36 protein-coding genes and 2 tRNA genes are annotated in these 42,052 nt (G+C 65.6%); 12 read left to right on the forward strand and 26 right to left on the reverse strand.

Translation table 11 applies throughout. From position 1 onward, the window contains the following. Window positions 1–340: 340 nt before the first annotated feature. From V6M49_RS02670 to V6M49_RS02680, 3 genes are read right to left on the reverse strand one after another with little or no spacing between them, the layout of a single operon-like run. Entirely contained in the window at window positions 341–4,048 is a 3,708-nt protein-coding gene (locus V6M49_RS02670) for a 1,4-alpha-glucan branching enzyme (protein WP_332759910.1), read from the reverse strand. Between the two features lies 1 nt (window position 4,049). Next, on the reverse strand, window positions 4,050–5,846 hold the full coding sequence (treS, locus tag V6M49_RS02675) for a maltose alpha-D-glucosyltransferase (RefSeq protein WP_141139527.1): 1,797 nt from the start codon (window positions 5,844–5,846) through the stop codon (window positions 4,050–4,052). Next, complete coding sequence (locus V6M49_RS02680) at window positions 5,843–7,924, reverse strand: alpha-1,4-glucan--maltose-1-phosphate maltosyltransferase (protein ID WP_332759911.1); 2,082 nt, start codon at window positions 7,922–7,924, stop codon at window positions 5,843–5,845. The genes treS and V6M49_RS02680 overlap by 4 nt, the downstream gene beginning before the upstream one ends. A gap of 152 nt (window positions 7,925–8,076) precedes the next feature. Here V6M49_RS02680 and glgP point away from each other — a divergent pair, with 152 nt between their 5' ends. Then, window positions 8,077–10,695, forward strand: coding sequence for an alpha-glucan family phosphorylase (gene glgP / locus V6M49_RS02685; protein WP_210412394.1), 2,619 nt, complete (start codon window positions 8,077–8,079; stop codon window positions 10,693–10,695). 15 nt (window positions 10,696–10,710) lie between these two features. On the opposite strand, the gene V6M49_RS02690 is transcribed toward glgP, so the two are convergent. The 8 genes from V6M49_RS02690 to V6M49_RS02725 form a co-directional block, all read right to left on the reverse strand. Next, complete coding sequence (locus V6M49_RS02690) at window positions 10,711–11,067, reverse strand: barstar family protein (protein ID WP_141139525.1); 357 nt, start codon at window positions 11,065–11,067, stop codon at window positions 10,711–10,713. A gap of 8 nt (window positions 11,068–11,075) precedes the next feature. After that, window positions 11,076–11,561, reverse strand: coding sequence for a ribonuclease domain-containing protein (locus V6M49_RS02695; RefSeq protein ID WP_332759913.1), 486 nt, complete (start codon window positions 11,559–11,561; stop codon window positions 11,076–11,078). Between the two features lie 18 nt (window positions 11,562–11,579). Further along, window positions 11,580–13,691, reverse strand: a complete 2,112-nt coding sequence (glgX, locus tag V6M49_RS02700; protein WP_332759914.1) for a glycogen debranching protein GlgX — start codon at window positions 13,689–13,691, stop codon at window positions 11,580–11,582. Window positions 13,692–14,001: 310 nt separating this feature from the next. After that, entirely contained in the window at window positions 14,002–14,991 is a 990-nt protein-coding gene (rlmB, locus tag V6M49_RS02705; protein WP_332759915.1) for a 23S rRNA (guanosine(2251)-2'-O)-methyltransferase RlmB, read from the reverse strand. 68 nt (window positions 14,992–15,059) lie between these two features. Then, window positions 15,060–16,517 (reverse strand): cysteine--tRNA ligase, encoded by a 1,458-nt coding sequence (cysS, locus tag V6M49_RS02710; RefSeq protein WP_332759916.1) that lies wholly within the window; start codon window positions 16,515–16,517, stop codon window positions 15,060–15,062. Window positions 16,518–16,603: 86 nt separating this feature from the next. Continuing rightward, window positions 16,604–17,101 (reverse strand): 2-C-methyl-D-erythritol 2,4-cyclodiphosphate synthase, encoded by a 498-nt coding sequence (gene ispF / locus V6M49_RS02715; RefSeq protein WP_332759917.1) that lies wholly within the window; start codon window positions 17,099–17,101, stop codon window positions 16,604–16,606. A 2-nt stretch (window positions 17,102–17,103) separates the two neighbouring features. Beyond that, window positions 17,104–17,910 (reverse strand): 2-C-methyl-D-erythritol 4-phosphate cytidylyltransferase, encoded by an 807-nt coding sequence (gene ispD, locus V6M49_RS02720; protein WP_141139520.1) that lies wholly within the window; start codon window positions 17,908–17,910, stop codon window positions 17,104–17,106. A 133-nt stretch (window positions 17,911–18,043) separates the two neighbouring features. Beyond that, window positions 18,044–18,526 carry a CarD family transcriptional regulator gene (locus V6M49_RS02725; protein ID WP_026266570.1) on the reverse strand — a complete coding sequence of 161 codons (483 nt, stop codon included), beginning with the start codon at window positions 18,524–18,526 and terminating at the stop codon, window positions 18,044–18,046. 270 nt (window positions 18,527–18,796) lie between these two features. On the opposite strand from V6M49_RS02725, the gene V6M49_RS02730 reads away from it, so the two are divergent. Continuing rightward, on the forward strand, window positions 18,797–19,342 hold the full coding sequence (locus tag V6M49_RS02730) for a hypothetical protein (protein WP_256549083.1): 546 nt from the start codon (window positions 18,797–18,799) through the stop codon (window positions 19,340–19,342). 107 nt (window positions 19,343–19,449) lie between these two features. Here the strand turns inward: V6M49_RS02730 and V6M49_RS02735 are convergent, their stop codons facing one another. Both V6M49_RS02735 and V6M49_RS02740 read right to left on the reverse strand, forming a co-directional pair. Then, window positions 19,450–20,130: a response regulator transcription factor gene (locus V6M49_RS02735; protein ID WP_056342479.1), complete on the reverse strand. Its 681-nt coding sequence runs from the start codon at window positions 20,128–20,130 to the stop codon at window positions 19,450–19,452. Continuing rightward, entirely contained in the window at window positions 20,127–21,335 is a 1,209-nt protein-coding gene (locus V6M49_RS02740; protein ID WP_332759945.1) for a sensor histidine kinase, read from the reverse strand. The genes V6M49_RS02735 and V6M49_RS02740 overlap by 4 nt, the downstream gene beginning before the upstream one ends. Window positions 21,336–21,537: 202 nt before the next feature. On the opposite strand from V6M49_RS02740, the gene phoU reads away from it, so the two are divergent. Continuing rightward, window positions 21,538–22,191, forward strand: coding sequence for a phosphate signaling complex protein PhoU (gene phoU, locus V6M49_RS02745; RefSeq protein ID WP_332759927.1), 654 nt, complete (start codon window positions 21,538–21,540; stop codon window positions 22,189–22,191). A gap of 76 nt (window positions 22,192–22,267) precedes the next feature. On the opposite strand, the gene V6M49_RS02750 is transcribed toward phoU, so the two are convergent. Continuing rightward, the gene (locus tag V6M49_RS02750; protein ID WP_141139518.1) at window positions 22,268–23,014 is read right to left on the reverse strand and encodes a phosphoglyceromutase; all 747 of its coding nucleotides are present in this window, start codon (window positions 23,012–23,014) and stop codon (window positions 22,268–22,270) included. A 78-nt stretch (window positions 23,015–23,092) separates the two neighbouring features. On the opposite strand from V6M49_RS02750, the gene V6M49_RS02755 reads away from it, so the two are divergent. Then, entirely contained in the window at window positions 23,093–23,917 is an 825-nt protein-coding gene (locus V6M49_RS02755; RefSeq protein WP_210412393.1) for a class I SAM-dependent methyltransferase, read from the forward strand. A gap of 118 nt (window positions 23,918–24,035) precedes the next feature. Here the strand turns inward: V6M49_RS02755 and V6M49_RS02760 are convergent, their stop codons facing one another. After that, on the reverse strand, window positions 24,036–24,386 hold the full coding sequence (locus V6M49_RS02760) for a DUF2516 family protein (RefSeq protein WP_056342490.1): 351 nt from the start codon (window positions 24,384–24,386) through the stop codon (window positions 24,036–24,038). Between the two features lie 9 nt (window positions 24,387–24,395). Then, on the reverse strand, window positions 24,396–25,586 hold the full coding sequence (locus V6M49_RS02765; protein ID WP_332759930.1) for a trans-sulfuration enzyme family protein: 1,191 nt from the start codon (window positions 25,584–25,586) through the stop codon (window positions 24,396–24,398). A 53-nt stretch (window positions 25,587–25,639) separates the two neighbouring features. Here V6M49_RS02765 and tmk point away from each other — a divergent pair, with 53 nt between their 5' ends. From tmk to V6M49_RS02790, 5 genes are all read left to right on the forward strand, one after another. Further along, window positions 25,640–26,296, forward strand: a complete 657-nt coding sequence (tmk, locus tag V6M49_RS02770; protein WP_141139516.1) for a dTMP kinase — start codon at window positions 25,640–25,642, stop codon at window positions 26,294–26,296. Next, entirely contained in the window at window positions 26,293–27,435 is a 1,143-nt protein-coding gene (locus tag V6M49_RS02775; RefSeq protein WP_104063327.1) for a DNA polymerase III subunit delta', read from the forward strand. Before tmk ends, V6M49_RS02775 begins: the two co-directional genes overlap by 4 nt. A 21-nt stretch (window positions 27,436–27,456) precedes the next feature. Then, entirely contained in the window at window positions 27,457–29,022 is a 1,566-nt protein-coding gene (locus tag V6M49_RS02780; protein WP_332759933.1) for an alpha/beta hydrolase, read from the forward strand. Window positions 29,023–29,128: 106 nt separating this feature from the next. After that, window positions 29,129–29,201 (forward strand) — tRNA-Thr (locus V6M49_RS02785). A 163-nt stretch (window positions 29,202–29,364) separates the two neighbouring features. Then, window positions 29,365–30,264, forward strand: a complete 900-nt coding sequence (locus V6M49_RS02790; RefSeq protein ID WP_332759935.1) for a DNA/RNA non-specific endonuclease — start codon at window positions 29,365–29,367, stop codon at window positions 30,262–30,264. Here the strand turns inward: V6M49_RS02790 and V6M49_RS02795 are convergent. Continuing rightward, the gene (locus V6M49_RS02795; protein ID WP_332759936.1) at window positions 30,261–30,761 is read right to left on the reverse strand and encodes a hypothetical protein; all 501 of its coding nucleotides are present in this window, start codon (window positions 30,759–30,761) and stop codon (window positions 30,261–30,263) included. The genes V6M49_RS02790 and V6M49_RS02795 overlap by 4 nt on opposite strands. 63 nt (window positions 30,762–30,824) lie before the next feature. On the opposite strand from V6M49_RS02795, the gene V6M49_RS02800 reads away from it, so the two are divergent. Next, window positions 30,825–31,811 carry a hypothetical protein gene (locus V6M49_RS02800; RefSeq protein ID WP_332759937.1) on the forward strand — a complete coding sequence of 329 codons (987 nt, stop codon included), beginning with the start codon at window positions 30,825–30,827 and terminating at the stop codon, window positions 31,809–31,811. Window positions 31,812–31,850: 39 nt separating this feature from the next. Continuing rightward, window positions 31,851–32,036 carry a hypothetical protein gene (locus V6M49_RS02805; RefSeq protein ID WP_104063322.1) on the forward strand — a complete coding sequence of 62 codons (186 nt, stop codon included), beginning with the start codon at window positions 31,851–31,853 and terminating at the stop codon, window positions 32,034–32,036. 20 nt (window positions 32,037–32,056) lie between these two features. On the opposite strand, the gene V6M49_RS02810 is transcribed toward V6M49_RS02805, so the two are convergent. From V6M49_RS02810 to V6M49_RS02850, 9 genes are all read right to left on the reverse strand, one after another. Beyond that, on the reverse strand, window positions 32,057–32,536 hold the full coding sequence (locus V6M49_RS02810; RefSeq protein WP_141139445.1) for a hypothetical protein: 480 nt from the start codon (window positions 32,534–32,536) through the stop codon (window positions 32,057–32,059). Between the two features lie 8 nt (window positions 32,537–32,544). After that, complete coding sequence (locus V6M49_RS02815; RefSeq protein WP_141139444.1) at window positions 32,545–33,237, reverse strand: bacterial proteasome activator family protein; 693 nt, start codon at window positions 33,235–33,237, stop codon at window positions 32,545–32,547. A gap of 82 nt (window positions 33,238–33,319) precedes the next feature. Further along, window positions 33,320–33,523, reverse strand: coding sequence for a YbdD/YjiX family protein (locus V6M49_RS02820; protein WP_160677758.1), 204 nt, complete (start codon window positions 33,521–33,523; stop codon window positions 33,320–33,322). Further along, window positions 33,520–35,823: a carbon starvation CstA family protein gene (locus tag V6M49_RS02825; RefSeq protein WP_332759941.1), complete on the reverse strand. Its 2,304-nt coding sequence runs from the start codon at window positions 35,821–35,823 to the stop codon at window positions 33,520–33,522. The genes V6M49_RS02820 and V6M49_RS02825 overlap by 4 nt, the downstream gene beginning before the upstream one ends. A gap of 200 nt (window positions 35,824–36,023) precedes the next feature. Then, window positions 36,024–36,308: a DUF1540 domain-containing protein gene (locus V6M49_RS02830; protein WP_104063319.1), complete on the reverse strand. Its 285-nt coding sequence runs from the start codon at window positions 36,306–36,308 to the stop codon at window positions 36,024–36,026. Window positions 36,309–36,447: 139 nt separating this feature from the next. Beyond that, entirely contained in the window at window positions 36,448–39,345 is a 2,898-nt protein-coding gene (locus V6M49_RS02835) for a hypothetical protein (RefSeq protein WP_332759943.1), read from the reverse strand. Between the two features lies 1 nt (window position 39,346). Then, on the reverse strand, window positions 39,347–40,084 hold the full coding sequence (locus tag V6M49_RS02840) for an ABC transporter ATP-binding protein (protein ID WP_141139440.1): 738 nt from the start codon (window positions 40,082–40,084) through the stop codon (window positions 39,347–39,349). Continuing rightward, window positions 40,081–40,692: a PadR family transcriptional regulator gene (locus V6M49_RS02845; RefSeq protein ID WP_332759944.1), complete on the reverse strand. Its 612-nt coding sequence runs from the start codon at window positions 40,690–40,692 to the stop codon at window positions 40,081–40,083. The genes V6M49_RS02840 and V6M49_RS02845 overlap by 4 nt, the downstream gene beginning before the upstream one ends. Window positions 40,693–40,812: 120 nt before the next feature. After that, window positions 40,813–41,796, reverse strand: coding sequence for an NAD(P)H-quinone oxidoreductase (locus tag V6M49_RS02850; protein ID WP_141139438.1), 984 nt, complete (start codon window positions 41,794–41,796; stop codon window positions 40,813–40,815). Window positions 41,797–41,905: 109 nt separating this feature from the next. On the opposite strand from V6M49_RS02850, the gene V6M49_RS02855 reads away from it, so the two are divergent. Then, window positions 41,906–41,993 (forward strand) — tRNA-Ser (locus V6M49_RS02855). Window positions 41,994–42,052: the final 59 nt, after the last annotated feature.

The raw sequence follows: 42,052 nt of genomic DNA on the forward strand, positions 1-42,052 counted from the left end.
AATAAATTGGTATCAACAAACTTGGCACACTATTGAGTTCTCAAACAACAGACACACCCGGCACCACCACAACCATTTCAATCGGCCGTGGATCGCTCCGGAGCAACTTTTCAAACTTACCCGCTGGTCTCACTCTTGTCAAACCGGCATCCGCGACGTTCTCAGCCTGAGGCTTTCGTGTCGGTTTTTTCGGTCTGACTCCGTGGAGCAGCGCGGAAATAAACTCTACCACCACTTTGCCGGGATGGCCAACCAAGCCCCAAACAGCCCTCTGCACCCCCACCCTGAGGGCAGCAAAAAGCCCGGAATCTCAAGGAATTCCGGGCTTTTCGCCGCGCACTTAAGAGAGCGGGTTCACACTCTTCGGTCCGCCGGCCGCCAAAGGAACGGGCTTGAAGTACGCCGCACCCAGGGGCGGCAGCGTCACGGTCAACGATGCCGGCTGGCCATCAAGCCCTTCGTCCAGGGCAATCAGCTCACCGCTATTCAAAACACCTGAACCGCCATAGGCCGCAGCATCAGTGTTGAGCACTTCGGTCCAGCCCCCGGCAGCGGGAACGCCGAGGACATAGCCCACATGCGGCCCGCCGGAGAAGTTGACGGCGCACACCAACGGATTGCCGTCCTTGTCCCAGCGGACAAACGTCAGGACATTGCGGTCGGCGTCCCCACCGTTGATCCACTGGAACCCACCGGGCTCGTTGTCCCGCGCGTAGAGGGCCGGCGTCGAGCTGTAGAGCTCGTTGAGGTCCTTGGTGAGGAGCTGCAATCCGCGGTGCGCCGGAATGTCGGCCAGGTACCAGTCCAGCCCGTGCTGCTCGGACCATTCGGCCTCCTGGCCGAATTCGGTGCCCATAAAAATGAGCTGCTTTCCCGGGTGCGCCCACTGGTAGGCAAAGAAGGCGCGCAGGTTGGCCAGCTGCTGCCAGCGGTCCCCCGGCATCTTCCGGAGCATGGAGCCCTTGCCGTGCACTACTTCGTCGTGGCTGATGGGGAGCAGGAAGTTCTCGGTGAACGCGTAGACCATGGAGAACGTCAAGGTACCGTGGTGCCACTTCCGGTTGACCGGGTCCTCGGAGGCGTACTTGAGGGAGTCGTGCATCCAACCCATGTTCCACTTGAGCCCGAAGCCCAGGCCGCCGTGGCTTGTGGGGGCGGTGACACCGGGGAAAGCCGTGGACTCTTCGGCGATCATCACCGCGCCCGGGTGTGTCTTGTAGACGGTGGCGTTGACTTCCTGGAGGAAGGAAATGGCTTCCAGGTTCTCGCGTCCGCCAAAGCGGTTGGGCGACCACTGCCCGTCTTCGCGCGAATAGTCCAGGTACAGCATCGAGGCCACCGCATCAACCCGGAGTCCGTCGATGTGGAACTCATCAAGCCAGTACAGCGCGTTGGACACCAGGAAGTTCCGCACCTCGGTGCGGCCGAAGTCGAAGATCAGCGTTCCCCAGTCGGGGTGCTCGCCCAGGTTCGGGTCGGCGTGCTCGTACAGGGGTTCGCCGTCGAACTGGGCCAGCGCCCAGGCATCCTTGGGGAAGTGCGCCGGAACCCAGTCCAGCAGCACGCCGATTCCGGCCTGGTGCAGGGAATCCACCAGGAACCGGAATTCGTCCGGATGGCCAAAGCGCGACGTCGGCGCAAAGTAGGACGTCACCTGGTAGCCCCAGGAGCCGCCGAAGGGATGTTCGGCCACGGGCATGAACTCAACGTGCGTGAAGCCCAGCCATTTGACGTAGTCCACCAGCTCTTTGGCGAGCTCGCGGTAGCCCAGGCCAAGGCGCCAGGATCCGAGGTGGACCTCGTAGGCGCTCATCGGCGAATTGTGCGGGTCACGCTGGGCGCGTGCCGCCATCCATTCGGCGTCCTTGAAAACGTAGGACGGTTCCACCACGCGAGACGCCGTCAGCGGCGGGACTTCGGTGCCGAAGGCCAAGGGGTCCGCCTTTTCGACCCAGTGCCCGCTCTTGGACTTGATCTCGAATTTGTAGCACGCTCCTGCTAAAACGCCTGGAAGGAAGACTTCCCACACGCCCGATGACCCCAGCGAGCGGAGCGAATTTTCGCGGCCGTCCCAGGCATTGAAATCGCCCTTGACGCGGACCGCCTGCGCGTTCGGTGCCCAGACGGCGAAGGAGACGCCGTCAACATCGCCGAGCGAGGACTTGTAGTGCTGGACGTGCGCGCCCAGGACTTCCCAGAGCTTCTCGTGCCGGCCCTCGCCGATCAGGTGCAGGTCCACTTCACCCACGGTGGGCAGGTAACGGTACGGCTCATCCACCGTCAGGGGCGCGGCACCGGCGTAGGTGACTTCCAGCCGGTAGTCGGGGACGTGGCCGGCCTGCAGCGGTTCGAGGACTGCCACCCATACCCCGTTGTTTTCGTGGGTCATGGGCACTGAGCCCACGGCAGTCACCACGCTCACTGCCTCCGCGAGGTGCTTAAGCGTCCGGACCGTCACATGGCCGTGGTCGTCCAGGTGGGCGCCGAGCACTGAGTGCGGCGCGTGGTGTTCGCCGTTCGCCACGCGGGCCAACGTGTCCGGGTCCACGTGAAGAGGCACCCGGGGCCGGTCTGTACGTGCTGAGCCTGTCATTTTCATACCTTCCGATGCTGCTCCGGCCTGATCGCCGGAGCCTTTAACGCTGAGGAGCCGCCTGGACGCATTCGTTGGAATGGCCAGCCAGTCAGGTCTGTTCCGCAATTCATATACGACTTCGTAAAGGGCCTTGTCCAGCCACAATGCCACAAAGAGCGGTGAAGTCCGGTCGATGGTGCCGGGTGTGACTGCGGCATAGCCGGCAAGGAACGCGTCCGCGCAATCATCGACCCAGGACGCCGGTACGCGGGCACCCTGATATTCGCGTTCCGCCGCCCCTGCCGCATAGTCGAAGGAACGCAGCATTCCCACCACGTCCCGGAGCGGCACATCGGGGAAGTTGCGTTCGGCGATGGGCCGCAGTGGCTCACCTTCAAAATCAAGGATGGCCCACCGGCCGGGCTGGCCGCCGTGGCCGGGGACCTGCAGGATCTGCCCGAGGTGGAGATCGCCGTGGATCCGCTGCAGCGGCCCTGCCGGCACGCCGTCGAGCTCGCCAAGCAGAGCCTCAAGCGCGTCGTCGTAAGGCCCGACGGCGGCACTGGCTTCCGCCCATGCCTGCCGGACCCGCTGGGCGACTCCGGGCGCAATGAGCTGACCCGGGGCCGGTTCAACCGCTGTGCCGAGTGCTTCCGCCAGCCGCCGGTGGACTGTGGCTGTGGCCGCTCCCAGGGCATGCGCCTCGGCGGTGAAGTCAGCACCGGTGCGCGCGGCATCCACGGCCAGGCGCCAGGCATCGCGGCCGCCCGCGAGGAATTCGTGGGCTACGGCAAGCTCGCCCTGCGATGGCACCTGTGCCGGGAGCTCCGATGACACCGGCGCTTGCCATTCCCCGCGGACCCACCCGAGCGTGGCCGGAACCTCGAAGGTGCCCTGGGCCGTCAGTGCCGCCCCTACCTCGACCTCGGGGTTGATCCCTTCGGAGAGGACGCGGAAGAATTTCACGATCGCCGCGGACTCGCCGTCGTCAACAATGACAGAGCTGTTGGACTGCTCGCCGGACAGGACTTTGACCATTCCGTGGGCGGTGGGCAGGCGGTGCTCCGACCGCGTGCGGTGGCCCGTCGCCGAACCCGTGCTCGAGCACGCTTCGGACCGGATCAGCTCCAGCCAGGAGGACACAAAGGAGGGATCATGCACGGCGTCGTAGATCCAGGCCATGCCGGCCCCGGGGGCCTGGCCCACCAGTGCCCGCTCCGCTCCGGCAAGCGGACTTGCCCGGTAACTCAGCGGGACCTGGACCACGTCAGTGCGGAGTCCGCCGTCGGCCGTCCGGGAGGAAACAGCCAGCAGGAAGATCTCCAGCCGGGCCTGCCCGGCGGCATCCTCGAGGCTCAGGCTGCCTGCCTGTTCCAGCGAAAAGTCGGCTGTCTTCACGGGGAACCACCGCTGGTGCGGAAGCCATTCTCGAAGGACGGCGCTTAGTGGGGCTGTGAGGGTGGGCTGGGCCATGTCAGTTCTCGATGGACAGGATGGGCAGTGCCTGCGTGTACGGGGAGGCCGGGTTGGACGTCGCAGAGCGGATCCGTAGCCAGAAGAAATCGTGGCTTCCCAGGGTCAGCGTCAGCGATCCGTTGTCGTCGATCCCGGGGAACGGCTGACCGCCGAACACATCGCGGAGTCCGCGGCCGGCAAACTGGGGAATCCGCAGTTTTACCGCGACGGGGTGCTGCGAGAGGTTGAACGCGCACAGAATGGATTCGCCGGGGAGCCCCGCAGTGTTGTCCTCCGAAAGTTCCCGGATATACGCCACAATGGCGTCGTGGTCGGCTTCGACGTGTTTGAACGCGCCCAGCCCGAAGGCAGGGTGGTTCTTGCGGACGCTGAGGATCTGCCGGGTCCAGCGGAGCAGGGAACCGGAGTGGGCGGCCTCGGCTTCCACGTTGGCCATGGCGTAGTTGTACACCAGCGACTGGATGACCGGCAGGTAGAGCTTGCCGGGATCAGCGCTGGAGAATCCTGCGTTCCGGTCCGGGTTCCACTGCATGGGGGTGCGCACAGCATCGCGGTCGTCGAGCCAGATGTTGTCCCCCATGCCGATCTCGTCCCCGTAGTACAGGAACGGGCTGCCAGGCAGCGACAGCAGCAGCGCATTGATCAGTTCGATCTCGGCCCGCGAATTGTCCAGCAACGGCGCAAGCCGGCGCCGGATCCCGATGTTGGCGCGCATCCGGGGGTCCGGGGCATACCAGCCCAGCATTGCCGCACGCTCGTCGGCCGTGACCATCTCCAGCGTCAGTTCATCGTGGTTGCGCAGGAACGTCCCCCACTGCGCCCCTTCGGGGATCTCCGGGGTGTCATGCATGGTCTCGATGATCGGAGCGGCCTTCTGGTCCCGCAGGGCGTAGTAGAGGCGCGGCATGATGGGGAAGTGGAAGGCCATGTGGCATTCGGGCTCTTCCGCTGTTCCGAAGTATTCCACCACCTCGTTGGGCGGCTGGTTGGCCTCGGCGATGATGACCCGGCCCGGGTAGCCTTCGTCCACCATGGCCCGCAGCTTGCGCAGGAAGTCATGGGTGGCCGGCAGGTTTTCGCAGTTGGTCCCCTCTTCCTCGAAGAGGTACGGGATGGCGTCCGCCCGGAAACCGTCGATGCCCTGGTCCAGCCAGAAACGGACCACGTCAAAGAGCGCTTCGATGACCTTGGGGTTCTCAAAGTTCAGGTCAGGCTGGTGGCTGAAAAAACGGTGCCAGAAGAACTGCCGGCGGATGGGGTCGAAGGTCCAGTTGGACTCCTCCGTGTCCACGAAGATGATGCGGGCGTCCTGGTACTTCTCGTCAGTGTCGCTCCACACGTAAAAGTCGCCAAAGGGACCGTCCGGGTCCTTGCGCGATTCCTGGAACCAGGGGTGCTGGTCCGAGGTGTGGTTCAGCGGCAGGTCAATGATGACCCGGACGCCGCGGGCATGGGACTCGGCCACCAGCCGCTTGAAGTCGCTGATGGTGCCGAACTCATCCAGGACGGAGTTGTAGTCCGAAATGTCATAGCCGCCGTCACGCAGCGGCGACTGGAAGAACGGCGGCAGCCACAGGCAATCGACGCCGAGCCACTGCAGGTAGTCCAGCCGGTCGATCAGGCCGGAAAAGTCGCCCGAACCGTCGCCGTTCGCATCCGCGAAGGCCCGCACCAGCACCTCATAGAACACAGCTTTCCGATACCAGAGCGGATCGTGGGCCAGGCCAGGGGCGTTCAGCTCAAACGTGCTCTTGGGGGTGAAATGCTGGCTGGAACTCTGCGGGTTAAAGCTCACTGATGCAATCTCCTCACGCTCAGGATGTGGGCGGGTTCAACGTGCGCGTCCAGGCGGACGTAGTTGTATTCGCCCCATTCCCAGGATTCGCCGGAAATGAGGTCATCCACCCGGAACCCGCCGTTGGGCGACAGATCCTCGGGGTCCAGTTCCAGCGCAGCCAGATCCAGTGAAATGGTGCTCTCCCTGATGCCGTGCGGATCAACGTTGACCACCACAATGATGGTGTCCTTGGTGCCGTCCGGCAGGGTCTTGTGCTTGGAGTACACCACCGTGGCGTCGTCGGTGCTGTGGTGGACCGTGAGATTCTGCAGGTCCAGCAGCGCCGGGTGGTTGTGCCTGATCGCGTTGAGCGTGGTCAGGTACGGCGCCAGGGTCCGGCCTGAGGCAGCGGCAGCATCCCAGTCACGGGCTTTGTATTCGAATTTCTCGTTGTCGATGTACTCTTCCGCGCCGGGGCGGGCAACATGCTCATAAAGTTCGTAGCCGGCATAAACGCCCCACAGGGGGCTGGCGGTGGCGGCCAACGCCGCACGGATCTTGAACGCGGCCGGACCGCCGAACTGCAGGTATTCCGTGAGGATGTCCGGCGTGTTGACAAAAAAGTTGGGCCGGAAGTACGCCGGGGACTCGTGGCTGACCTCAGTGAAGTAGGTTTCGAGTTCCTTTTTGGTGTTCCGCCACGTGAAGTAGGTGTAGGACTGCTGGAAGCCCGCCCGCCCCAGGGCGTGCATCATTGCAGGGCGCGTGAACGCTTCCGCGAGGAACACAACGCCAGGGGTCTTTTTGTTGACCTGGCCAATGAGCCATTCCCAGAACCACACCGGTTTGGTGTGCGGATTATCCACCCGGAAGATCTTCACGCCATGGCTGACCCACAGCAGCACGACCCGCAGGATTTCCTTCGCAAGCCCTTCCGGATCATTGTCGAAATTGAGCGGGAATATGTCCTGGTATTTCTTGGGCGGATTTTCCGCGTACGCGATGCTCCCGTCAACCCGGGTAGTGAACCATTCCGGGTTGGACTGCACCCAGGGGTGGTCCGGCGCGGCCTGCAGCGCCAGGTCCAGGGCGACTTCCAGACCCAGTTCGTTGGCACGGGCAACAAAGGCGTCGAAGTCCTCGAACGTGCCCAGTTCCGGGTGGATGGCGTCGTGACCGCCCTCCTTGGCGCCGATGGCCCAGGGAGAGCCGGGATCATGCGGGCCGGCAATGAGGGTGTTGTTGGGGCCCTTGCGGTGCTGGATACCGATGGGGTGGATCGGCGGCATATAGATTACGTCGAAGCCCATTTCCGCCACCGCTTCCAGCCGCTTCGCCGCGGTCCGGAAATTCCCGGACGTCCATGCCCCGGTGGTGGCGTTCCTGACGGCGCCTTCGGACCGGGGGAAGAATTCGTACCAGGCTCCGCGGCCTGCGAGATCGCGCTCCACAAGCAGCGGGAACTGCTCGGAAACCGTGATCAGTTCGCGGATTGGCTGGCGGTCCACGATGGCGGCGACGTCCGCGCCGAAGCCGGCTGCCAGACGCTCCTCATCGGTGAGGGACCCGTTGCCCAGAATGGAAGACGCCATCCGGAGGGTACGCCTGTCGGACGCATTGCGGGAGGAGTCGTCGGCCGCGTCCGAGAGCAGCGCAGAGCCTTCTGCGAGCATCAGCTCGACGTCGATGCCTGCCGCCACCTTGACCTCGGCGTTGTGGTGCCAGGTTCCGTAGCGGTCGTGCCAGGCCTCGATGAAAAAGGTCCAGTTTCCAACGGCCGACGGCGTGAGGATGCCCTCCCAGCGGTCGGTACCGAGGCCGCGTTCCCCCCTGGGCGGCGCCAGCCTGACGCGCTGGCGTTCCTTCCCGCGGGGATCGAGGAGGACCGCGCTGACACCCAGCTGGTCATGCCCCTCCCGGAAGGCGGTGGCGCCCACCACAATTCCCTCCCCCGGCAAGGCCTTGGCAGGATACTTCCCACCCTCCACCACAGGCTGCACGGCGGTGATCGGAAAACGGCCAAATCTTAGCCCGTCGGTGATTTTGCCTTTCGGCTTTTTCTTTGAGGCGGCAGGGGTTACTGAGTTAGTCGTCACAGGCTCGACGTTATCGAGAAATGGCCCAGATTGCTAAGCCTGCGCTGCTTTTTGTCGCGGCGATTCGACTTATCCGCCACGCCAACTGTCATTTACCTAAAAGAAAGCCAAAGCGGTTCCAGACGTTGATGTTGTCGGTTAGTGTGGCGCAGGTGAAGGCAATCCGCAGATTTACCGTCAGAACAGTCCTCCCGGAACCCATCAGGCCGCTGGCCCGGTTGGCCACCAACCTGCGCTGGTCCTGGCACCGGCCCACGCGTGAACTTTTCGCTGGCCTGAACCCCCGCATCTGGGAGGAATCCGGCCAGGATCCCGTCAGTTTCCTGGGCCGGGTCAGCCGCGAAGAGTTCCAGCGCCTCGCCGCCGACCCCTCGGTAGTGAACCAGGTCCGCGCCGCAGCCGAGGACCTTGACCGGTACCTTGAGCAGCCCCGCTGGTACCAGAGCCTGGGCGAGGATGCCCCGGCCGCCATCGCGTACTTCTCCCCCGAATTTGGCATCACCGAAGTCCTGCCGCAGTACTCCGGAGGCCTGGGCATCCTGGCCGGCGACCACCTCAAGGCCGCCTCGGACCTGGGTGTTCCCCTGATCGGCGTTGGCCTGCTGTACCAGGCCGGCTACTTCAAGCAGTCACTCTCCCGCGACGCCTGGCAGCAGGAAACGTACCCGGTACTCGACCCTGACGGCCTCCCCCTCACACTGCTTCGTGAGCCGTCCGCCGACGGCAACGGCCGCCCTTTGCAGATCTCACTCCCGCTCCCCAACGGGCGCCGGCTGCTGGCACACATCTGGCGTGCCGACGTCGGACGCGTTCCCCTCTTGCTGCTGGACTCCAACGTTCCCGGCAACGACGACGCCGCGCGCGGCATCACCGACCGCCTCTACGGCGGCGGCGGAGACCACCGGCTGCAGCAGGAACTCCTGCTGGGGATGGGCGGAGTCAAGGCGCTACGCGCGTACCAGCAGCTCACCGGAACCGCCGCGCCCGAGGTGTTCCACACCAACGAGGGCCATGCCGGCTTCCTGGGGATTGAGCGCATTCAGGAACTGATGGCCGGCGACGCCGCCCTCAGCTTCGACGAAGCCCTCGCCGCGGGCCGGGCGTCCACGGTATTCACCACCCACACTCCCGTTCCGGCCGGCATCGACCGTTTCGAGATTTCCCAGATCCACCACTTCTTCCAAGCCGGGCTGGCGCCCGCGGTACCCGTGGACAGGATCCTGGAACTGGGCCGGGAAAACTACGCCGACGGCAACCCGTCAGTCTTCAACATGGCGGTGATGGGACTCCGGCTGGCACAGCGGGCCAACGGCGTCGCCAAGCTCCACGGCGAGGTATCCCGCGGGATGTTCTCGGCCCTGTGGCCCGGGTTCGACCACTCTGAGGTGCCCATCACCTCCGTCACCAACGGCGTGCACGTGCCCACGTGGGTCGACGGGCGCATCTCCCGGCTCGCGAGGGAACAGTTCGGCACCGAGGCCGAAGCCCTGGGCCGCTGGGACCTTGCCTACAACGTCAGCGATGCCGACGTCTGGGCGCTGCGTCGTGAAATGCGCACAGCGTTGGTGGAGGACGTACGCCGCCGGCTCCGGGCTGCGTGGAAGAAGCGTGGCGCCGCCGACGCCGAGCTGGGCTGGACCGACAGCGTCCTGGACCCCGACGTGCTGACCATCGGCTTCGCCCGGCGCGTCCCCACCTACAAGCGCCTGACGCTGATGCTTCGCGAGCCGGACCGGCTCAAGGCGCTGCTGCTGCATCCGGAACACCCGATCCAACTGGTGATCGCCGGCAAGTCCCACCCGGCGGATGACGCCGGGAAGAAGATGATCCAGGATCTGGTCCGCTTCACCGACGACCCCGAGGTCCGGCACCGCATCGCCTTCCTGCCGAACTACGACATCGCGATGGCCAGGACGCTGTTCCCCGGCTGCGACGTGTGGCTCAACAACCCGCTCCGCCCCCTGGAGGCGTGCGGTACGTCGGGCATGAAGGCCGCCATCAACGGTTCGCTGAACCTTTCGGTGATGGACGGCTGGTGGGATGAAATGTACGACGGCGAGAACGGCTGGGCGATCCCCACCGCCAACAACGACGCGTCCCCCGAAGAGCGGGACGACATCGAGGCTGCGGCGCTGTACGAACTCCTGGAAACCCAGGTGGCGCCACGCTTCTACGGGAACACGGTGTCTGACAGCGCCGGTGCTGCCGGACCGTCCACCACGGGCACCGAGAAAGTCCCGACGCACTGGGTGTCAATGATCAAGCACACGCTGTCCCATCTGGGACCGGCCGTTTCCGCGGAGCGCATGCTGCACGACTACGTCAACGTGCTCTACCGGCCAGCCGCCGAGGCCGGACGCAGGGCCGTTGCCAACTCCTACGCCCAGGCCCGTGTCCTGGCAGCTTGGACAGCCAAAGTGCGTTCAGCGTGGCCTCTGTTGCACGTTGAGCATGTGGACTCCGTGGGCGTTTCCGAGGACCCGCAGATCGGGGACACCCTGCAGGTGAACGCCTACATCGCGCTGCATACCCTCTCACCGGAGGACGTGTCCGTGGAGGTGGCTTATGGCCGTGCCGAGGAAAGCGACACCCTGGCGGACGTCACCCTGATGGAGTTGAACTCGAAAGAGGACCTGGGCGAGGGGCGCCACTTGTTCAGCGGCTCGCTGGTCATCGACCGCTCCGGTCCCTTTGGCTACACCGTCCGCGTCCTGCCTCGGCACGAGGCGCTGGCTTCCAAGGCCGAGCTGGGGCTGATCGTCAACGCCTGAGCCCCGCCGTCATACCTAGAGCAGCACGGCCGTGACCGCGAGGTCACGGCCGGCGTAGCTTTCGGCATCCTGGAGGACCTCGCAGATGATCCCGAAGGACCGGTCCCCCCGGAACACTGCGGCCACCTGCCAAAGGATTGTGACCGGGGCGCTACCGTTCTCGCCGATGCTGTCAGCAAAATCGTGCAGGGAGTCGTTCAGGGCGTCCATGTTCACGCCGTAATGCTCAGGGAACGCGAGCACTTCGCCGAAGGTTTCCAGGACAGCCTTCTTGCTGTCGGCGGCGGGGACCACCAGGCTGCGGCGGCCGGCGTCGGCAACCTGTTCCTGGAGTTCTTCGATGGTCCAGGTGTCGGCGGAGTAAATTTTCATGAGCGTGTTCAGCTGCCTTCTGCGATGAATTTGAACGAGTCGTAGTGGTCCTGCGTGTAGTACTTCTCGCCCTCGGAGCCGGTGACGATGCGGCGGGCTCCCCGGTCGGATTCGCCCGGGGTGGGCACGGTGTACTCGCGGTAGTAGCCTGAGCCCTGCCGCGGGAGAATGCGCTCGAAGTTGCCGAACGTCTTGTTGTCCTGGCTGTAGCGGTAGGGGCCGCCGCCACGGATGGCACCAAGGGTAGTCCGCGCTTCGGCCGGCAGCTGGGATTCCTTGATCGCGGGCAGCCCGGACGGGTTGGCGGGAACTACCGCCGGGGCCGGAACCTCCGCAGGACCCGGGACGGGAGCACCCGGGACCGGGGCCGCGCTGGAACTGGCGGCCAGCGTCGTACTTCCCGTTAGAGTCTCAAGGAGCCCGGGGCCGCCGAAAGCGAACACCGCTATGGCCAGCAGCCCGGTCAGCAGCAGGGCAATGGAGCGGTTGCGCAAGTTTGGTCCCCTCCGCAGCTACGTGCGGTAGATGTTAATGGAGTTCGCCTCGATGCTGTCCGTCTCGCCGGACGCCACGCGGCCGCCCTGTCGAAGCTCGTGAAGCGGCGACGTGGTCAGCCGGAGTTCGAACATCCTGCGGGGCGTTCCGTCGTCGTTCTTGAGTTCGGGAAGGGTGATCTTCACATCGGCGTTGCTGCCGTTGACCACCACGAGGCCCCCCATGGTGCCGTCGTCAGAGCCGAGCAGGAGCTGCATGACCCGGTGCCGGGGATCATTCCACTGGTCCATGGACATGGGCTGCCCGGCGTGATCAAACCAGTAGATGTAGGACTGTTCATCACGGGCCGGAAAATCATGGGGCTGGCCTGCCAGGAACTCCTTGCGCAGCCGGACATAGCGCTTGGTGCTGCGGAGCATCTCCGCGGATTCCGGGGTGCGCGTCCAGTCGAGCCAAGCCAGGGCGTTGTCCTGGCAGTAGGCATTGTTGTTGCCCTGCTGGGTGCGCGCGAGCTCGTCACCCGCGGTGATCATGGGCACGCCGAGGGAAATCATCAGGGACGCCATCAGGTTCCGCCGGGACTGCGCCCGCTTCGCCACGATGCTTTCATCCTCGCTCCGGCCTTCGAATCCGTGGTTGTAACTGCGGTTGTCGCCGTGCCCGTCCCGGTTCTGCTCGCCGTTGGCCTCGTTGTGTTTACGGTCGTAGGACACAAGGTCGTTGAGCGTGAAGCCGTCGTGTGCCGTGATGAGGTTGACTGACGCCAGCCTGGAGCGGCCTGACGCTTCAAACAGCCCGGCCGATCCGGACAAGGCATCAGCAAGCCGCGCCACGGACCCGCCATGGCCGCCGGCCTCGATGGCCGCCCGGTCGGCCAGCCAGAAGGAGCGGACGCCGTCCCGGAAGTGATCGTTCCAGTCAACCCAGCCGCCCGGGAACCGTCCCGTCTGCCAGCCGCCGTAGCCGACGTCCCAGGGCTCGGCGATCAGTTTTACGTCAGACAGCACCGGATCGGCGGCCACAGCCACCAGGAACGGGTGCCGGGGGTCAAACTCGTTGTCCGCGTTCCGGCAGAGCGTCACGGCCAGGTCGAAACGGAAGCCATCGATGTGGAATTCGTCCACCCAGTACCGGAGGGAATCCAGCACGAGCTGGACCACGCGGGGCTGGCCGAAGTTCAGTGTGTTGCCGCAGCCCGTAGTGTCGATGTACTTCCCGTGGCCATCCGTTCGGTAGTACGTGTCCTCACCGAGTCCGCGGAAGCTAATGGCCTGGCCGTCCGGGCCGCCCTCGGCAGTGTGGTTATAGACGACGTCGAGAATCACTTCCAGCCCTGCCGCGTGGAGCAGCTTGACCATTCCCTTGAACTCGTCCTGGACGGCGTGCGGTCCGGCATCCCGCGCCGCCTGCGTCGCATAGGCTGCGTGCGGTGCGAAAAACGCGGCCGTGTTGTAGCCCCAGTAGTTGGTCAGGCCGAGGTTCTGCAGGTGCAGCTCATCGAGGTGGAAGTGCACCGGGAGCAGCTGGACAGCGGTAATGCCCAGGCTCTTGAAATGCTCGATGATGGCCGGATGGGCCATTCCGGCATAGGTGCCGCGCAGCTCCTCGGGGACATCGGGATGCAGCATGCTCTGGCCGCGGACATGGGCCTCGTAGATGATGGTGTTCCGCCACTGCGTCCGGGGACGTTCGTCGGTGCCCCAGTCAAAATCGCCGGCCATCCGGACGCTCGTCAGGAAACCCTCCCGCTGGTCCACCGCCCGGCCGTAAGGATCGAGCAAAAGAGGCTGCCCGCCGTCGTCGTCCAGGTCCACGATGGGGACCGCCAGCGGCAACGGGTCCGCCTTGGACGTGGCGCGGAAACCGTACAGCGATCCGTACGGGAAATCCTCAACAATTCCATGGTGCACGCCATGCGTGACATTGGGCAGGGTCTGCAGATGCCACTCGCTGCCCGGGGCCTTGTAGGCAATCTCAAGGTTCTCCACGGCCGGGGCGTACACGGCCACGTTGGCGCTGGACTGCACGCCGTAATCCGCTCCCGATCCCGGGCGCGGGACGCTGACACCGAGCGGATATGCCGAAGAGGCATCCCTGGTGGAAGCGGTATCGAAAAGCGGCATGACCATCACGTCCATGGTAGCGGCCAGCGGCTGTTGAACTGCACCGGCGCTTTTATGACGACATCATAGGGTCCTGGCGAACCGCCGGGATTTCTGACCAACAGCGAGACCCCTCATGCCGTGATGTGGCACAAGGGGTCTCGACAGGCTCGACCACCGAGGGGCAGTCGCGGCGGAGGCGGGGCTTTTGCGTAGGCTGCGTTGTTGCTGGGCCCACACAGTCCGGGTTCCCTTTCCGAGCTTGCGAGGGCAGGGAGACTGTGGGGAGGAACGAGCGCAGCAGCCGGCAAAAGTCCGGCCTTCGCCGCACCCAGGACTACTTGACGGCGCGCTGCCTCGAGATTTCGTACAGGGAGATGCCGACGGCCATGGAGGCGTTGAGCGATTCCATGGCGGAGTTGATCGGGATGGAGACGATCTGGTCGCAGTTTTCGCGGACCAGGCGGCTCAGGCCCTTGCCTTCGGAACCGACCACAATGCAGACGGGCTCCGTGGCCAGGGTGAGGTCAGGCAGCGAAACGTCGCCGTCGCCGTCGAGCCCCAGGACAAAGATGCCCATGTTCTTGAACTGCTTCAGGGCACTGTTCAGGTTCGCGGCACGTGCCACCGGAACACGCACGGCAGCGCCGGCGCTGGTCTTCCAGGCCGAAGCGGTGACGCCCACGGAGCGGCGTTCCGGGACGACGACGCCGTGGCCGCTGAAGGCCGAGACAGAGCGGATGATGGCACCAAGGTTGCGCGGGTCCGTGATGCCGTCCAGGGCAACGAACAGCGGGGCGTTGGATACGTGGCCCTTCTTCCAGCGTTCCACGGTTTCCTCGGCCAGGTCATAAGCGTCCTGGTACTCGTACGGCGGGATCTGCAGGACCAGGCCCTGGTGGATGGCGTCGTCCGTCATGCGGTCAAGTTCGGGCTTGCCGGTCTCAAGCAGCGGGATACCGCGTTCGGCGGCGATCTTCAGCGACTCCTTGACACGGTCATCCATTTCAATCCGGATGGCGATATGCAGGGCCTTCGCGGGGATCCCGGCGCGGAGGGCTTCCACCACGGAGTTGCGGCCGGTGACGACTTCCTCGGTGGCGCGGCCCTTGGGGCCCGTGCGGGAGGCGCCGGCGCTACGGGCACCCGTGCCGCGCTTGGCGGCCGAACGCTCGGACAGCTGCTTGCTCTTGTGCGCCTTGTGGTACGGGCGGTCCTCCGCCTTGGGCGTGGGACCCTTGCCTTCCAGGGCCTTACGGCCATGACCACCGGTTCCGATGGTTGGCCCCTTCTTTGCTTTGACCGACCGGCGACCGTTGTTGGCCATGATTTTCCACCCTTGATTGTTTGACTGAGTCTGCTTACCAGTCTACTGAATCAAGTAAAATCGCCGGTTCAGTCCCGTTGCAGGCTCCAGGTGGCGCCATCCGGGCCATCTTCGACGACGACGCCGGCCGCCTTCAGGGTGTCGCGGATGGCGTCGGAGGCAGCCCAGTCCTTTGTGGCCCGGGCCTGCGCGCGGGCAGCGAGCTGGGCTTCCACCAGGACGTCGAGGGCGGCCGATTCCCGGGCGTCCGACGCCGGGCCGGACGCCACCGCCTTCAGGCCCAGGACCCGCAGCATGTCATGCACGCTGTGCAGGGCCTGCTGTGCGTCCTCCAGTTTCCCCTCCGTCAAGGCAGTGTTGCCGGCACGGACTGTTTCGTGGAGCACGGCGAGGGCCTGCGGCACGTTGAGATCGTCATCCATGGCGCTCTCGAACGCCTCGGGAACCTTGCCATAGGTGGCGAACGTGTAGTTCCCACCGGCGGCGAGGGCCCGAACGGCGCGGCTGATGAAGCCGTCAATGCGTTCGACGGCGGCGGCGGCCTCGTCGAGCGATGTGGGGCGGTAGTCCAGCACTGAGCGGTAGTGGGCCTGCCCGAGGTAGTAGCGGACCACCCGCGGCGACGCGATGTCCAGCATCTCCGAGGGGCTGATGGTGTTGCCGATGGACTTGGACATTTTCTCGCCCTGGTACGTGACCATGCCGTTGTGCATCCAGAAGTTGGCGAACCCGTGCCCTGCGGCCTGGGACTGCGCCATTTCGTTTTCGTGGTGCGGGAACCGCAGGTCCAGTCCGCCGCCGTGGATATCAAATTCGGTGCCGAGATACTTGGTGACCATGGCGGAGCATTCCAGGTGCCAGCCCGGACGTCCGGCGCCCCAGGGCGAGGCCCAGCTCGCCGTCGTCGGCTCCCCTTCTTTGGAGCCCTTCCACAGCGCGAAGTCGCGGGGATCCTTCTTGCCCCGGGGATCCGCGTCCGGGGCACCCTGCATGTCGTCAATGTTCTGGCGCGTCAGTGACCCGTACTTGTCCCAGGACCGCACGTCGAAGTAGACGTCGCCGGAATCGTCCAGCGCCGGGTAGGCGTGGCCCCGGTCGATCAGCTGCTGGATCAGCGCATGCATTTCGGGGATATGGCCGGTTGCCCGTGGCTCATAAGTGGGCCGGGAAACGCCGAGCGTGTCGTAGGCCTGCAGGAACGCCTGCTCGTAGCGGTAGGCCAGGGCCCACCATTCCTCCTCGCGGACAGCGTCCGGTCCGGCTTCGAAGTCCGGGCTGAACGATTCGGCAGACTTGGCGAGGATCTTGTCGTCGATGTCCGTGACGTTGCGGACCGCGGTGACCCGCAGCCCCCGGTACTCGAGCCAGCGGGTGAGCTGGTCAAAGGCGATCGCCGAGCGGATGTGGCCCACGTGGGGCATGCCCTGCACGGTGGCTCCGCAATAGTACAGGCTCGCTTTTCCCGGGACGAGGGGAACGAAGTCACGGACTTCGGCGGACGCGGTGTCATAGAAGCGGAGAGTCACCGCTCCAGATTAGCGGAAAAGGCCTGCGTGCCGGCCCCCGCGCGTTATCCGGCCTGAACAGCGCCGGGTTGAATCCGCGGCGTGAGTCAACGGGGATAGACCAAAGCGGTGGCGACGGCGGAAATGCCCTCGCCCCTGCCGGTGAAACCGAGTCCGTCGCTGGTGGTGGCCGTGACGCTGACCGGCGCCCCGGCGGCGTCGCTCAGCACGCGTTGGGACTCTTCCCGACGCGGGCCGAATTTGGGCCGGGTAGCCACGAACTGCACTGCCACGTTGCCGATCTCAAAGCCGGCCGCACGGACAATCCTCGCCGCCTCGGTCAGGAGCGTGACGCCGGAGGCTCCGGCGAACTCCGGACGGTCGGTGCCGAAATGCGTGCCGAGGTCCCCGATGCCGGCGGCCGAGAACAGGGCGTCGGCGGCGGCGTGGGCCACCGGGTCCCCGTCCGAATGCCCGGCCAGTCCACGCTCGCCTTCCCAGAACAGCCCGCCCAGCCAGAGCGGACGGGGAAGGTCAGGGGACGCGTAGGCATGGACATCCAGGCCGATACCCGTGCGCGGCAGGATCATCTTGAATTCACTCATGCCTAACCCTCCACCCAGCGGATGCCCAGCGGGCCTTCCAGCAGCCCCTCGGCAATGATCAGGTCCAGCGGCGTGGTGATTTTTAGTGACTGTGTGGAGCCATGGACGGCGTGCACGGGAACTCCCAGGAGTTCCACCAGCATGGCGTCATCGGTGACCGCAGCAGACTGTTTCTCGTCAAAGTCCGCGGCTGCCTGATGGGCCTGGATCAGTGTGGACAGGCGGAACCCTTGGGGCGTCTGGACCGAACGGAGCTCCTCCCGCGGCGCGGTCCCGGTCACGAGTTCCGGGGCGATGCTGCTGTCGTCACCGGTCGTGGGGGTAACCATCTTCACCGTGTCCACCACCGGTACGGCGGGAATCACTGCAACGGCGCCGGCCGCCAGGGAATCGACGACACGGTGGAAGACATACTCGGGCGTCAGCGCCCTGGCGGCGTCGTGGACCAGCACAGCTTCCGTGCCGTCCAGCAGGGCCGCCAACGCCGACCGGACGGAAGCGGCACGGGTGGCACCGCCGTCGACCGTTGTCAGCACGGGAAGCGGGTTCTCCTGGTTGGCATCGTGCCCCGCCCGGAGTTCCTCGGCGAAGGCCGCGCACAATTCCTGCAGGACCGCATCTCCGGGCGGCAAGGCCACACAGATCTGGCGTGCGACTCCGGCGGCAGCGACGCCCCTGAGGGCATGCGTAAGTATGGCATCACTCCCCAGCGGCACGCGCGCCTTGGGCATGCCGTAACCCAGCCGCTCACCGGAACCTGCGGCCACAATGACGACGGCGGTGACGGGGCGGGGAAGTCCGTTGTTCATGCGGTCCAGCCTACGTGCCTGCCTGCCCGGCGTGCCGAATCCCACCCGCGCGACGCGCCTGCCGCTGAGGGCTGGACCGAAAAAGGGCAAAAAGAAACCCCGGAGGTACTTGCGTACCCCCGGGGCTCAATTCTTAGGAAGCCAGGACCTCGTCGAGAACGCTTGCAGCCTTCTCTTCATCAGTCTTTTCAGCCAGTGCAAGTTCTGAAATCAGAATCTGACGGGCCTTGGCCAGCATGCGCTTCTCACCTGCGGAAAGGCCCCGATCGTGATCACGGCGCCAGAGGTCGCGAACAACCTCTGCTACCTTGATGACGTCACCGGAAGCAAGCTTCTCCAGATTTGCCTTGTATCTGCGCGACCAGTTGGTGGGTTCTTCAGTGAACTCAGCCCGGAGAACATCAAATACGTGCTCCAGACCTTCCTTGCCCACTACGTCACGGACCCCAACAAGGTCAACGTTCTCTGCTGGAACTTCAATGGTCAGATCACCCTGAGCCACCTTGAGCTTGAGATACATTTTCTCTTCGCCCTTGACAGTGCGCATCTTGATTTCTTCAATTTTTGCAGCACCGTGGTGAGGGTAAACTACTGTCTCGCCGACCTCAAATACCATGTGGACATTCCCCTTTCCCGCAGACCAGTTTATCACGATTCAGGCATATGACTGGCCTCGAACCGGCCCCGGAACCCCGGAAATACGCGGAAAATGGGCAGAATAGACCCCCTTCGCCCCCTTGACGAATGCAGATAATAGTGCATGTGCGGCCTGCTGCCAAGGGCAACATGACCGCGCGGAATCCTCGTTTGGGCCGGTTTGCCGCTAGGCTATGGCTGAATAATGTTTCAAGACTCTCGAGGAGTACGTGACGTGCGTTTCACTGCGATGAACCGGGCCCAGGGCGGCAAACTGGCACTGGCGGCAGGTTCCCTGGCCCTCGCCCTGGCGACGATGACCGGGTGTGGCTACATCAACCCCCAGCAGACTTCTCACCAGTACGCGGCGTCGGACGGTATCCGCGCCGACCTGGGTCCGCTGCAGCTGCGCAACATGCTGATTGTCTCCGCCGGCGCAGACAAGCCCGGCCGCCTGCTCGGCGCCGTTTACAACTCCTCTTCACAGGATGTCAAGCTCACGGTCAACGGGGCCGAGGGTTCACAGACGCAGGTGCCGGTGAAAGCCAACTCCTACACCCTGCTCAACGACTCCACGGATGAAGCCATCCTCAGCACGAGCGGCGGCATCGCCGGTTCGATGGTGGACGTCAAGGTCACTGAAGACGGCACCAACGTGAGCAAGACCGTGAAGATCCCTGTCCTGGATGCTTCCCTCGCGGAGTACAAGGAGTACCTGCCGGCCGGCAGCGAACCGACCGGATCCGCCACACCCAGCCCGTCGCCGTCGGCCACCGGCACTGGTGCGGCCCACTAGGCAGCAGCAAAGCACAAAAAGGAGGGGCTCCCCGCGGGGAGCCCCTCCTTTTTGTGCACTTGAAGTCTGGTGCGCCTGATGCCTGGCGTGCCAGACGGCGGAGAGGCCTACGGCTCGAACTTGTAGCCCAGGCCGCGGACGGTTACCAGGAAACGCGGTATGGACGGGTCGGGCTCGATCTTGCCGCGCAGCCGCTTGACATGCACGTCCAGGGTTTTGGTGTCCCCCACGTAGTCCGAACCCCAGACCCGGTCGATCAGCTGGCCGCGGGTGAGTACGCGGCCGGAGTTGCGCAGCAGCATTTCCAGCAGCTCGAACTCCTTCAGCGGCAAGAGGACCTGCTGGCCATCCACGCTGACCACATGCCGTTCGATGTCCATCCGGACAGGGCCGGCCTGGACTGTGGCCGAGATCAGCTCCTCAGGTTCACCCTGCCGGCGGAGTACGGCCCGGACGCGGGCCACCAGCTCGCGGGAGGAATAGGGCTTGGTGACGTAGTCGTCAGCGCCCAGCTCCAGGCCAACCACCTTGTCAATCTCGGAGTCCTTGGCCGTCAGCATGATGACCGGAACGCTGGAGCGCTGCCGCAGCTGGCGGCAGACCTCCGTACCTGACAGGCCGGGGAGCTGCAGGTCCAGCAGCACCAGATCCGCCCCGTTCCGGTCGAATTCGGTGATGGCGTCGAGGCCGTTGTCCACCACTTCTACCTCGAACCCCTCCTTGCCCAGTAGATAGGACAACGGATCACTGAACGATTCTTCGTCTTCGACAATCAAAATCCTGCTCAAGCGCTAGCTCCTTGCTCATGTACGCCGCGTTCTTTTCTGCGCACGGGTACGGCTGGTTCTTTGACACCTGCGGTATCCGGTGCGTCCCGGCTTTCCATCTCCGGCAGGCGCAGGGTGAAAGTGGAACCCTGGCCGGGCCGTGACCACAATGTCACTTCACCGCCGTGGTTGGAGGCAACGTGTTTGACGATGCTAAGGCCCAGGCCCGTTCCGCCCGTGTGGCGCGAACGCGCCGCATCCACCCGGTAGAAGCGCTCAAACACGCGCTCCTGGTCCTCCGGGGTCAGGCCCTCACCCTGGTCCGTGACCGACACGGCGATCAGCCCGTCCTTTGACCGGACGCCCACGCCCACCCTGGTGTTCTCCGGGGAATAGCGGATGGCGTTGTCGATCAGGTTACGCAGAGCGGTAACCAGCAGGTCCCGGTCACCATAGACGGTGGCGTCAACCGGCTCCCCCACCACGATCCGGATGTTCTTGCTTTCAGCGGGGAGCTGGGAACGGTCCACCGCTTCAGTGATGACCGTGTTGATGTCCACGGCCTTGCCCTCCTGGGAGACGCTGGCACCTTGGAGGCGAGACAGCTCGATGATGTCCTGGACCAGGGCGGCCAGCCGGCTTGATTCTTTGTGCATGCGCTTGGCGAACCGGCGAACTGCTTGTTCGTCGTCGGCCGAGGACTCCAGTGCCTCGGCCAGCAGGGAAATTGCGCCCACCGGGGTTTTCAGCTCGTGGGACACGTTGGCCACGAAGTCGTTGCGGATCTCTTCCGTGCGGGTAATTTCGGTGCGGTCGTCGGCCAGAAGCACGATATATTCCTCGCCGAGCATGGCCGCCCGGACCTGCACGATGATGGTGCCGTGGCCCAGCGGACCGCGCTGCAGCTCCAGCCGTTTTTCCAGGATCACGCCGTCGCGCCGCACGCCGGCCGTCATGTCCAGCAATTCCTTGTGGACCACCGTGTGGCCGCGAACCAGTCCGTACGCATACGCTGCCGGGCTGGCGCGCACCACACCGTCCACGGCGTCAACCACCACAAAAGCCCGTCCGACGACCGCCAGCACTTCCGCGGCGCCGGCCGGCAAAGCGAGTTCGTCCACGTCGACATCAACAAGCTTTCGCTGCTTTTCACTGATCCTGAAGGCGAGCACGCCAAAAGTGCCGAGCGACAGGCCGACCAGGCCGGCGATGACACCGATGAGCATAGGATCCACAACTCCAGCTTAGGCCGTGGTTCCTGTCGGGACGGTGCGTCCTGGCCCATTACGGGGACGGTTCAGCTAACGTTCATCTACAACCGACTAATCGTTTACCGCACGCTGACAAAGTTGTATGTTGGAGTGCCGAATGGCGACATGAGTTCCGTCTGCCACCCGAGGGGCGGAGTTCCACAGAAAGGACGCCCACGTGCGTAAGGTTTTTCAGGAAGAGCTGACCCAGGTGGGTGAGCAGCTGGTGGAGATTTCGCGGTTGGTCAGCGAGGCAATGGCGAAAGCCTCGACGTCCTTCCGGGTTGCCGACGTTGATCTGGCAGAGGACGTCATCGCCGCGGACGCCCGTATCGACTTTTTGCAGACCAGCCTGGATGAACGTGCTATCGACATCCTCGCCCTGCAGGGGCCGGTGGCCAGCGATCTGCGGATGATCGTGGGCTCCCTGCGCATGAGCGCTTCCCTGGAGCGGATGGGGGACCTGGCCCGCCACATTGCCCAGCTGGCCCGGCTGCGTTTCCCGGCCACCGTGATCCCTGCATCCATGACGGAAACATTCAACAAAATGGCCGAGCAGGACCAACTGATCGCCGACAAGCTAATTGTCCTGCTGGAATCCCGGGACCTCGAAGTGGCCCGCGACATCCACAAGGCCAACAACACCATCGACGATCTCCACCTGAGCGTGTTCAAGGCGATCGCCTCCCCGAACTGGGCCGAGTCCCCCGCCACCACCGTGGACGTGGCCCTGGCCAGCCGCTACTTCGAACGGTTCGCTGACCACGGCGTGTCCGTGGCCCGCAAGGTCACCTACCTCGTCACCGGCGAATGGCAGGGGCAGGGCTTCTAGGCCGGCCCTAAACCACATACGACGGCGGGCCGGTCACCTCAGGTGACCGGCCCGCCGACGATCGTTAACTACTGATTTATTTCTTGCCCTGGTTCGCCACTGCCAGGATGGCTTCCGCAGCGGCGTCCGGGTCCAGGTAGGTGCCGCCCGGCTTGATCGGCTGGAAGTCCTCGTCCAGGTCGTAGACCAGCGGGATGCCCGTGGGGATGTTCAGGCTGGCGATGGCGTCGTCGCTGATGCCGTCCAGGTGCTTGACCAGGGCGCGCAGCGAGTTGCCGTGGGCGGTGACCAGGACGGTCTTGCCGGCCTTGAGGTCTTCCTTGATGTCCGATTCCCAGTAAGGAAGCAGGCGGACCAGGACATCCTTGAGGCACTCGGTGCGGGGCAGCGCGTCGCCGAGGTCGGCGTAGCGGGGGTCGTGGGCCTGGGAGAACTCGCTGTTGTCGTCCAGGGGCGGCGGCGGGGTGTCGTAGGACCGGCGCCATTCCATGAACTGCTCCTCGCCGTATTCGGCCAGGGTCTGTGCCTTGTCCTTGCCCTGCAGGGCACCGTAGTGACGTTCGTTCAGGCGCCAGTCCCGCTTGACGGGGATCCAGCCGCGGTCGGCCTTGTCCAGGGAAATGTTGGCCGTGTTGATGGCCCGCTTCAGGAGCGAGGTGTAGAGGACATCCGGGAGAAGATCGTTCTCGACCAGGAGCTCGCCGCCGCGTGCCGCTTCCTCGCGGCCCTGGTCGTTGAGGTCAACGTCCACCCAGCCGGTGAACAGGTTCTTGGCGTTCCATTCGCTGTGGCCGTGGCGCAGCAGAATCAGCTTGTAAGTCATGATTTTTATCCTAGCCGAGGCACGGCGCCGCCCGCCTTGCGTTACAAGGGCCCTGCGTTACAACGATAGGGTTGGGCCGTGGTGCAAAAAGCTGAACGCGTGAGCGCTCCCCATGGCCGGAGCGGCAGGCCGGTCGGAAACGTCACACGGGGCACCACCAATCCCAACCGGATGCGGCGGGTGGACCGCTGGCTCACCGGTCCCCAGGCCTGGCGCCTGCGCGCTGCCGACGACCCCCTCGTGGTTGACCTGGGCTACGGCGCAACGCCGGCCACCGCCGTCGAACTCTTTGAACGTCTCCGCGCAGTCCGGCCGGACGTCCGCGTGTGCGGAATCGAAATCGAGCCGGAGCGCGTCCGGATCGCCAAGGCGCTCGAGCGGCCGGGGCTCAGCTTTCAGGTGGGCGGTTTCGAGTTGCCGCTGCCCGGGCGCCCCGTGCTGGTCCGCGCCTTCAACGTCCTGCGGCAGTACGAAGAGGCCGATGTGGCGGGGATCTGGCGGCTGGTCCAGGGCCGGCTCGCCCCCGGCGGGCTCTTTATCGACGGTACCTGCGATGAGATCGGGCGGCGGGTGACGTGGGTTGCCCTCGACGCCGGGCGGCCGTTGTCACTGAGCATGTCCGTGCGGTTCGGCAGCTTTGACCTGCCATCGGAAATTGCCGAGCGGCTGCCGAAGGCGCTGATCCACCGCAACGTTCCGGGAGAGCCTGTCCACCGGCTGATGCAGGCCATGGACCGGGCCTGGCTGGAGTCGGCGCCGCTGGCGTCATTCGGCAACAGGCAGCGCTGGCACGCCATGTGCAGGACACTGTCCGACGGCGGGTGGCCGGTTCAGGACGGCCCGGCGCGGTGGCGCCTGGGCGAACTAACGGTGGCCTGGGAAGCTGTGGCGCCGTCGGTCTAGTGTGGGCCCACGCCGGCAGGGTTCCCTGAGCGAGCTTGCGAGCTGAGGGGCCCGGTGGTTGGGCCCACGCCGGCAGGGTTCCCTAAGCGAGCTTGCGAGCTGAGGGGGCCGGTGGGGATTACCAGCCGCCGTATGGCCCCGTATTACGGCTACCGCCGCGGCCAGCGTCCTTGACCGCTGGCCGGACGTCTGCGAGGTAAATGGACGCTGCCACCACGGCGGCGAGCCCAAAGAGGCCAAGCGTGCCGAAGATTCCGCCGCTGCTGAAGAGCGAGATGGCGCCGATCAGGGTGGCGCCGCCGGTCAGTGCCAGCCAGAAGGTCTTGGTTCGTTTTCCGGTCGCTTCAAAGGCTGCGGACTTGTGCCTGACGCAGTCCAGCAGAGCCCACACTTCAAGTCCGAATGCCACCAGGGCAAGGATAAAAAACACTGCCAGCTCTACAGGCCGAATTATCAGTTCACCGTCCACCGTCCAAGCCTAGCGGCCCAGCGAGTCGAGTGCCTGCTTCAAATCGGCCCAGAGGTCCTCAATATTTTCTATGCCGACGCTCAGCCGCACCAGGTTGTCCGGGACACTCAGCGGCTCGGCGGCGTGGCGGCGGCGCCGTTCGATCAGCGATTCCACCCCGCCCAGGGATGTGGCTGGCAGCCACAACTGCAGCGCGCGGACCAGTTTGTCCGCGGCGTCTGCTCCGCTCAGGCCGGCAACCGGCGCGATCTGCACGCACACAATCGAACCGAAGCCCGACATCTGGGTCTTGGCCCGTTCATGGCCGGGATCCGTGGGGAGGCCGGGGAACCGGATGCTATCGATCAGGGGGTGTGTGCTCAGGCGTTCGGCCAGGACCGCGGCAGAAGCCTGAGACCGTTCCACACGCAGCGCAAGGGTCCGGAGCCCGCGCAGCGCCAGCCATGCCTCGAACGGCCCGGCGATACCGCCATGAATGATGCGGTGGTGCAGCAGCGCCGCCCGGATGTCCGGGTTGGACGTCACCAAGGCGCCGAGGACGACGTCGGAATGTCCGGCCAGGTATTTGGTCACCGAGTGAAGAACGACGTCGGAACCCAAGCTCAGTGGCTGCTGGACCAACGGCGTGGAGAACGTATTGTCCGTCACCACGATGGCGCCCACCCGGTGGGCCGCCGCAGTGAGTTCGCGGATATCGGCGATGCCCAGCATCGGGTTGGTGGGGCTCTCAAGCCACAGCATCCTGGCCGCTTTCGCGTCCGGTCCCTGCGGCGCGATCTGTGCTTTGACTGCGTCAGTGTCCGTGATGTCCACAGTCCGCAGTTCCAGGAAGCCCTTCTGCGCCAACTCCGTGGCCATCACCAGCGAACCCGCGTAACTGTGCGACGGCATCACCAGGACGCCGCCGGCGGGAAGCAGGGACAGTGCCGAACTGACGGCCGCGAGTCCGGACGCGTAGATCAGGCCGGGCAGTTCAGATCCTTCAAGCTGGCCCAGGGCTTCCTCAAAGGGATCCCAGGTGGGGTTGGAATAGCGGCCGTAGCCCCGATCCCCGTCACCCAGCGCTCCCGTGCCGAAGTACGTCGAGGACAGCACGATGGGCGGGTTGACGGGCTCGTCCCGCTCACGTGCCGGCCGGCCGGCGGCAACCACCACGGTTTCGGCCGACAGGGACGCTGCATACTGTTCCGAGAGACTCATGGAGAAAGCGTACTTGGACGTGCGGCGGCTCCCGAAGTCGGTAGTCTAGACCAGTGACCACCAACAGCCCTGGACTTTTCATCGCCTTTGAGGGCGGCGACGGCGCCGGCAAGTCCACCCAGGCGGCCCGTCTTGCCGAGGCTCTGGAAACACGTGGCCTGACGGTCCTGCGGACCCGCGAACCCGGCGGGACGCCCATTGGCGAAAAACTGCGTTCCCTGGTCCTGGACCACGGCCATGGCCACATCGACGCCCACACCGAGGCACTCATCTTTGCTGCCTCCCGCGCGGCCCATGCCAGCCAGGTGATCCGCCCGGCACTGGAACGCGGCGAGGTTGTCCTGACGGACCGCTACATTGATTCGTCCGTGGCATACCAGGGGGCCGGCCGCGATCTGGGTGCCGACGCCGTGCGTACGCTCAACGAATGGGCGACGTCCGGGCTGCAGCCCGACCTCACGGTGTTGCTGGACGTGGACCCCGCTGACGGCCGCCGCCGCCGCACAGCCGGCGACGCCGCCGAAGACCGCCTTGAGTCAGAGGCCGATGAGTTCCATTCAACAATCCGCGGGGCGTTCCTCGAACTGGCCTCCAGCCGGCCGGATACGTATCTGGTCCTGCCGGCGGATCTGCCCGTCAACGAACTGGCCGCGCGGATCCTCACCCGCGTTGATGCCTTGCTCGCGTCTGCAGGCCGGGGCGCCGCATGACTGTCTGGGACGACCTTCAGGGCCAGCCCGCCGTCGTCGAACAGCTCCGCCTTGCCTCGAGGGGCGAAGGACTGACCCATGCCTGGCTGTTCACGGGCCCGCCCGGATCCGGGCGTTCCAACGCCGCAAAGGCCTTCGCGGCCGCCCTCAACTGCGATCAGGACGACGTGGCCAGGCGCGGCTGCGGGGAGTGTCCCGCCTGCCTGACCATCCTCGGCGAGACCCATTCGGACGTGACGTACGTCAGGACCGAGAAGGTCACCATCACCATCGATGAAGCCCGCGACCTGGTATCCAAGGCGGGCAACCGGCCGTCGTCCGGGCGCTGGCGGATCATTGTGGTGGAAGACGCCGACCGCATGGCCGAGCGGACCACCAATGTGCTGCTGAAGGCCATCGAGGAACCCACGCCGCGGACCATCTGGATGCTGTGCGCACCGTCGCCCGCTGACGTCCTGGTGACCATCCGTTCGCGCTGCAGGGCCGTGGCCCTGCGGCTGCCGCCGGCCGCCGACGTCGCCGCTTTGCTCGTCAAGCGCGACGGCGTGGACCCGGCACTCGCCGAACGCGCTGCCCGCGCGGCGCAAAGCCATGTGGGGATCGCCCGCCGGCTGGCGCGGGACCCCGAGGCGAGGGAACGCCGGCTGGAAACGGTGAGGTTCCCCCTGGGTCTGCGCGGCGTGACCGCAGCGGTGATGATGGCGGACAAGCTAGTGAAGATCGCCACGGCCGAAGCCAACAGTTCCAATGAAGAGCGCGACGCCGCCGAGAAGGCTGCGCTGCTGGCCACTCTGGGTGCCCCGGAGTCAGGGACGCTCCCGCCGACCATGCGCAGCCAGGTCAGGCAGCTTGAAGACGACCAGAAACGACGGGCCAAGCGATCCATCACGGACTCGCTGGACCGGACGCTGACGGACCTCCTGTCGTTCTACCGGGATGTGCTGATCATCCAGCTCGGGAACGCCGTGGAGCTGGTAAACGTTGAGCTCAGGGGTGAGCTGGAGGAATTCGCCGCCCGGTCTGCCCCGGAGACCACCCTCGCCCGCATGGACGCCATCAACAAAGCCCGCCAACGCATCACCACCACCAACGTTGCACCGCTGTTGACCATTGAGTCCATGGCAGCCAGCCTGATCTAGCAACTACTAGGAGACCGCTCGATGACTGCACGCCCCCTGCCCGCACGCTCCCGATCCCTGGTGATTGGGCTGCGGGCTGCCGGCGCCCTGATCCTGGCCCTGACGCTGGCCTCGTGCGGCCTCTTTGGCGGGGACACCCCGGACGCGGCACCCGCCACGGCGAAGGCAGACCCTGCCATCGTGGCGTCCGCGCCCGCCGGCCTGGACACCTTCTACGCCCAGGAGGTTGTGTGGGAGCCCTGCGAAAACGGCTTCCAGTGCGCCAAGGTCACCGTGCCCGTGGACTACGGGAAGCCGGACGGCGAGAAGATCCAGATAGCCGCGCTGAAGGCTCCCAGCACGGGCAAGAAAACCGGCACCCTGCTGGTCAACCCGGGCGGTCCGGGCGGGTCCGGCTACGACTTCGTCAAGGATGCGTCCGCGACGCACTTCTCGCAGTCTGTCCGGGCCAACTATGACCTGGTGGGCTTTGATCCGCGCGGCGTCAAACGCTCCGCCCCTGTTACCTGCCTGACGGATGCCGAACGGGACGCGTCCCGGGCAAAGGTCTACGCGTTGGAGACCGACGCCGGGCTTGCCGCCGCGTTGGCCGACAACAAGGCAATCGCCGCGCAGTGCGCCGCCAAGACGGGTCCGGTACTGGGCCACGTCGACACGGTCAGCGCGGCCAAGGACCTGGACATCCTGCGCGCCGTGGTCAATGACTCGAAGCTCAATTACCTGGGGTACTCCTACGGCACGTTCCTTGGTTCAACCTACGCCTCGCTGTTCCCCGAGAATGTGGGCCGTATGGTCCTGGATGGCGCCCTGGATCCGTCCATCAGCAACGAGGAGCTGACCAGCGGCCAGGCCGTGGCGTTCGAAAAATCCATCAGGGCCTACGTGGCCAGCTGCCAGCAGGAATCCTCGTGCCCGCTCAGCGGGAACGTGGACAGCGGGGTCCAGCAGATCCGCGACCTCATCACCGCCGTCCAGAACACCCCCTGGCAGGCCAAGGACGGCCGCCTGGTGAACGCCACGATGTTCGTCAGCGGCCTCATCACTCCGCTGTACAACGACCAGAGCTGGCCCGCCCTGACCCAGGCCCTCGAAGCTGCACTGAACGGTGACGCCAGCCTGATGCTCCGTCTCGCGGACCTCGGCGCTGACCGCGGCGCCGACGGGAAGTACACGTCCAACTCCACCTTCGCCTTCGGCGCCATCAACTGCCTGGACTACCCCATGGTGTCCGATACTGCCTCCATGCGCGCGGAACAGCAACGGCTGATGCAAGCCTCCCCCACCCTGGGCTACTTCTTCGCCTACGGCGGCACCAACTGTGTGGACTGGCCGTACAAGAACCTGCGGACCCCGGCCCCGGTGGAATACACCGGCGAAGCCCCGATCGTGGTGGTCGGAACCACCGGCGACCCTGCCACCCCCGTGGAATGGGCCGCCTCCCTGCGCAAACAGCTGGGCAACGCCTCGCTGCTGACCTGGCAGGGAGAGGGCCACACCGCCTACGGCCGGGCCAACAGCTGTCTCGAAGACGCCGTGGACGAGTACCTTGTGGACGGAACGGTTCCCGCCGACAACACCGTCTGCTGAGGACTTCTGCCGGGGTGTTTGGGCGCCCATTTTGACCCGGGCGCAGGGACTCTATTACAGTTGACTCTTGCATGAACCGCCCGGTACGCCGGGCGAATTGTGCGGTGCTTCCTTAGCTCAGTCGGTAGAGCGTTTCACTCGTAATGAAAAGGTCATCAGTTCGATTCTGATAGGAAGCTCGGGATAAACCCCGTATTGTCGTTGATTTCGACGATGATACGGGGTTTTTCGCTGGTTAAGCCCTTCAACAGCCCGCCGCATTGAGCTGGGACGCCGACGGCAGTTTCCCTGTGGTCCACCGAAATTCATCCCGCCGTCATCTTCCACTGCTAATGTCCGGCCATGGACGAACTGTTGCTGGTACCGGGTTCTGCTGCTGCACGCGATCTGTCGAACCGGTCGGGGTACGACGTCGCCTTCCTGGGTGTACAGGTTCCTGTGCCGATTCTGGCCGACACGAAAACGATCCTGCTGCCCTACACCCATTTCTCGGTGCTCATGCGGCTGGACAAGCGCCTGGCCGCCGTCACGGCCCTCGGCATCGACGGGGAGAAGCTGATGGATCTGGACCGATCCGGGATCCAATGGCAGCTGGATCCAAGGTTGGCCGAGGACCTGCAGACCGGTGAGCAGCTCTACGCCCGGAACGACCTTGATAGGGGACACCTGGTCCGGCGCGCCTCAGCCGTCTGGGGTGATACCCGGCAGGAGGCCGCCCAAGCGAATGAGGACACGTTCCACTACACGAACGCCGTGCCCCAGGCTGCGAAGTTCAACCAGAGCCTGGACCTGTGGCTCGGGTTGGAGTCCTACCTGCTGGAGCATGCCGCCGACCACGGCAGGCGGCTGATCGTGTTCACCGGACCCATTTTCGGGGACAACGACCCGGTGTACCGCGGCGTGGAGATTCCGCTGCTGTTCTTCAAGGTCGCCGCATTCCTCCAGGACGGGGAGCTTTCGGCCACCGGCTACATCGTGGACCAGACACCACAGCTGGCCGACCTGCCCGATGTGCCCCGCCCGGGCGCCGTGGACGAGGCTCCGCCCCTGGGCCCGTTCCGGACCTTTCAGGTCCCCGTCCGCGATATCGCCGCCGTCACCGGCCTGGATCTGGACCAGCTAGTGGCCGTTGACCGGATGCCCATCGCCGCAGAACTACCCACCGCCCGGGTGAAGTCGACGTGGCGGACGCTCGTGTCCCCGGAGGACCTGGACCTGGACTTCGATCTGAACGGAGACTAGAGCCGGGGCTTGACCGTGAGCTCGACCGGCGAAGCTTCCACGGGACCGCCGCACTGGGCCGAGCCGCCCACCCGCTTCCAGTCCAGGTCGGCTTCCTTCTCGGCGAGGACGTCGCCCGTGGCAGACAGCGCTTTAGCGGTCACGTGGTCAGGAGAGCTCATGCTGACGGTGAACCGCCAGGTATCGGCGTCGATCCTTTCAGCGTAGAACGGGGCCATGGTGGGCTGGGCTTCCGGGGTGTGCGGAGCCCTGGCATCCAGCGGTGTTGTCACGACAATGCGCGGTGCTGCCGTCCCAGGCTCCGGTCGCAACTCCGAACAAGCGCCATCGGCGCACAGCTGCACGGTATCCACACGCGAGATGTCACCCGCCAGTTCAACCGTGATGGAGTTGACCCACCCGATGGCCGGACAGACGTTCGAGCAGCCGGCAACCGGGATGCAGACTGCCACCATCAGAACGGCCGGCCGGACAAGGAGCCCCCACACTCTTCTCATGCGGCCAGTCTAGGCGGCACACATACCCTTCGGCTCCGGAGCCCGCCCCCTATGATGGCGAGCATGGATGACAAGGCGCTGACGGCTATCGCGTTCGAACTGTACGCCCTGCCTATCGAGGAGTTTGTGGCTGCCCGGACCGCCGCAGCCAAGGCAGCCGCCGGTTCCGGGAAGGATCTCCCGGCTGCCGTCAAGGCGTTGCCAAAACCGTCAGCGGCGGCCTGGGCGGTCAACATGCTGGCCATCCATGAGCCAGGAGTGCTCGCGCAGCTTTCCGAGCTCGGCCAACGGATGCGGTCGGCCCAGGCATCCCTCGACGCCGCCGCCCTCCGGGAACTGGCGCGGGAGCGCCGCACCCTGCTGGCGACCGCCGTCGAGACCGCCCGCGCCGTTGCAGAACGCCAGGGGCGCAGCATCAGCGCCACCATCGCCGCCGACGTCGAGCGCACCCTGCAGGCGATGACCGCCGACGAAGGTGCCACTGCCGCCGTCCAAAGCCGACTGCTGGTCCAGGCGCTGTCCGCCGACGGCGTGGACACGGTTGATCTCGATGGGGCCGTAGCGGTGCCCGGGGCCGTGCCGGCGCCGCGCGCCACCACACTCGGCCGTCCCAAACAGCAACCGGCCACTGTGCCGGAAGAAGCAGAGGAAGAACAGACGACGGCGGAACCCGGCACCCGCAAACCCCCGGACCAGCCGCGCCTCAAGGCTGTCCGGGAGACTCCACGGCCGGCGTCCCCCTCGGCGCTGGAGAAAGCCAACGCTGCCTTGGGCGAGGCCATGGCAGCCGAAGAGGAGTCCGCCCGGCTGGCCGCGGACCGGCAAAGTCAGCTGGCGGACACGGAGGCCGAAGTCGCGGACCTGACCCGTGAAACACGTGAGCTCCGCGACCGGCTCAAAGCCGCGGAGGAGCAGCTGGACAGCGCCAGGAAAAACCTGGGCACGGCGGCCGCCGAGGCCAAGCAGGCGGCCCGGGCAGCCGACAAGGCCAAACGTTCGGCCATGCTCGCGCAGGAGCGGGTGCTACGCCTGGGCAACACGCGGGACTGATGAACGGTTAATGTCAGACCCCGGTTGCAGACTGGATTTATGGAAAACCAACTTGCACAGGAATTTCACGTTACGTACTTCGACGCCGATAGCGGCCGGATCAGCAGTGAAAGCTTCGATTCCCTGAAGGACGCCGAACGTTTCGCCAGCCGGAACTGCGGCACCGAGGAATCGTGGGCCGTTATCGACGCTGTTGCCATAGAGCAGGCTCGGATCGCCGCCTGAGGCTCAGCCGGAAATACCGCTCAGCCGGAACGGCTTTCGGGCTGGCCGCCGGCGGCGGCATCCTCGGCGAGCCGGCGTTCGGCGTCGGCCACCTGCTCAAACACTGATTCCGCGCGGCGGCGTACCGAGGCCGCCCCCACCGGGACGGGACCGACGGCGAGCCGCAGCATGGCTGCAGCCTCGGCAGTGGTGGCCAGTGAATTGCCTGCCTTCGACAACGACCGGTGCACACCGGCCAGGTCCCCGGGAATGTCCAGCCCCTCGCTGGGCGAACGTCGCTGGGCCTCGACGCAAACACCACGGACACGTTCCAGGAGCCCCGCCAGCTCATTCGCGACTTCTACGAGTTCCGCATAAAGCTGTTCGTCTTCGACGCCTTCGAGGACCTGGTGATAGCGGTCCAGGCCACGGTGGAAACGATCGTGGGCACGGCGCCAAAGGCCCTTGCCCAGCTCAGCATCGTCCTTGCGCCCTTGCCGGGCGGCAGTAAAGAATCCCACGCAGGAACCTAGAGGTACTGGCCGGGACCGTGGTCCGGGTCCTCCGGCCGGCCTGACGGCACCGAACCGGAATGCTGGCCGGCGGCGGCCCGCTGCGGCTCGCCGTTCTCCCCGATAACCACGCCAGGGGCGATCATGGTGCCCGGCGGAAGCTGCTTCAGGTGCAGCTGCGCGGCGGCCTGCTCCCGTACAGCGTGCTGGGCGGCGATGGCCGTCTGGATGCCGTGGAAGAGGCCTTCCAGCCACCCCACCAGCTGCGCCTGGGCGATCCGAAGCTCGGCGTCGGACGGTGTGGTGTTCTCCGGGAAGGGCAGGCTGATCCGTTCCAGTTCTTCAACGAGCTCCGGTGCCAGCCCGTCCTCCAGCTCCTTGATGGAACGTTCGTGGATCTCGGCGAGGCGTTCGCGCGCGGCGTCGTCCAGCGGGGCCGACTTAACCTCTGCCAGGAGCTGCCGGATCATGGTGCCGATCCGCATGACTTTCGCGGGCTCGTCCACAAGGTCCTGCAGGTTGCTGCCCTTGGCCTTGCCCCCGAGTGACGTGCTCGACGCCGCCGGGCCGGTAGTGGCCGGACGTGCAGCGCCGGGGCCGGTGACGGCTCCAGCCGGGATGGGCACAGCCGGCATGGCCGGTTCGCCGTTGTCGAGGGTCCTGCCCTCAACGGGGACATCATCAGGCTGAGTGTCTGTCGGATCGCTCATGCGTTCATACTCTCACGAGCCGAGGACGGGCAGTCCAGTTGATGAAGCCGGCCAGCCGATGAAGGCTGGCCGGCAGTCAGCGTCAGCAGCACCGGCCCTGCGGGTTGGAGTCCTGGCGGTCCGTCCGGTCCCGCCAGAACTCGCGTTCCGTCAGCGGTGGTTCCCCATGTCCGGCCGCGTGGTGGTGCTCCAGGTACTTGGTGTACGCATCAGCACCGAGCACGCCGCCGAGGTACCGGGCGAAACCCCGGAACCCTGTTGCGACCGCGGCCAGACCGGGGCTCATTTGTGGTGACCTGCCCTTTCGAACCGCAGCTCGGCCGGCAGCTTGTTCCACTCGGCCTGCAGCTCACGTTCCGCGGGTGTGGGGATCAGCCCGGCGGGTGCGAAGACCTTCGACGGCCGGGCCTCGTCCTCGTTGTCAACGTTCGGCAACCCAGCCGAATGGTTGCGGAAGGCCTTGATGGTGGCCACCAAAGCCATGGCGATGACGATGATGCTCAACACCACAAAGATGACGGACAGCCAGCCCTGGATCGCGGTGTTGCGCACCACGGCTTCCATGGCGACAACACTCTTGGCTGAGCCGAACTCCGTCTTGCCGTCCGCGAGTGCCTTGCTGAAGGCGGCATTGTTGGCGAAATAGCCGACGGCGGGCGTCGACGAGAAGATCTTCTGGTAACTCGCGGTGATGGTCACCACCGCCGCGAAAGCGAGCGGTACCGCCACGATCCAGAGGTACTTGAAGCTCCCCCGCTTGGCGACGATGGCCAGGCACACGGACAGCGCGATCGCGGCCAGCAGCTGGTTGGCAATGCCGAACAGCGGGAACAGCGTGTTGATGCCACCCAGCGGATCGGTCACGCCCATGAGCAGCACGGCACCCCAGGCGGCCACCATAACGCCGGTGCACAGCCAGGCCCCCGGCCGCCACGAGTGCTCCTTGAACTTCGGGATGAAGTTGCCGATGGAGTCCTGCAGCATAAAGCGCGCAACGCGTGTACCGGCGTCGACCGCGGTGAGGATAAACAGCGCCTCGAACATGATGGCGAAGTGGTACCAGAAGGCCATCAGGGCCGTGCCGCCGATGAACTGCTGCATAATGTGGGCGAGTCCCACGGCAAGTGTGGGCGCGCCGCCGGTCCGGGACACAATGCTTTGCTCCCCGACGTTGGCTGCCGTCTCCGCGAGCATGGCCGGGCTGATGTTGACCCCGGACAGGCCAAGGCCGTTGACCCAGGCGGCCGCGGTTTCCACCGTGCCGCCGGTCAGGGCCGCGGGGGCGTTCATTGCGAAGTAGAGGCCCCGGTCAATGGAGATGGCCGCTACCAGCGCCATGATGGCCACAAATGACTCCATCAGCATGCCGCCGTAGCCGATGAAGCGCGTCTGGCGTTCCTTCTCGATCAGCTTCGGGGTAGTGCCCGAGGAGATCAGGGCGTGGAAGCCGGATAGCGCCCCGCAGGCAATGGTGACAAACAGGAACGGGAACAGGGCACCGGGGAAGACCGGCCCGTTGTCCCGGCTGGCGAACTCGCTGAAGGCCGGGACAGTGATCTCCGGGCGGACCACGATGATGGCCAGTGCCAGCATCACGATCACGCCGATCTTCATAAACGTGGAGAGGTAATCGCGGGGGGCCAGGAGCAGCCAGACCGGAAGGATGGCGGCAATGAAGCCATAGACAATGAGGCCCCAGGCAATGGTCACCTTGTCCAGGGTGAAGAACGCGGAGCCCCATTCGGTTTCCGCCACCAGGCCGCCGCCGATGATCGCGGCCATCAGGAGCACAAAGCCGATCAGGGAGACTTCCATGATCTTGCCCGGCCGGATGTAGCGCAGGTAGACGCCCATAAACAGCGCAATCGGGATGGTCATGCCCACCGAGAACACGCCCCACGGGCTTTCGCCCAGGGCGTTGACGACGACGAGCGCGAGGATCGCCACAATGATCACCATGATGAGCAGCGTGGCGATCAGTGCTGCCGTGCCGCCGATGACGCCCAGTTCTTCGCGGGCCATCTGGCCGAGGGAACGGCCGCCGCGGCGCATGGAGAAGAACATCACCAGGTAGTCCTGGACGGCACCTGCGAGCACAACGCCGATGATGATCCAGATGGTGCCGGGGAGGTAGCCCATCTGGGCCGCGATGATGGGTCCGACCAGCGGGCCGGCGCCGGCGATGGCGGCAAAATGGTGGCCGAACAGCACGTTGCGGTCCGTGCGGACATAGTCCTTGCCGTCAGCCTTGTATTCCGCCGGCGTGGCGCGGCGGTCATCCGGCTTGGTGATGAGGCGTTCGATCACCTTGGAGTAGAAGCGGTAACCGATCAGGTAGGTACAGACCGAGGCAAAAACGAACCAGATCGCATTGACGGTTTCGCCCCGGACGATGGCCAGCATGAACCAGGCGACGCCGCCGAGCAGTGCGATGGCTGCCCACAGGGCGATCTTGGCCGGGGTCCATTTCTTGTCTTCAGCTTCGCGGACGGCCTCATCCACTGCCGTTGGCGGAAGCTTCGGATCGGCGGTCAGTGGGCCGCTTCCTTTCGCTGCACGTACCGGTTCGTCAGGCCTGCTGGCCATGTCTCCTCCTTGAGAATTGGTGCTTCAGTGAGTTGCTCAAAGGCACCTTACCAACGCCGCACCAACGAGGAGGCGGCATTCTGCCCGCGCCGTGTGTCATTGCGGTGAACGGCCAGCGGGTGGCGCCGAGCGCACAAAAGCCCCCGTTCAGGGTTTCCTGGACGGAGGCCTTCGTGACTAATCCCGTGCGGGAGCCGTGGCTACGCGTGTGCGTAAGTGAGGCAGTCCGCGTTGTCAGCGCCGGGGCCCACATGGACTTCGGCGGCGTTGCACATCAGGTGGTCGTTGTGGATGCACTCGGAGCGCTGGCATGCTCCGACATCTGCCAGGACCTTGGGCAGCCCGCCATGGGTGCCCGTGTCGATGAACGTGGCGCAGCTGGCGTGGTCTTTGCTTCCGCCCACCGTGATGGCGTGGGCCGTACAGCCTTCGTGGTCATTAAACGAGCAACGGGTAACACTGCAATCGGCAACATGCGTTGTCATAAGAGGTCCCTCCGTATTTCGGCCGTCCGGGACGGACAGCGTCCTAGGCCCCACGGTAGGCCTGTTGGGCCCAATCAAAAAGACCCAACTGTGTGACCTAATTCCGGCGCTCCCCCGCTCAGCTCCCGCGCCGTACCGCTCAGGTCCCCACCTCCCGGCGGGACACCGGAAGCCTCGCCCGGGTAAACAGCCACGCCAGGGCCGCACCGGTGAGCGGCACCGCGATCAGCAGCGCCGCGAGCTGGAGCCAGGGAACGACGGCGGTCCGCGCCATCCCGGTGGCCGTCACCAGCAGCACGGCGGGCACTATCCCGGCAACACTTCCCAACACGGTTCCGAGCCCCGCCGTCATCAGCGCCTGGGAACCTGCGAGCGCCTTCCGCAGACGCGGGGCCGCACCCACGCCGGCAAGCGTCACGTGGTCCTTCTGCGAGTCCGCCATGGACAGGCCCGTGGTGATGCCTGCCGCGCTGAGCGTGATCAGCGCGCCCAGGCCCACGATGGACCAGAGGATCAGCGAGTCGTCCTGCTCCGGTCCGCGCTCGATAAGCGGGGTCCCGTAGCGGTCCTTGTAGATTCCGGCGAGCGCTTCGGACATTTTGTCCATCTGGACGGCATCAGGGTAGGCGCTGAACTGGACCAGCAGCGCGCTGTCATCCACGCGCATTCCGGCCGTCGCTGCCGCCTCGGGGGAAACTACGCCGTAGTACTGCACCTTAACTGCCGGCTCCAGCACGGCCGCGGCAACTTCCGTCTGTCCCGTCTCCACGTAGCCCTGGAAGACACCAGTGGCCGGATTGCCCGGCGCGGGCTTCCGCATGTCCTTCGCCACCAGGGACGCGTGCCCGTCGCGGACGAACACGGGGTTGGTCACCACCATGCCACCGGCCGCCAACACGTCGCGGGCTTCGGCCGTGGGCACCGTGCCGAACAGCCTTTCCACGTCATCGGCCGTTCCGACGATGACGGAGTTAGTACTTCCCTGCGTCTCGTACGGACGCATCGCTCCCTGGCAGCGCCAATCCTCCGGATCAAGGACGCGCTGGTGGCCGGCGGTCACGGGGCACGCGTTACCCTCGGGTGTGGCCAGCGAATATTGCAGGCAGCTCGTCGTCGGCGTTTGCGCTGGCGACGCGTCAGCAAGTTCGGGCCGCATGTCGCAGTTCCGGATGGCGGCCGTGCGGAGCACGCTGGTCCATTCGACGGTGTCCACTGCTGCATTCAGGGCGGACACCACCTCTGCGGGGTCGATCCGCAGTGGGTCCGGCATTGTTCCGTCAGCCAGTGGAGGCTGCCACACAGATAACGGCAGGACTGCCTGGTTCTGCAACGCGGACCAGTAGTGGTTTTGCTGCTCGTTCGCCTGCTGGCTGGCGGCCAGCACCATGCCGGCACTGGCGAGGGTGGCGGCGGCAAGGACGGCGGCAACAGCTGGAACAGTACGGCCGCGGTTGCGGGAAGAGTCCCGGGCGGCCATGCGCGCAGCCAGCGGAAGACGTCCGGCACGCTTGCCAAGGAATGCCACCACCTTGCCGGTCAACAGGACCAAGGACGCAACGCCCAGTACCGCGCCGCCCAACAGGAACCAGAGAATCACCGGCGTCCTTGAGAAGAACACATCAGGGTCTTCGCTGCTGACGGCAAGCCATGTGCCGACGGCAAGTGACACGGCAGCCACTCCCAGCAGGACAGTACCCACCACGGTGGACGCCTTGCCGGCCGACGCCGGCGCCCGCCCCGATTTGAGTGCGCCCAGAACGGCCTGGCGCGCCACCTGCCGCGCAGGGGCCAAGGCAGCCAGCAGGCACGCCACGTAGCCCATGACCATCACCAGGACCGTCAACAAAGCGTCCGGATGGAATCCCGGGAAACGGACCGATCCGTTCAGGCGTGCCACGATCACCACCCCGGCGGCCGCGGCCAGCCCTACCGCAGCGCCGGCCACCACGCCAAGGCCGCCGAGCCACAGGCCAGCCGCCATCACCACCGAACGGATGGTAGGACTTTCGGCCCCCGTCGCGGCAAGCAGGGCCAGCTCCCGGACCTGCCCCTTGGCGCCCACGGCGAACGCGGCTCCCGCCAGCAGGCCCACCTCCAGCAATGCGAGGGCGCCCAGGAGCGCCCCGGCCGCGTAGGTGGTGAGCGGCAGCGCCGCGCTGGATGAGGTCCCTGCGCCCTCCGGCCCGCGCTCCTCTTGGGACGGCGGATTCAGCACCACGGACCTGGACAGCACGGTGACGCCGACGGCGTTGGCCTCAAGGACCTGGCTCCAGGTCACCGGCTCGGAACCCACCAGGTAATACATGGTGGCCGTGATGGCCGGCGCGGTCGGCGCCGGACCGGTGGAGGCAGGTGCCGGGGCGCCAACGCTGCCCTGGCCGGGCCTGAGGTAGACGATGGAGTTGCTGTCCGAATAGGCCGCATCGCGGAGCGTTCCGACCGCGACAAACGTCCCGGCCGACGTCGCAAGCTCTTCCCCCAGTTCCAGCCCGAACCGCTCCAGCAGCCCCGGCGATACGAACATCTCGGCTTCAGTCTCGGGGGCCCTGCCTTCCATCAGCGTGTATTTTCCGGCAAATGCCGGGGCCATGGCGTCCACCGCGCGGCCCATAACCCGCACGTCCGCCGCACCCGACGCGGCGGTGAGGTCCATGGTGGATTCCGTGAGCACGTCGTAGCCGGCCGGAATCGCGTCCTGCGGATCAGTGGCCGTGAAGCCAGGTTTCCTGTCCCAGTCGCTGGTGGTGATCTGCAGCTCTTCGACCGGGTGCTGGACCATAACGCCGTTGGCCATGGGCATGGGCCGGAACCGAGCCTGCGTGGTGCCGAGCTCGTACTGAACTCGCTCTGCGGCGGTTTCCTGGGTGCTCTGGACCAGGGTGACCGCGCCTGTCATTGCGGCCACGGGGAGCATGATCAGCAAAATGATCAGAAGGGAACGCCCTTTGTGGCGGCGGATATCGCGCCGCGCCATCCGCACGGCGACGCGGAAAGCCTGCCGGCGCCCGCCGGGCGCCGGGTCGAGGGAGAGCGCCACGTCAGTGGCCGGCCTGCGTGAGGAGCATGGCGGGATCATGCATGGCAGCCGCCTGGTCCACGATCCGGCCGTCCCGGAGGAACACCACGCGGTCAGCCCACGCGGCATGCCGGGCCTCATGGGTCACCAGCATCACGGCCGCACCGGCATCGGCACGTCCGCGGAGCACCTCCATCACGCCGTGGCCGGTGGTGGAATCCAGGGCTCCCGTGGGTTCGTCGGCCAGGATCAGCCGGCGGTCGCCCACGATGGCCCGTGCGATGGCCACGCGCTGCTGCTGTCCCCCGGACATCTGGTCCATAAAGCGGTCCGCGAGTTCCGGGATGCCCACCTGCCGCAGCGCATCGAGGGCCTGGCGTTGCGCCTTCCTGGTGGCCGTCCCGTCCAGCTCCAGCGGCAGCGCCACGTTCTCGGCAGCCGTCAGGGTGGGGACAAGGTTGAAGTCCTGGAAGACGTAGCCGACGGCGCGGCGGCGCAACCGGGCGAGTTCGTTCAGTCCCAGCCCGCCCAGTGGGGTCGATTCCACAAAGACACCGCCCGACGTCGGCCGGTCAAGTCCCCCGGCCAGCGCCAGGAGGGAGGATTTCCCGGAACCTGACGGGCCCATCACTGCGACGAACTCTCCGGCCCTGATACTGAGGTCTACCTCGCGCAGCGCGGCGACCGCCGTCGCGCCTTCACCGAACGTCCTGCTGACCTTGGCGAGTTCCAGGACCTGCTGCGGCCTCTGGACGCTCACCGGCGGCTATCCGCGATGAGCGGGGCAGCCTCTTCCACAGTGACCCCGTTGGACGATTTGCGTGGTGTGGCCTGGCCCGCGGTCTGCGCCTGCTGCAGCATCCGCGCCTCGCAAAGGTCCAGCCAGCGGACCTCCGCTTCCGTCTGGAAGATCAGCGAATCCAGCACCAGCAGCCAGGCGGTATCCGCAGCCCGCTGGTTGGCGGCCGTGTCGCGGCGGGCCTTGGTGTAGTCCTGCAGCGCACGGATGGACGCCACCCGCTGGGCCTGGATGATGGCCTCCACATCCACGCCCGGCAGCGTGACCGCGAGCGCCAGTTTGATGGCCAGCTCGTTCCGGGGCGGGTTGTTGCGTTCCACGGGGGCGGCAAACCAGTGCCGCACCTCCGCCTTGCCGGCGTGGGTGATGCTGTAGACCACGTGGCCTTCGCCGTCACTGCCGTCATTGCTGACCAGGCCGTCGCGTTCCAGCCTGTCCAGCGTGGTGTATACCTGCCCGATGTTCAGGGGCCAAGTGGACCCGGTGCGGTTCTCGAACTCAACCCTGAGCTGGTAGCCGTAACGCGGCTGGTCCTGCAGCAGGGCAAGGAGGCTGTGGCGGATGGACATGATGCTCCTAGCGGTGGCGTCAGCGTCGGTATGCACGGACCCCCAAGACCCGTGCATACCGCGTATAGAGTGAGGCTAACCCAGTCCGCGGCGCAAAGCAATACTCAGTATCTACCCGGCCTACATGACCAGCAGGATCTTGCCCACATGGTCGCCGCTGTCGAAGTACCGGTGGGCGGCCGCGACCTGGTCCAGCGGGAAGGTCTTGGCCACCAGCGGGCGGATCCGGCCGTCCGTGATAAGGGGCCACACGGATTCCCGCACGGCGTTCATGATGGCGCCCTTTTCCGCCACCGGGCGCGGCCTCAGTGCCGTGGCAACCACCGCCGCGCGCTTCCGCAGGAGCTGGCCAAGATCCAGCTCCCCCTTGGCCCCGCCCTGCAGGCCGATGACAACAAGCCGGCCGTAGTCCGCGAGCGCATCAACGTTCTGCGCCAGGTACTTGGCACCCACAACGTCGAGGATCACGTCGGCGCCCTTGCCGCCGTTCTGCCGCCGGAGGCTTTCGGGGAAGTCCTCTTCGGTGTAGTTGATGGCGATGTCCGCGCCCAGGAAAGCCTTCGCGGTCCCCACCTTTTCCGCGCTTCCCGCGGTGGTGGCGACCCTGGCGCCGAAGGCCTTGGCCAGCTGGATGGCCATGGTGCCGATCCCGCCGGTGGCGCCGTGGATCAGGACAGTTTCACCGGCCTGCAACTGCGCCGTCATGATCAGGTTGGAGTAGACCGTGGCTGCGACTTCCGGCAGCGAGGCAGCGGTGACCACATCAACGCCGTCGGGAATCCGCAGGACCTGCTCCGCCGGCACCGCAACCTGCTCCGCATAGCCTCCGCCTGCCAGCAGCGCCACCACCTTGTCACCCACGGAGAATGCCTTGGTGACGCCGGGACCGAAGCCGGCGATCCGCCCGGACACTTCCAGCCCGGGGATTTCGGACGCGCCGGGCGGGGGCGGGTAGAAGCCCCTGCGCTGCTGCACGTCCGCCCGGTTCAGGCCGGCGGCGACGACGTCGATCAACACCTCGCCCTGCCCGGGCACCGGCGCGTCCACTTCGCGGACCTCCAGAACCTCCGGACCACCGGGTTCTGCAATGTAGACGGCTTTCATGGAGAACTCCCGTTTTCTAGCTGATTCGTGCCCCAGAACCAGTGTGCACCGGACGCACGGCAGACTCTGTTTTGTTGCAGCCAACTGCCTATGAAACACTACTCGTTAGGGAAGGTTGTCCGAGCGGCCGAAGGAGCTAGTCTTGAAAACTAGTGTGCGGTAACCCCGTACCAAGAGTTCGAATCTCTTACCTTCCGCGAATGGAACCCCGGTACGCCACATGGTGGCGGACCGGGGCTTCTTCGTTTAACCGGCC

It is taken from the genome of Pseudarthrobacter sp., assembly GCF_036675385.1.
Classification (GTDB): domain Bacteria; phylum Actinomycetota; class Actinomycetes; order Actinomycetales; family Micrococcaceae; genus Arthrobacter.

Coding starts and splice junctions, on each gene's coding strand:
- V6M49_RS02670 (WP_332759910.1), bottom strand. CDS start 4,048: ATGGCCCAGCCCACCCTCACAGCCCCACTAAGCGCCGTCCTTCGAGAA.
- V6M49_RS02690 (WP_141139525.1), bottom strand. CDS start 11,067: ATGAAAATTTACTCCGCCGACACCTGGACCATCGAAGAACTCCAGGAA.
- glgX (WP_332759914.1), bottom strand. CDS start 13,691: ATGGTCATGCCGCTTTTCGATACCGCTTCCACCAGGGATGCCTCTTCG.
- rlmB (WP_332759915.1), bottom strand. CDS start 14,991: ATGGCCAACAACGGTCGCCGGTCGGTCAAAGCAAAGAAGGGGCCAACC.
- ispF (WP_332759917.1), bottom strand. CDS start 17,101: ATGAGTGAATTCAAGATGATCCTGCCGCGCACGGGTATCGGCCTGGAT.
- ispD (WP_141139520.1), bottom strand. CDS start 17,910: ATGAACAACGGACTTCCCCGCCCCGTCACCGCCGTCGTCATTGTGGCC.
- V6M49_RS02725 (WP_026266570.1), bottom strand. CDS start 18,526: ATGGTATTTGAGGTCGGCGAGACAGTAGTTTACCCTCACCACGGTGCT.
- V6M49_RS02730 (WP_256549083.1), top strand. CDS start 18,797: ATGAACCGGGCCCAGGGCGGCAAACTGGCACTGGCGGCAGGTTCCCTG.
- V6M49_RS02740 (WP_332759945.1), bottom strand. CDS start 21,335: ATGCTCATCGGTGTCATCGCCGGCCTGGTCGGCCTGTCGCTCGGCACT.
- V6M49_RS02750 (WP_141139518.1), bottom strand. CDS start 23,014: ATGACTTACAAGCTGATTCTGCTGCGCCACGGCCACAGCGAATGGAAC.
- V6M49_RS02765 (WP_332759930.1), bottom strand. CDS start 25,586: ATGAGTCTCTCGGAACAGTATGCAGCGTCCCTGTCGGCCGAAACCGTG.
- V6M49_RS02775 (WP_104063327.1), top strand. CDS start 26,293: ATGACTGTCTGGGACGACCTTCAGGGCCAGCCCGCCGTCGTCGAACAG.
- V6M49_RS02780 (WP_332759933.1), top strand. CDS start 27,457: ATGACTGCACGCCCCCTGCCCGCACGCTCCCGATCCCTGGTGATTGGG.
- V6M49_RS02790 (WP_332759935.1), top strand. CDS start 29,365: ATGGACGAACTGTTGCTGGTACCGGGTTCTGCTGCTGCACGCGATCTG.
- V6M49_RS02795 (WP_332759936.1), bottom strand. CDS start 30,761: ATGAGAAGAGTGTGGGGGCTCCTTGTCCGGCCGGCCGTTCTGATGGTG.
- V6M49_RS02800 (WP_332759937.1), top strand. CDS start 30,825: ATGGATGACAAGGCGCTGACGGCTATCGCGTTCGAACTGTACGCCCTG.
- V6M49_RS02805 (WP_104063322.1), top strand. CDS start 31,851: ATGGAAAACCAACTTGCACAGGAATTTCACGTTACGTACTTCGACGCC.
- V6M49_RS02815 (WP_141139444.1), bottom strand. CDS start 33,237: ATGAGCGATCCGACAGACACTCAGCCTGATGATGTCCCCGTTGAGGGC.
- V6M49_RS02820 (WP_160677758.1), bottom strand. CDS start 33,523: ATGAGCCCCGGTCTGGCCGCGGTCGCAACAGGGTTCCGGGGTTTCGCC.
- V6M49_RS02825 (WP_332759941.1), bottom strand. CDS start 35,823: ATGGCCAGCAGGCCTGACGAACCGGTACGTGCAGCGAAAGGAAGCGGC.
- V6M49_RS02830 (WP_104063319.1), bottom strand. CDS start 36,308: ATGACAACGCATGTTGCCGATTGCAGTGTTACCCGTTGCTCGTTTAAT.
- V6M49_RS02845 (WP_332759944.1), bottom strand. CDS start 40,692: ATGTCCATCCGCCACAGCCTCCTTGCCCTGCTGCAGGACCAGCCGCGT.
- V6M49_RS02850 (WP_141139438.1), bottom strand. CDS start 41,796: ATGAAAGCCGTCTACATTGCAGAACCCGGTGGTCCGGAGGTTCTGGAG.